Source organism: Lacimicrobium sp. SS2-24, from assembly GCF_002201535.1.
In the GTDB taxonomy this organism is placed as follows: Bacteria; Pseudomonadota; Gammaproteobacteria; order Enterobacterales; family Alteromonadaceae; genus Lacimicrobium.
Genome location: NZ_NIWW01000012.1, coordinates 1 through 54,873, shown reverse-complemented (window position 1 = coordinate 54,873; position 54,873 = coordinate 1). Strand labels below are relative to the sequence as shown.

The following is a 54,873-nucleotide window of genomic DNA, read 5'->3' as shown; positions in this document are numbered from 1 at the left end:
GCTGGATTCGGTGAGGGGGTTAGCAGAGCGGGGGATTCCGGTATGCGGGCACCTCGGTCTGACACCACAATCGGTGCACAAACTGGGCGGTTTTAAAGTACAGGGGCGTGAAGAACAGCAGGCTGACGATCTGCTCAAGCAGGCGCTTGCCCTTGAAGAAGCCGGGGCTCAGTTACTCGTGCTTGAGTGTGTACCCACTTCATTGGCGAACCGTGTGACGCAGGCGTTGAGTATTCCTGTGATTGGTATCGGCGCAGGCCCGGGGACCGATGGTCAGGTATTGGTCATGCACGATATGTTTGGGATCAGCGCCAATTATATGCCTAAATTCTCAAAGAACTACCTGGCTATTTGTGGTGATATTCGCAAAGCCGTTGCCCTTTTCATTGAAGAAGTTAAGCAGGGTAAATTTCCTACCGATGAAGAAAGTTTCAGCTGATTAAGGGACGTTGTATGGAAATCGTAAGTGATATCATTTCATTGCGCCAGGCCAGACGCCGCTGGCAGATTGAAGCAAAAAGTATCGGTTTTGTGCCCACTATGGGTAATCTCCATCATGGTCATCTGCGGCTTGTAAAAGAAGCGAGAGAGGAATGCGACATCGTGGTCGTTTCTATTTTTGTCAATCCGCTGCAGTTTGGCCCGGATGAAGATCTTGCCGCTTATCCCCGTACTATGGAGCACGATCTCGCAGCGCTTGAGGCCATGGGTGTGGACATCGTCTTTACGCCCAGCGTGGAAGCCATTTATCCCAGGGGACTGGAACAGCAAACCTTTGTGGAGGTACCTGGGATCTCCTACATGATCTGTGGTGCCAGCCGTCCCGGACATTTTCGTGGCGTGGCAACTATTGTCTGTAAGCTGTTTAATATGGTGCAGCCCAATCATGCTTATTTTGGCGAGAAGGATTACCAGCAGTTGCAGGTAATAAAGGCCATGGTGACAGATTTGTCCATGAACCTTCAGGTACATGGTGTCTCCACGGTGCGAGAAGCAGACGGGCTGGCCATGAGTTCCAGAAACAATTACCTGACCACACAAGAGCGAGAGTTGGCGCCAACGCTATATAAAGTATTGAGCAACATGGCGGATGCTATTCACCTGGGGCGACGGGATTACTCAAGATTGATTCAGGAGCACAAGCAACAATTGCTGGCTTCGGGTTTTAAGATTGATTATCTGGAAGTGCGTTCGGCTGACAGTCTGTTGCAGCCTGGCCATGAAGATCTGCGCCTGGTTGTACTGGTGGCAGCGTTTCTGGGTAAAGCCCGTCTGATTGACAATATTCAGGTTCAGCTGGAAGAATAATTCAGTAAGGATTACTCAGAACCGCAAGAGGCGTCCTCATCTCAATAGGTGTCGCCGGACACGGATTTGAACTGATAATACTGCGGGTGTTCGGCAGCGAACTGTTGAATGACCTGCTCAAATCTGCCTGTCTTAAACGCCTTTTCAACCCTTTCCCTCAACTGCTGTATTTTGTCAGCATGGGGGGAGTATTTAGATAAGCCAAAATAGATAATACGATCGAGCTCATGCACATAAGGCTGCGCCGTTATTTCGTTTTTGAGCTGTGGATCACTGGTAAAAATGGTCGAGAGGGTTTCCATACTACTGATGACCACATCGACTCGCCTCGCCAGTAACAACTTGTAGGCAAGGTGTACATCATTCAATTGAATCTTGGTAAGGCTGTCGTCTTCATCAAACTGCTTAAAATAATGCACGCCTTCACTGACACCAATAAGACGGTTTTTCAGATCCGCATAGCTCTCAATGGGCGGGGCGTCAGAACGGGTGGCAAAAATGTATGCCGTGTCTGTTCGCATGGGTAACAGGTGTAGAAAGTGTCGACGTTCCTCACGGTCCAAGATACCGGCAATCACATCTGCTGAGCCTTGTTCCAAGCGTTTCATACAGTGGCTGAAATTCGGCTCAGTGACAAATCTCAGCGACATATTTGTCTCATCTGCCAATTGATGCAAGGCCGCCACATGCTCGCCCTTCGGTGGTGTTCCGAGAATCTGGTAGGGAGGAAATTCATCGAGACAGGCGGTCATGGCCTCCTCTGCGTAGGTGGCGAAGCTCGCAAAATAAGCGATGAAGGGCAGCATCAGCAAATTGAAACGCAAAAGGAAGCTCCTGATTATTTCAGTTTCTAGATTATCACAAGAATATGCGAAATAGCGAAGTAGCTGAATCTGTGCTCACACCAGACTCGTATTGAATCCGTGGTACACGTTACCGACTCACCCACCTCTGTAAGGTGTTGTTCATGGCAATGTCGATGAGTCATAGCGCGTTGTCGTAAAGATCGAAAAGCTGGCTCTGAGCGCACCGTCGACATCAACACCTTGTGCCTTATATTTCCCGCGGACTAGAAGCTTTGGACTGAGTGCCACACGGGGTGTTGTCGGGCCCACTCAGTCTGCTCATCCAATATGGCTTGAAGATCCGCGTCTGTGGTCAGGGGATTGGCCAGTACAACTCTGAAGACGGTAATCGCATCCTTATATCGACCGGTGCTCAGGCGTGTTCGTGATACAAAGGAATGGCCGGCCTCCCGCTGCTGTTTCTGGACTGACTGATTTAGCTCATCCAGTTGGTTATTCGTCTTTGTATCAATTGGCGCCTTGGTGTTTTGCAGGTGCGTCGGACACAGACGATAGGTCAGCAAGCACAACACCGGCTCTGTCACTAGCTCGAAATCCGGATGCACGTCAATCATGCGTGCAAAGCGTCGTGCCTTTTCCAGGCTTTGATCGATCAATAGTTCATAACCCTGCCGACCGAGAATGTGCAAAGACGCGTATAACATCATCGCCATCCCGTTGCGCGAACCTTCAACACTGGTGGCGCCCAGATCTTTTGACCCCTCGCGCAGAATATACTGTGCATTGTGACGTACTGCATTCGCGGCATCCGGGTCTTTATACAGCACCATGCCAGCCCCCATAGGCACATACATTTGTTTATGTGCATCCAGAGTGACTGAATCGGCTCTTTGAATACCGCTCAGTAGTGCCGCGTGTCGTCTGGAGAATAAGGTGGCGCCGCCCCAGGCGGCATCAACATGAAAATGACAATCCAGCGCTTCAGCCACGTCGGCGAGTTCATCGAGGGGATCAATGTGTCCCGTTTCTGTGGTACCGGCGACACCAACGATGGTCATGACCTTGCCACCCTTATCGATAATCTGTCGCCCGGTGCGCATCACTGCTTCCGGATCGAGCGTTTGCTTGGGACAATCAAGCTTGTACAGAGAAGATTTACCCAGGCCGAGCAAGTCCATGGCCTTAGCCAGGGAGTAATGGCCACGAGCAGAACAGATGACCGCCAGCTGGTTAAAACCAAAATGTTGTACCGCCCGAAACAGTCCTTCCTCCGCAACCCCTCTGAATCCTTTTGAAGCCGGTAAAGCCCGGTTTCTGGCCACCCACAGAGCAGACAGGTTGGCCAGCGTTCCGCCGCTGCAGAAGGTGCCCAGGCTACTGGAGGCACTGTGTAAGTGGTGTTGGTAAAAGTCATCGCTTTGTGCATAGATGAGGTGGTGCATCATCCCTACGACCTGGCGCTCCAGCGGCGTAAAGGCTTTAGAGGTTTCGATTTTTACCAGATTTTGATTGAGTCCAACCATCAGCTTGGCCAGCGACAAGTGGAAATAAGGCAAAGCAGAGGTCATATGTCCGATAAAACGAGGAGAATAGGTGTTTACGGACTTTGAGACCAGCTTGTCCAGCAGCTGCTGAGCATGGTGCGAGACGAATTGAGGGCTTTCAGGCACATTAGCCTGCTGGAAGTCCTGTTCAATCTCTTCCAGCGGCGTCTCCTGAGTAACGATATGACCGGAGAGAAACTCGGCGAGGTTGTCGGATAACTGCTGTTCAATTTGTGCCAAACGGGAGTCTTGGCCTTCTGGTTTGGTAAAGACCCGATAAAGGTGTTCAAGGCTGGCTTTGGCGTGACTCACAGAATTCCCCAATATCAATTCGTGGCCGGACTTTAGCTTACTTTCCGTTTGTCGTCACCCTGGGTCACCCGTGCAATGTCAGGCGCGATTAACACATAGTTTGCCGAAGAAGTGGGCTCAGTGCATAAACCTGAACTGGGCTTTTTAGTTCACCTGGCGCAGTCAGTCAGTTGCGGAAACCTGTTTGGTGGTTACTATCCTGCGACTGGCTGCTATAGTGTCAGAGCGACTCTCAGAGAAAGTAATCATGCAAATCAAACCGGTAATGGGTTCTTTTGACATTGAGCGGATTGTGCCCTACTTCCAGCCTATTATGGATCTGGACCATCACGCCGTGAACAGCTACGAATGCCTGGCTCGCCTGGTAACGCAAAATGAACAGACATTTTTGCCCAGTGAGTTCTTATGTCTTGTGGAGCGAGAGCAATGTTTTGGCGCGTTAACTCAGCGTATTTTTCATGCCAGCTCGGAGTATTTTCGCAATAACAGCATGGGATGGAGTATTAATATCAGTCAGCAGGATATTATTGAGCCCCACCTCAGCAAGTTCTTATCTGAGTTTATCCAGGATTACCCCAATCCCCAGCGCATTACGCTGGAATTGATGGCCTCCACTGCGATGCAGTATCGTGAAGAATTCCAGTCCTTTCTGGATGTCTGTAAGGCACTGGGTATACGCCTGTTCGTGGATCACTTTGGGGCGCTCAATCACCATATTCTCAGTCTGTTGGATTTACCTATTGATGGAATCAAGGTGGATGGCCATCTGATCAAACAGATGACGCAGAGTCAGGAAGTGTTGGATTTTGTTGGCCACCTCAATCAGCTCTCTCAACAGCGCCGCATCATTGTCATTGCAGAGCATATTGAGGATAAAGACTGTTTAACCGCGGTGCAGGAGCTGGGAATACGCTTCGGACAAGGATTCTATTTCAGCAAGCCTCAGGCTTTTTTAAACTAGGATTCAGCACAATTAAGTTCCTATCACATTGGTATACTATTTTTGATGTGCAGAGTTTTTAGCTGAAACACCGGTAAAGAAGCTATTGAAAACTGTGGAAATAGTCGTTTCAGTTAAGGCTTCTTGGTCTTGATCCCGGCATACATCATCGTGCTCAAAAACGTCCTTTTTAGGTAATTATCTTGAATTATCGCCCACTTTTATTGTTTAATACCGGGATACGTGGGGGTATTAGTTCATCGACTTTACCGTAAACTCGATTTTAACTAGTAGCGTATGTGTCACATTTAGCGAGTTTTATTAAATAATCTCCTTCCAACAGTTCAATTCTGCATAGTCAAAATTAAGTGGTTTAGATATGGACTTCTTTGTACACAATCTATCATTGTGGAGTCTGGGTGATGCTGGTTATAAAAACAATGATGTGAATGATCCCATCTATCCTAACTTGGATTGGGTGCCTGCTATGCAGCGCCGACGACTCAGTGCCTTGACAAAAATGGCTTTGTTTACTGCCGCTGAAGCTATGCAAAATTGTGAGTCTGAGGTTGAGACAGTCTTCGCCACTCGCCATGGAGACTTGCATAAAACGTTAACACTCTTAAATTGCCTGACAGAAGAAGAGGCCCTCTCCCCTACGACTTTTAGCCTCTCGGTGCACAATGCTGTTTCTGGTCTGTTTTCGATCTTTACCGGGAATAAGGCTGCCTCAAATACCGTGTCTGCGGGTGCCCACAGTTTCCTGATGGGGTTGGTGGAGGCTGTTGTCCGAGCGCGGCTTACCAGAAAAAGAGTTCTGCTTGTCTATATGGATCAAGCATTACCGGAAATCTATAAACCCTTTGACGATGAGTCCCTCCGTGACCACAGCCTTGCAATGCTGATTTCTGCTGAGAGACACGCTAATCAGTATTGCCATCTGCATCTTCAGCCTGCAAACGGCGACGGGCGGAGAACCATGGGCTCTCCTGAATCCCTTGCGTTTGCGCGATGGTGGCAGGGTGATGTTCCCCAATTACAATACACTGGGCCCCGTTACGATTGGCAGGTGCGGCGTTATGCGTAAGGTGATTTCTCGGGCATGGCGGATTCCTGCAACCGGCTTTTGTTTTGCTACTTTTGGCATCGGCGGCTTGCTGTTATCTGTTATCATATTTGGGGCTCAGCGTCTGATTTATCGCGATGAGCGTTTGCGTAAGGCCAAGGCCCGCCGCACAGTGCACTATGCCTTTAAATTCTTTATCGGGTTGATGCGCTGTGTTGGCATTGCTCGCTTTCATGTTTATCCCAAGTCCGAACTGACAGACTTGCAGGGCCATTTAGTGTTAGCTAATCATCCTTCATTGATTGATATTGTGGTACTGATTTCCGCGATTCCCAATGCAGACTGTGTGGTAAAAGCGAGCTTACTACGAAATCCTTTTATGCGCGGTGTGATCAAGGGAACGGGGTATATCAGTAATTCGGATCCGGAATCACTGTTAGATGATTGTGAAACCTCGCTAAAACAGGGCAATAACCTGATTATCTTCCCTGAAGGGACACGCACCACACCCAGCGAAGCAATGCGTTTTCGCCGTGGAGCAGCCAATATTGCTATACGCTGCAATGCACCGGTTTTGCCATTGCTAATTCGCGTAAGACCGACGACGTTGACCAAGTCTGAAATGTGGTACCAGGTGCCAGAGAGACGCTTCCAGTTCGAGGTTTTTGCAACTCGTAAAAACCTGGAGTGCAAAGTGGCCGGACAGAGTCTGGCAAAGCAAAGCCGTATTTATACCCGAACGCTACAAGCGTTCTTTGAGCAGGAGTTACAAGCTCTATGAGCGAATTAAAGCAAGAGTTAAAAGAGCTCATCATTGAGACTCTGGATCTGGAAGACATTGAGCCTGATGAAATAGAAGATGATGCTCCTCTTTTTGTCGAGGGGCTTGGTCTCGACAGTATTGACGCGTTGGAGTTAGGGCTGGCAATAAAGAAGACCTACAACGTGAAGATCGACGCTAATTCTCAAGATACCAAGGCACATTTTGCCTCGGTCAGCAGCCTGGCGGCCTTCATTAACAATTATCGGTAGTAAACAGATTATGAAATCAAGACAAGATATATTCGCGACACTCAGTCAGATTCTGATCGAGGATTTTGAGGTGGAACAGGATGACCTGACGTTAGAATCTCATCTTTATGAGGATCTCGACCTGGATAGTATCGATGCCGTGGATCTCGTTGTGAAGCTGCGTGAACTGACTGGTAAGAAGATCGAGCCAGAGGCCTTTAAACAGGTTCGCACAGTAGAAGACGTGGTGCGTGAGCTGGAAGCTCTGGTCGCGGCGTGATGTATTAAATGCGAGCTTTGGGGTTCAGTGTAATTGGGCTGGTGCTGTTGCTCTATCCCTTGGTTGTGTATTTTGGGTTACAGCGACTCTCAGTACAAACCCTGGCCTTGGCCTTAGCGGGCATTTTTGTGCTGCGTTTCTTGCTGATGGGACACGTCAGCGCGCGTCTGCCCTGGCTTAAAGGCGCAACGTTTGCGGGGCTGGCGATAGCCCTTTATGCTGCACTGTCCGATAGTCCTCAGGGGTTGGCTCTGTACCCTGTGGCTATTAATATCGCCATGTTATGGGTATTTGCCTGCTCTTTGGTGAGAGGGCCAAGTGTCATTGAGTCTCTGGCGCGCTTGCGCCAGAGAAACTTGAGTCAGGCTGGGATCCACTATACACGTCGGGTGACCCAGATCTGGTGTGGCTTTTTTGTGATTAATGGCAGCATTGCGGCCTGGACGGCTTTAATTGGAACTCGCGAACAATGGCTATGGTATAACGGCCTGATCGCCTATTTGTTGATGGGAGCCTTGTTTTCTATCGAGTGGTTGGTGCGCCGAAGGTTACAGGCACAAGAGTGCAACAATGTCTGAGCATCGGATGGTTTTTGCACAGCCGCAATGGTCTTTACTGCAATTTTCCGAAGCAGTGACGGCTTACCGCGGACAAATCCAAAGGTATCAGCAGCAAACAGATAACTTTAAGTCGCTAAAGGTCCTGCTTTACGACGAGGATATTGCGGTTTTCAGTGTTAAGCTATTCGCCTTGTCAGCACAGCACTGTCATATATATCTGGCGGCCAATGACCAACCGGATACGCTGTCAGAACTCAAGGCCCAGTGCGATGCTTATGCTCTGCCAAATGAGGATTGCTTTTCTGGATGCGTCCCTCTGAAGGCGTCGCAGATAGTCAGACCACAAACGTTAATGGACTGTTGGCCCGAACAGGGCACAGTAAGTTTTTTTACATCAGGGTCAACCTCTAAAGCCAGGGCGGTGACCAAGCAATGGTTCCAACTCAATCGTGAACTTGAGCGATTGGAGGAGCTGTTTCCTTGTGACAGAGCCAGTGTCAGTCTGGCGACAGTGGGGCACCAGCATATCTATGGGCTGCTTTTTGCCTTGCTGCTGCCACTGAAGCAAGGTTTGTGCATTTATCCGAGGTTTGCCTATCCAGAGCACCTGTTACCTGTTCTGAAACAGCAGTCAGGTGTGCTGGTATCCAGCCCTGCCCATTTAAAGCGACTTGCTGTGGATAATACATTGGTTGAAGTTCGCCAAGGGCTTTGTAAGGTGTTTTCTTCCGGTGGCCCCCTGGCAGACAGCGTGGCTCTGAGGTTGGCGAGTCAATTGAAACAGCCGGTGACGCAGATTTATGGCAGCACAGAATCTGGCGGCATTGCCTGGAGGCAATTGGTTGATGAACCTTGTCCTTGGCAACCCTTTCCAGAAATTAGAGTTGAAAACCACTCTGATGGCTTAGTGCTGTATTCTCCATGGGCTGATGACAGACCGTTATTGTTGACGGACTGGGGAGAGGTACTAGCCGACGGTAGGTTTCAGTTATTGGGACGCACAGATAGGACCATAAAATTAGAAGAAAAACGCCTGGATCTGAACGTAATGGAATCCCGACTTAATCAGCATTGCTGGGTTGAGGAATGTCGGCTGTTGCCGCTGAATAGCCAATCCCGCACCGTACTGGGTGCCGTGGTATTGCTGACGTCCGAGGGTAAGGTGGCCCTGAGAAAAATGGGCAACTGGCAGGTCAAACAGCAGCTGAGGAACTATTTACATGGTTACTTTGAACTTATCTGTTTGCCTAAGAAGTGGCGTTATCCTTCACAATTGCCAGTAAATACTCAGGGTAAAACCCCACTCGCTGAACTGGAGGCGTTGTTTGACTGATTTGGTAAAAACCGAGCCCGAGATTATGGCGGTAACGGCTATCGAACATGGCGTCAGATTAATACTGAAAGTGCCCGAGGACCTTGATTACTTTCAGGGGCATTTCCCTGGAGCACCAATATTGGCAGGTGTTGTGCAGCTCGATTGGGCGATGCGCCTGGCCAGTGAGTACTTGCTCAAGGCGCCGTTTCATCATATTCAGCTGCAGGTGCTGAAGTTTCAGGTGGTGATCACACCCGGGATGACGCTCACTCTGGATTTTCAGCATGGTCAGGGTAATAAGTTCAGTTTTATTTATCGTTCCAATAAGGGCGTACACGCTTCCGGCAGGGTAGTGTATGAGCGCTGAAAAATACTGCTTTATAATCCCCAATTACAACCATGTGCAGGCTTTGCCATCGTTGCTGGAGCGGCTCAGTCACTATGAGTTGCCCGTGATCATGGTGAATGATGGCAGTCAGCCTGAGCTGGCCAGACAAATGCAGACGGTAACCGATGAATATGAACGCGTGACTCTGCTGCACCATTCGCAGAATCAGGGTAAGGGCGGAGCCGTACAAACCGGACTGCGTTATGCACTGGAGCAAGGGTTTAGCCACGGATTACAGGTGGATGCCGACGGTCAGCACTGTCTGGACGATATCGATACAATGCTGGCCTTATCAAAGCAATCACCTGAAACATTGATTAGCGGGCGTCCGGTTTATGATGCCTCTATCCCAAAACACCGTTTCATCAGCCGTTATATCACCCATTTTTGGGTTTGTGTGGAAACACTGTCTCATAGGCTGGAAGACACTATGTGCGGCTTTCGTGTGTATCCATTGGCCCCGGTGACTGAACTTATGAACAATGTCAGATTAGGTCGCGGTATGGACTTCGATATTGAAATCTTGGTTCGACTCGACTGGCGGGGAGTGCCTATGCAGTTCGTGCCCACGGCCGTGATCTACCCGCAAGGGGGAAGTTCTCACTTTCGCCTGGTAAAGGACAACGTGCTGATTTCCTGGATGCACACCCGTTTATTTTTTGGCATGTTATGGCGCTCGCCTAAGCTGATCTGGCGTCACATCAGCGAGGTGTTGTTGTGAGCCGCCATTGGTCAGCACTGTCCGAGCGTGGTTCCTTGATGGGCATGCTGAGCCTGCTTTGGATTTATCGGTTACTTGGCCGTCGTGTGTTGTGGCTGTTTTTGGCGCCGGTGGTGTTTTACTTTTTTACCACCAGTGCCGAGCGGCGTCGCAGTAGCCAGCAATTCTTACGACGCGTCTCTGATTATAACCACAAGCAAAAGGCCCCAAGCCGTTGGTGCAGTCTGAAGCATTATTGCGTCTTTGCCGACTCCGCTTTCGATAAAATTGATGCCTGGCTGGGGCGTATTCGTCAGTCGCAAATTTGTTATCAGAACAAAGACGATTTCGATCGATTGCAGCGCACAGGCAAAGGGGCCGTGTTTATCGGCTCCCATCTGGGAAATCTGGAAGTATGTCGGGCGCTTAGTCAAGGCAAATACGCCACTCGTATCAACGTACTTGTGTTTACTGCTAACGCCGTAAAATTCAACCAGTTGCTGCATAAGATCAACCCCAACGTCAGCATGGATATGATTCAGGTCAGCGAGGCCAGCCCGGCCTTGCTGATGATGCTGAAAGAGCGGGTGGAGCAAGGTGAATTTGTGGTGATCGTTGGTGATCGCACCAGTATTTCGGTGGCAGGGCGAGTCTGTTATGCCGATTTTATGGGCCAGCCAGCGCCCTTTTCGCAAGGACCTTTTATCCTGGCCTCATTGCTCGAGTGCCCTGTTTATCTGCTGTTTTGTCTTAAACAGCAGCAGTATTATCGGGTTATTTTTGAGCCTTTTGCCCCTGAAGGGCTGATGCTACCCAGAAAACAGCGTCAGGCCAGGTTAGAACAGTTCATCCAAAGCTATGCTCAGCGTCTTGCCTATTGGGCGGCGCAGTATCCATTGCAGTGGTTTAATTTTTACGATTTCTGGCAGCAGGATGAGTCCGTATCAAGACAGTTTCAGGAGTAAACAGTGACCAATAGTGCCATTATATTTGGCGAAGGCCGACTGAGTATTGAAGATATCGTTCGGCTCGCCGAGCCCCATCAGCAGGCCGAGCTTTCTAGTGACAATGGGTTTCACAGACGAATTGATAGCGCTGTGGCTTTCCTCGATCAATTGCTCAAAGAAGACGGTGTTATCTATGGTGTTACTACCGGCTATGGTGACTCTGTCACTGTTGGGGTGCCGGAGGAACTGGTTTATGAACTGCCGCTGCATCTTACTCGCTTTCATGGCTGTGGCCTGGGCGAGCATTTTGACCACAAGCAGGGGCGGGCTATCTTAGCCGCTCGACTCGCGTCTTTGACTCAGGGCTATTCTGGCGTCAGTTGGGAATTATTGAACCTGCTGACTGCTATGCTCAATCACAATATAGTACCTCTAATACCTCAGGAGGGCTCGGTAGGCGCCAGTGGCGACCTGACGCCTCTTTCTTATGTGGCAGGTGCCTTAGTGGGGGAACGGGATGTGCTTTTTAATGGCAAACAGTGCCGCTCCGATGAGGCCTTTAAGGCTTGCGGCTTAACCCCAATCAAACTGCGGCCAAAGGAGGGCCTGGCGGTGATGAACGGCACTGCGGTTATGACGGCTATCGCTTGTCTGGCCTATGACCGGGCGGCTTATGCCGCTCGTTTGAGTACCCGCATCACTGCACTGAGTAGTCTGGCGCTTAAGGGGAATAGTCATCATTTCGATGATATCTTGTTCTCGGTGAAACCCCATCCAGGGCAACAGCAGATCGCCGCCTGGATTCGTAATGACCTTAATCACCACGCTCATCCGCGTAATTCTCATCGTCTTCAGGATCGTTACTCCATTCGGTGTGCGCCCCATGTTATTGGCGTTTTGCAGGACAGTCTGCCCTGGCTGCGCCAGATGATCGAAAATGAGCTCAATTCGGCCAATGACAACCCCATTATCGATGGTGAAGGGGAGCATGTACTCCACGGTGGGCATTTCTATGGAGGCCATATCGCCATGGCCATGGACAGTCTGAAACCCGCCGTTGCAAATCTGGCCGATTTAGCGGACCGTCAACTCGCCTCCCTGGTAGATTCGCGCTATAACAATGGCTTGCCGGCGAACCTTTCCGCCAGCGATGAGCCACGGCGCTTTATCAATCACGGATTTAAAGCGGTACAAATCGGCGCCTCTGCCTATACGGCCGAGGCGTTAAAACACACCATGCCCGCCAGTGTTTTTTCGCGTTCCACCGAATGCCATAACCAGGATAAGGTGAGCATGGGAACCATTGCTGCTCGGGACAGTTTGCGAGTGTTGCAGCTTACGGAGCAGGTACTGGCTAGTACCCTGTTAGCGGCCATTCAGGGGCTTCGGATTCGCATGGTTAGTGGCGAACTTGATCATGACAGCCTGCCTGAGAGTGTGCGAGACATGTACGATGACATCGCCGGGTACTTTGACAATCTGACTGAAGACCGCCCGCTGGAAGCTGTGTTACGTTATACCGTGGATGCCATTCAACAACAAAGGTGGTCTTTGTATGAGTAAGGCACTGCTGACAGCCGAGACCGAGATAGAAATTCCCTTTCATGACTGTGACCCTATGCAGGTGGTCTGGCATGGTAACTATGCCCGCTATTTTGAGGTGGCACGTTGTGCATTGCTGCGGCGTTTTGATTACGACTATATGCAGATGCATGACTCCGGCTATCTCTGGCCCATTGTGGATCTCAGAGTTAAATATATTGCTTCGGCCCGTTTTGCCCAGCGCATCCGGGTGCAGGCAAGCCTCGTGGAGTACCTTAATCGTCTTAGGATCGACTATTTAATCACCGATGTCGAGACCGGACAGAAAATCACTAAGGGCTATTCAATTCAGGTGGCGGTGGAAATGCAAACCAAAGAAATGCAGTTCGACAGCCCGAATGCTCTTATCGATAGGGTAGAGGCATGTTTGTAAGGTTTTTATTCCTTCTCTTAGGTTCGCTGATCATGGTCAGCGGGGTCTATGCCGAGTCGTCGGCGATGAGTTCAGCATTGGGCTGGAAGTGGCCAGCGTTGCAACAGGGGCGCTTTGTACAGTCAAAGTCTTTTGCCAATCTCCCCAAACCCTTTACCACTCGCGGCTATTTTCTCCGCCAGCCCGGGGAATTTATCTGGCAGACGCAACAGCCAGTCTCGCAGCGCATGGAAATCCGTGACCAGCGGCTCTTTGTGGAACAAGGAGATGGCGAGTTGGTGGAACAACCGCTTGGCGCTTCTCAGGTTGGCTTGTTAGAAGCCATGATCACCGCAGACTTCCTCCAATTGGAAGCGTACTTTCAGTTGGAGATCATGCCTGGGGAAAAATGTGTGGAGCTGACGCCTATCGACAAGGAACTGAGCGACGTTGTGCAACAAGCAACGCTTTGCGGCGAGCATCATCTTGAACGTATCGTACTGGAGCACCAAGAACAGATGCGCACTACCATTGACCTTGAGTGGACAGCGCTAGAAGCCGGGGAATCATAATGTGGAGGCGTACATTATGGGTCTTGCTGCCGGCTTTGATGTTAGCGGCATTGGTCGGCTGGTGGCTCGCTGCCAAGCAAGGACTGAACTCGAATATTCTGGCAACCCTTCCTCAAAGTCAGCAGTCTATCTTGTTACGAAATGCCGATGAGCATTTTTCAGCACAATTTGCCGAACGGGTATTGGTATCTGTCACCGGCCTGCAAGCCACTGCCGCCCATGACGCTTTAAAGCGACGTTTTTCCGAACTGGGCTGGCTCAATAGTGATGCCCAAGGGGTCGACATCCAGATGTTGCTGCGTTTCTACAGTCGCTATCGCAGTGTGGTACTTAACGAGGAACTGGAAAATGCGCTGGGCGATGCTAATGCGGTCAGTCGCGCGGTGTTTGGCAAGTTATCTCAGCCGTCCAATCCCTTTGTCAGTGGCAGTTTCGAACAAGACCCCAGCCTTAATACCGCTGGTTTTGTGGAACAGCGGGTGCAAGCATGGTCGCCTTTTAAGACGGACGGCCAGCGTCTCTACCAGACCGACGACCAAGACCAGCGTCATTATTTTTTGGTGCTGTCTGTGTCGCATGAGCAGCAACAAATGGGCGGAGCAAAGGCTTTCTACGATAGTTTGCAGCAGCACCTGCAAGCGTTACAGAAAACCTATCCTGAGGTCCAATATCATTATTCCGGCATCGCCCTGCATACGGCAGAGAACGCCCTGCAAGCTGAATACGAAATGAACCTATTTGGCGGTCTCAGTCTGCTGGGAGTGATACTGGTGTTATGGTGGGCGTTTGGCTCATTGCGACCGCTGATGGTCACCGCCATCGTTATCCTTTATAGCGGCCTGGCAGGTATTGTTGCAACGCTCTTGGTGTTTCAGCAAGCTCATGTATTGAGTTTAGTTTTCGGCATTACGCTAATTGGCATTGCCATTGACTATAGCGTACACCGGTTGACCCACAGCAATGCTAAACCTAATGAGGTCAATGCGGTGGCGCGGTCGATCACCCTGGGCTTTGTGACCACGGCGCTGGGGTACAGTCTGTTTGCTTTCAGCCCCATCGGGGTGTTGTCGCAGGTGGCCGTGTTTGTGGTGGCGGGCCTGGCGGCCGCCTGGCTGTTGGCCTTAATAGTTGTGCCCTGGTGGCTGATGGATCGACCTGTGACTGTCTCGCCGACTTGGTTATCCGGTGCCCGTTGGTGGTGTCGGCACCTGGTCGCGTGGCAGCCGAAGATGTTGATGGTAACGCTGTTGTTGACCGGGTTATCTGCTGTCTGGCTCGGCTTCAGTCCTCTGAATTTTAATGATCACATACGGCTGCTTAATGGCAGTTCTCAACAGTTACTGGAAAACGAAGCCCTGCATCATCGGCTCTTGGGCGGCGATAAAACGCAGCGTTTTATGGTGCAAGGACAGACACTGGAGATGCTGCTTGAGACCGAAGAGCAGGTTGCTGACTGGGTTGCAGCGCAGGAGGATAACGCAGAAATACAGCGGATTAGCAACTGGTTGCCCTCTCTTGTCCGGCAGCGCCAACAGCAACAAAAGATCAACCGGGCTCAACAAGATGGTGACTTTGCTCAGGTGGAAGAACTGCTGGGAGTTAGGCTGGACTGGCCTGAACAAAATTGGTTGTCATCCGAGGCGGTTCAATCCAGCCCTTTAAAAGACGTGCTAGAGACTAAGGTGTACCAGAGCCCGGATGGGGTAGTTTCCTGGATCAGTATTTCCAACTTGCGCAGTGATCAGCAACAGATGTTACTGACTCAGTTCCCCGACTCCCTGGTGTTATATGACAAGGCTGCGCAATTGACCCAGCTTATGGAGCACTTTCGTCAGCAGTTATTGCTGACGTTAGCCGGGGTTTTACTGGCCGCCACGGCGGTGCTTGCCTTTAGTCTCGGGCTGAAGCCTGCGCTTAAAGGTGCACTGGTGATGGGGTTATCTATCATTATGGCTTGGGAGGGAACGGCGATGCTAGTTGGCAGCCTGAGTCTGTTTAACGTGCTTTCAGCCATGTTGATCATTGCCCTGGCGGTGGATTATCTGGTGTTTTATGTCCGGCAAGGGGCCAGCGAGAAAAACCTGGTGGCAATTACCTTGTCATTAGTCTCTTCACTGCTGGTATTTGGTGTGCTGGCGTTTTCTAATACACCGGCCATCAGTGCCTTTGGCTTGACCGCGGCATTGGGATTGGTGTTTTTATATGCTTTATCACCCATGGTAATGAAGGGAAGGGATGAAACATAGTTCGTACGATGTAATTGTAATTGGGGCTGGGCCTGCCGGTACGGTGGCGGCAAGTTTACTGATTAAAAGGGGTTGGCGGGTGTTAATTCTGGAAAAGGAGGAGTTCCCCCGTTTTAGTATCGGAGAGAGCTTACTACCTCAGTGCATGAGTTTTCTTAAAGAGGCTGGCTTGCTTGAGGCTCTGGAATCCCAGGCTGACGGTTTAAGTTTTCAGTTTAAAAACGGGGCGGCCTTTCATAAACAGGGCCAGGACAGTCAGTTCGATTTCACCCAGAAATTCAGTGACGGGCCGGGCACCACTTTTCAGGTGAAACGTGCTGATTTTGATCATTTGTTGGCGGAGGCTTCACAGCAGAAAGGGGTAGAGATCCAGTATCAAACCAGAGTCACGGCTCTGGACGTAGAAGCAACCCGTCCCAAGGTATGGACGTTAGATTCGAAAGGCATCCAATCTGAGTTGGAGTGTGGCTTTGTGCTTGATGCCAGTGGCTTCGGGCGTGTATTGCCTCGATTGTTAGCCTTGGATGCGCCGTCGTCTTTTCCGGTTCGACAGTCGCTGTTTACCCATGTAACCGATCGCATCGAAGACTCGGGATTTGATAGGAACAAGATCCTTATTACAGTACATCCGCAGCGCCAGGATGTCTGGTACTGGCTGATTCCCTTTGCCGATGGTACCGCCAGCGTAGGGGTGGTAGGGGAAGCGATTGCCGACGCGCATCAAGACCCTGAGCCGCAACTTCTGGGGTGGCTGAATCAGGCTCCTAACCTGCGCAAGCTGCTAGCCCGCGCGACGGTCTCGGCTCCCGTTAGAAATATCAGCGGTTATACGGCAGCGGTGACGCGCCTTTACGGCTCCAATTACGCCTTACTCGGTAACGCCGGGGAGTTTCTCGATCCAGTGTTTTCCTCTGGCGTGACTATCGCTATGCAGTCTGCCAGCCTGGTGGCCCCTCAGGTGGATGCTTATTTGCGTGGTCAGGAAGTGGACTTTGACTCTGGCTTTGCCAAGCCATTAGTAAAGGGCATCGACTGTTTTCGGGCCTTTGTGCGAGCCTGGTATGATGGACGTTTTCAGGATGTTATTTTCTATCAGCAGCAGGACGACAGGGTTCGGCGCATGATCAGCGCTATTCTGGCCGGCTACGCCTGGGATGAAAGCAATCCTTATGTGGCTCAGAGTGAACGCCGACTAGATACCTTGGTACGTCTATGCCAATCCGATTGATCCTTTGTGTTTTTATCGGTCTTAGTTTATTCGCCTGCACGGCAACGGGACCGCGCGAGTCGGAGGTCAGCGTCGCTGAGGGAGTCACGCTGAAGCTGACAGCACCCCCCGTATCCTTTGATGGTCAAAACTGGTTCTGGCGAATGACCATACGGCCGCCTGGGCAGAAGCAGCAGGTGATATTGGCCCAGATGGTGATCAACGAAGGTACGCTCAATGTGGTGATGATGACACCAGCGGGATTGCCGCTGCTGAGTATCGAAAAGCAGGGACAGCAGCCCCTCAGTGCCAATTATTTTGTGCCTCAGACTCAGGTCCATGCAGCGTCGATTCTTGCCGATATTCAGCTGGCACACTGGCCGCTAGCTCGGGTCAATGCAGCGTTGAGTGGTGGCAGACTCGTTATTGAACGAGGACTGCGGCAGTTGATTGATGGTCAAGGAAGGATTGTGATGCAAATACAGCAACAGGAAACAGAGCTGCACATTGAGCATAAACAGCGTGGGTATCGAATTCGATTGGCAGAGATTGAGTAGTTATGGTGTTTTTAAATCAATTGGGTATTACTTGCTCCCTGGGAATGTCGAAAAAGGAAGTTATTAAGCACTTACTTAATCCCGGGGAACGCCAGAGTTACTTAACACTTAACCGGGAACTCGGGTTAGAGGACCAGGAGTATTATGTGGGTCAGGCCAGGGGAGATTTACCAAATTTGGCCGATTATCCGCTGGCGTATCATAGCCGTAACAACCAGTTGGCGCTGTCGGCCTACAGGCAGATTGAAGCGGAGGTGCAGCAGCTTCGTCAATCGCTCCCCGATGAGCGAATTGGTGTGATCATCGGCACCAGTACTTCGGGAATCAGTGACGGTGAGATCGCACTGCGGAAACGACAACAACAGGGGCAATGGCCGCAGGATTACCACTACAGCAAGCAGGAGATGGGTGCGGTAAGTGAGTTTGTCGCTCATCTTAGTCAAGCTAAAGGACCTTGTTACAGCCTTTCAACCGCTTGTAGCTCCAGTGGAAAGGCGTTGTTGAGTGCTCGTAATTTGATCGAAAGTGGCTTTGTGGATGCCGTGATCTGTGGTGGAGTGGATTCGCTCAGTCGTTTACCCGTCAATGGTTTTGCCGCCCTTGAAGCCATGGCAGAGACATTCACCCAACCGTTTAAGGCAGGACGCGACGGCATCAATATCGGCGAAGCGGCAGCGCTGTTTGTGATGACACGTGAAGCGCAGGGAATAGCCTTGCTCGGAGGAGGAGAGTCCACCGATGCCCATCATATTTCGGCGCCTCAACCCGAAGGTGAAGGAGCCTTGTCAGCCATGCGTGCGGCGTTGTCCGATGCCCAAATCAGCGCTGAGCAACTCGATTATATTAATGCCCATGGCACTGGTACGCCGTTGAATGATGCCATGGAAAGTCAGGCAATCTATAAGTTGGTTGCAGATCAGGTCCCAGTGAGTTCGACCAAAGAACTGACCGGCCACACTCTGGGTGCTGCGGGTGCACTGGAAGCGGGACTATGCTGGTTGCTGTTGAGTCCGTATAATACGGCGGCTAAATTACCGGTTAGTGTGGCATCAGGTGAAGCAGATCCCAGTTTAGCCCCCATTCGCTATTGCGATGGCGCTGAGTCAGATGTGCGATTGTGTTTATCTAACTCCTTTGCCTTTGGTGGCAATAATGTCAGCTTGATCTTAGGTACTGTCAGTCATAACGACAGAGTAACGCGTTACAAGGAAGCTCAATGATATTTAATCATTACAGCATAGAGCAGGTTCTGGCTCATCGCGCACCGATGATTCTGCTGGATAAGCTAGTCAACTATGACACCGAATCAGCGTGCTGTCAGGTAACCATCAAATCCGTGTCACCCTTTTATCAGCCCCAATCCCGGCAGGTCCCAGCCTATGTGGGAATCGAGTATATGGCCCAGGCAATTGCCGCCTTTGCAGGTGCCAATGATCTGGATAGTGAGCGAGATATTAAAGTGGGATTCTTGCTGGGAACGCGAAAATATCAGACTGAAGTGCAAGGCTTTACCCGTGACCAGCAGTTAGACATTCACGTCACGCGTCTGTATCAGGAGGAATCTGGCTTGAGTGTTTTCGAGTGCTACATTATGGAACAAGAGCGAGTCCTGGCGAGTGCCAAGGTTAATGTCTTCCAACCTGCCAATCCCGAGCAATTTATTACGGAGCAAGCATGAGCAAACGAGTATTAGTCACCGGTTCCAGCCGGGGTATTGGTAAGGTCATTGCTCTGCGACTCGCGAAGCTAGGCTATGATGTGACGGTACACTGTCGTCAGGGACGTGATAACGCAGAAAAAGTGGCTATTGAGATTGCTGAAATGGGGCGTCAAAGCTCGGTTTTGCAATTTGATGTTTGTGATCGTCAGCAGGCCCGTGAACAAATCGAAGCTGATATTGCACAGAACGGTCCTTATTATGGGGTGGTGTGTAATGCAGGCGTTACCCGGGACATGGCTTTTCCGGCAATGGAAGGCGAAGATTGGGATGTGGTGATCCGCACCGGTCTGGAGGGCTTTTACAATGTTGTGCATCCCACAGTAATGCCGATGATTCAGGCCCGTAAAGGCGGCCGTATTATAACCTTATCGTCTGTATCTGGCATCGCAGGTAACCGGGGGCAGGTTAATTATTCAGCAGCCAAAGCAGGGATCATAGGTGCCACCAAGGCATTGGCCTTAGAAGTGGCAAAACGCAAGATCACGGTCAATTGTGTTGCGCCAGGACTGATCGAAACGGATATGACCGCCGAGCTGCCGTTGGAGGATATGCTCAAGATGGTACCCCTGAAACGTTTGGGACAACCTGAAGAAGTCGCGGGTGCTGTAGCATTCTTAATATCTGAAGATGCGGCTTATATTACCCGTCAAGTCATCTCTGTTAACGGTGGGATTGTGTAATGAAACGAGTGGTGGTGACTGGAATGTCGGCGATTACCGCATTAGGAGACCAGTGGACTGACTTCTCTCATGCATTGAAACAGCGACGTAATGCGGTAAAAACCATGCCTCAATGGGATTACGTTGAGGGGCTGAATGCCAAGTTGGCAGCGCCGGTAACTCATTTCGCAAAGCCTGCTCATTACAAACGTAAACAGGTGCGCTCCATGGGCAGAGTCTCTTTGATGGCTACACGCGCTTCTGAAATAGCTCTGCGACAAAGTGGCTTGCTCGAACATGAGACATTAACCAATGGCGATACAGGGATTGCTTATGGCTCATCTACAGGCTCAACGGGACCTATTAAGGCGTTTGGCCAGATGATGAATACCGGTCAGATGAGCGGAGTGACTGCAACCAGCTATATTCAGATGATGGCTCATACCGCCCCCGTTAATGTCGGCGTATTTTTTTCTATTAAAGGCAGAGTAATCACCACCAGTTCAGCCTGTACTTCTGGCTCTCAAGGATTGGGCTATGCCTATGAAGCAATTAAGTTTGGTCGTCAAAAAGCCATGGTGGCAGGTGGTGCAGAAGAATTGTGTGTCACTGAGGCGGCGGTGTTTGACACCCTTTACGCCACCAGTGTGAAAAATGACTCACCGGAACTGACTCCCCGGCCTTTCGATGTTGATCGCGATGGATTGGTCATCGGAGAGGGTGCCTGTACCTTTGTGCTGGAAGAACTGGAACACGCTAAGGCAAGAGGTGCGCCTATTCTGGCAGAGGTGGTTGGGTTTGGCTGTAACTCAGACGGCGTGCATGTCACGCAGCCGACATCGGAGATGATGCAAAAGGCCATTGCTATGTCAATTGAGGACGCTGGCATTACTCCTTATGACATCGGTTATGTCAATGCCCATGGTACTGCAACAGCTAAAGGCGATGTGGCCGAATCTCATGCTACCTTTAAGGTGCTGGGCAGAAAGCCGATCAGCTCATTAAAAAGCTACCTCGGCCATACATTGGGGGCCTGCGGTGCTATTGAAGCCTGGGCCGCCGTGAATATGATGCACGATGGTTGGTTTGCACCAACGATTAATCTCGACAACATCGACCCTGATTGCGCCGCATTGGATTACATCACGGGGGATGGGCGAGAGCTAAATACTGACTATGTAATGAGCAACAACTTCGCTTTCGGAGGTATCAACACCTCATTAATATTTAAGCGATGGAAAGATGCTTAGACTCTTTGTCGTACTGCTTGGTATTTCCAACTCGCTGACATGGGCTGACGAATTAAAACTCGGTATCGGTGCCTTTGGTATGAGTTTGCCTAGTTATCCGGGCAGTGACGAGCGCCATAATTACTTCGTTCCCCTTCCCTTTGTTTATTATCAGTCGGATCAATTGAGCATTGATCGGGAAGGGATAAACCGACATTTGTGGGAAAAAGGTCGCTGGCAATTTGATATCTCAGCTAACGCAGGATTGCCGGTGGAAAGTGAGAAGAACTCAGCTCGCCAGGGTATGGCTGATCTCGACTGGCGGTTTGAGCTAGGCCCTGCGCTTAAATACTATTTTCGTGGGCAACCGTCTGTCGACGAGCGGACTTTCGCTGAACTATATGTGCGTAAAGCAATCACCACGGATTTTTCCCACATAGACGACGCCGGTTGGTTTGCCGGGTTCAGCTTTACCCACCAGCAACCCCTGTTCGAATCGACAAACGAGAAATGGTTATGGACTATAGAGCTTGACGTTCGAATGGCATCGGATAAAGCGCATCAATATTATTACGGAGTGACTGAGCAAGAAGCCCTGCCTGAACGATCGGCTTTTGAAGCGTCAGGAGGCTATTGGGGCAGTCAACTGTCATCGGGGGTGGTTTACAAGCAGGGCAACTGGTGGATGGCTGGGTTCGCTCGCTATCAGGGGCTGACAGGCTCTCAGTCTGAATCGAGCCCCTTACTGAAACAATCACATCAATGGCTGATTGGGTTGGGTGTGGTCTGGATTTTTTATGATAAGGAGATATAGATGAATCGATGTAAACGACTTGCTGTAGCAGCGATGGTAATGGGAATAAGTTTTTCAGCGACGGCTCGTGATACGGTTCACCAGTACCCGGTTCAGGAACTTCTGAGTTCCACCAAAGCTAAGGAGGCCTTGCATGATGTGCCACTTTTTTTTGGTTCACAGAAACATCCCGAGGTACTGAAAACCTATGGCGAAGTGATGAGCAATCGTAAAACCAATGCCTTCTTGAAATCCGATCGGGAGGCGTGTGAATGGGTAATGCTGGGGGCATTAAAGTCATTACAGGAACGCGCAAAAAAAGAAGGTATGGATGCAGTGGTAGGAATTGAGTCTTACTATAAGAAGCGCGAGTTTGTCAGTGAAACTGAGTATGAGTGTGGAGCCGGTGCACTCATGGCCGGGGTTACCCTAAAAGGAACTCTGGTGAAGTTTTCTGAATAGAGAACTGCATGTTGGGGCGAGTTGATGAAAGATAAACAGGCCCCGGATTGTTTGCCGCTGCTTTTCAGTGAACCGAAAACGGGGACTGGATCCAGGCCTTCGGTATTCTTAGCTTTTACCCTGCAGCCAGCGCCCGAGGACTTTTTTAACAATGGCCTGACCCCACGGGAACAAGAGGATGTTGTGCGTCGGACCCAAAAAGGGCAGCGTCAGTTTTTGCAGAGTCGCTGGTTACTTAAACAGCTTGTTGGTTCTCAACTCGCCATAAGTGCTCAGCGATACTCCAGCTTATTTGAGCAGGACACTGGGAGGGTCGCATTAACCGGAGAGTTACAACTGCATAAATGGTGCGTGAGCCTGAGTCACAGTCATAACGCTTCGGCGGCAATCGTGTCGTCGGTGCCGTACACGCCTCTGGGTGTAGATGTTGAGTGGTTTAAGCCCTCTCGTCCTTGGGTGGAGATGGCTGATGTCTGCCTGGGGCCGGCAGAGTCAGAGCAATTAGCGCAGTTGCAGAAAGCGGAAGGTTTTTATCGCTATTGGACCCAGAAAGAAGCGTTAGCAAAGGCAACGGGAAAGGCTTTGTCAGAACTATTCCAGGTGGATAGCTCGGCGGTCGCCCGTGATCATGGACTCAGCCTGTATTCCTGTTATTGCGCGCAATACGCTGTTAGCTGCGTAATACCCCATGGTCACCATCTATATGCTTACCATGTTTAGTCGATTGAAGCGGTTAACTCCCAGGTTAGCTGACCGCTGTCACGATATTTTTTTTCAAAAGGCGTGATGGCCGCTTTAGCGTCATCACATTCATGCAACTCCGATGCGTATCCGGCAATTTGCAGCGCTTTGGAAAACTCTTCTAAATAAAGCTTCCAATTACTGCGTACGGTCATTTGTCCGCCTAGCTTGAGCAGATCGGCAAAAGCTGCGCTGCCATGCCAGCGTCTTTTGATGTGTGCGGATTTAGGCCAGGGGTTTGGATAGAGCAGATAGTGCTTGTGAAGACGCCAGCCATTTTGGTGTGCCAGTCGCCAGAAGTCGTTCAGATCCGCCCTCAGCACCAGATAATTCTGTGTTGTCGTAGCATAACCACGTTGATGTTTTTCTGTTCGTAGTGCGGATTTGTCGACCCCGATTATGCGTGCCTCGGGGTTGGCTCTGGCAATTTCTGCGGTGCTTTGTCCCACGCCGCAGCATGAGTCCAGAATCAATGGGCCCTGCCAGTTATCGAGCCACTGCTGAGCCTGTTCAAAGGCTGCTACCGTGTGCTCATTGAACGGCTTTTTTGATTCGCTGCGAAGGTGACGCTCTACCAGTTCAGTGAGCTTTTCATGGGGACCACTCTGGTTTGAGGTCACGGCCCTGGAATTGCCCGATGCCATTAACTACGAATTCCTACGCCACGGTTTATGAGGTTCCACGCCAGGGTGAAAAGTAACACATTAAAGCCGATTAATACGGCAACAGAGGTGCTGATGCCCACATCGGAGACACCTAAGAAACCGTAACGAAAGCCATTAACCATATACACGATAGGGTTGGCTTTACTCACCCATTGCCAGAATTCGGGGAGCAGGGTCAGGGAGTAAAAGACCCCGCCCAGATACGTCAGCGGGGTCAGCACGAAGGTGGGAATGACACTGATATCATCGAAGGTTTTAGCGAATATGGCGTTCACTAATCCTGCTGCGGCAAACAAGGTGGCAGTGAGCACCAGGGTCAGCAATAACATAATGGGGTTGTGGATTTGCAGCTCAACAAAAAACAGTGAGACCAGCGTGACCAGACCGCCAACCAGCAGCGCTCTGGTGACGCCACCACCAACATAACCAAGGATAATAATCCAGTTAGATACCGGCGCCACCAGTAACTCCTCGACGTTGCGCTGAAACTTTGCACTAAAAAATGAAGAGGACACATTGGAGTAGGAACTGGTGATCACTGCCATCATAATCAGACCGGGAACGATAAACTCCATGTAACTGAGGCCACCCATCTGACCGATACGACTGCCGATCAAATTACCAAAAATCACGAAATACAGGCTCATGGTTATAGCCGGGGGCACCAGTGTCTGCACCCAGATGCGTAAAAAACGGGTACACTCTTTAATCCAGATAGTGCGCAGGGCGGTAAACTGAAGGCTGTTCATTATGCATTCTCCTGCTTGGGGGCACTGGTCTGATCCCGCCCGTTTTCTACCAAACGGACAAACAGTTCTTCCAGCCGATTAGATTTGTTGCGCATGCTCAGCACCTGTACACCCTGATCAGAGAGCTGACTGAAGACGGCATTCAGGCCACTGGCTTTAGGCACATCTACTTCCAGGCTATGATCATCGACCTGTCTGAAATCAAAGTCCTTAAGGGTAGGCTTGATGCTATTGCCGGACAGATCCAAGACAAAGGTTTCCACATTGAGTTTTGACAGCAGACCCTTCATGCTGGTGTTTTCGATGATCTGACCTTTGTCGATAATGGCGATGTTGCGACACAGCATCTCGGCTTCTTCGAGGTAGTGGGTGGTAAGAATAATCGTGATGCCTTGTTGGTTAATCTTTTTAAGAAAGCGCCACATTGAACGGCGAATCTCGATATCCACACCCGCTGTAGGTTCGTCGAGAATAAGCATTTTGGGCTCGTGCATCAGCGCTCGGGCGATCATCAGACGGCGCTTCATTCCGCCCGACAGCTCCCTCGCCCGGGCGTTGCGCTTATCCCACAAATCCAGTTGTTTCAGGTACTTTTCTGCGCGCTGCTTGGCTAATGTCCGCGGTACGCCGTAATAGCCGGCCTGATTAACCACGATTTGCATAAGCGTTTCAAACTGATTGAAATTAAATTCCTGTGGTACCAGGCCGATGTGAGACTTGGCGTTGACTAAGTCGGTATCCAGGTCGTCACCAAAGATTTTTACTGAGCCGGAGGTTTTATTGATCAGGCTACTGATGATACCTATGGTGGTGGACTTACCGGCGCCATTAGGGCCCAGCAGTGCAAAAAAGTCGCCCTCCTGCACGCTCAGATCGACGCCTTTTAAGGCTTCTGTTCCACCGCGATAAACCTTACGTAAGGCATTGATTTGTAATGCTAGCATAGGGTGCCTCAGACACTGGATAGTATGGTTTTAGTTGCAGATCCCGCATCTGACAGCGGTCCTGGTGTTAACAGATGTTGTCAGCCTTTATTGGGCCGTTATTGACGATTTTCAAGCGATCACTGGCGAATCTCCTTGGCAGTGATAGTCTGACCAAAAACAGCCACAATAATGGAGAAGCTTCCAATGAGCCATATGTCCCCCCTACCAGCCCAGAGCCACCCCGAACTGGCAGACGATTTTGCCATATTTGAACGTATTCTTGGGTTTATTCCCAACAGCCTGCTGACCATGCAGCGCAAGCCAGAGATTGTCAAAGCCTTTGGCGCGTTGACCAAAGCCGTGATGGCAGAGGATGGCAAGGTGGACGCCGGCTTTAAGCGCATTCTTGCCCATTTTGCCAGCCGCGCAGCCGGATGCCGCTATTGTGAGGCGCATTCTCTGATAGCGGCAGGTTTGCATGATGTCAGCGATGAGAAAATTGCGGCCGTGTGGGAGTATCAGTCCAGTCCTCTGTATTCTGAAGCCGAGCGAGTGGCGCTGGATTTTGCTCTCGCTGCGGGCACGGTGCCCAATGGTGTGGATAATGCGTTGATGGAGAAGATGAGACTGTATTGGAACGAAGAGCAAATAGTAGAGATTCTGGCCGCCATCTCCTTGTATGGTTTTTTGAATCGCTGGAATGACTCCATGGCGACGGACCTAGAGCCGGCACCGCAGGCATTGGCGGAAAAAGTATTGAGCAAAGGAGGATGGCAAGCTGGTAAACACGGCAACGGGTAATCAGGATGGCCTGCTTTGAGTATCCGGTGCCGACAATGTCCTCGCCAGGGGATGTTGCCATTCTATAGGTTCTTTGCATAAGCTTAACTTAAACCTCTGTGAGGGCTGCGATGCGCTCGGTGATTAAAGTATTGGTGTTGGCCACAGTTTTTTTAAGTACTCAGATCCAGGCTAAAACCCTGGTGCTGGCGGCCGATCTGTGGTGTCCCTATAACTGTCAACCGGACAGTGACACCCCCGGTTTTATGGTGGAAATAGCCCGCAAGGTGTTTTCTCGCCATGATATGCAGGTGCAGTATCGTTTGGTGCCCTGGAGCCGTGCTGTGCAGAGTGCGCGTGATGGTGACGTGGATGCGGTTATCGGTGCCACCTTAAATGATGCGCCCGATTTTGTGTTTCCGCGCCTGGAGCAGGGGAAAATGCGCACCGCGTTGTGGGCCGCACCCGACCTGAGTTGGCGTTACCAGGGACTACCTTCTTTGTCAGAGGTGGTGCTGGGTGTGAGCGCAGGATACAGTTACGGACGGGCCATTGATGGCTACATCGCCGACCCTCTCAATCAGAACTTTATTCATGTGTTATTTGGAACGGCGCCGCTTGCTCAGGGCCTGAGAATGCTGGGTGCAGGACGTATCGATGTGATGGTGGAAGATGAGTCCGTTTTTCGCTTCTATGTCCGGCAACGACAAGAGTCTGCTGACTTTATCAATGTTGGATTTATTGAAAATCCCAACGCCGATACCGATGTGTATATTGCATTTTCACCGGCGAAATCCGACTCCCTGGAACTGGCTGAAATGTTAAGCGAGGGAATGGCTAGCTTACGGGCTTCAGGAGAATTGCATAAGATTCTCGAACGCTATGGACTCAGTGACTGGCGAGATTAGGACAGGTCCGTCTTTTGAGGTACAATTCCGCTTTTATTTTTGACTAAGAAGGGCGGGGGTCCTTCGAACCTGAGGAGCAAAAATGTCAAAAGTGGCAATTGTAATGGGATCTCAGTCTGACTGGCCAACAATGCAGCAGGCTGCATTAATGCTGAAGCAGTTGGGGGTTGAGTATCACGCCCAGGTGGTGTCGGCGCACCGCACACCGGATTTGCTGACAGAGTTTGCGGTAAATGCTGCCGATGAAGGTGTTGAAGTGATCATCGCCGGGGCCGGAGGCGCAGCGCATTTGCCGGGCATGATCGCCGCCCACACACACTTGCCTGTTTTTGGCGTACCGGTGAAGTCGCGCACCCTCAATGGTCTGGATTCGTTGCTATCCATCGTGCAGATGCCTAAAGGCGTGGCAGTGGGTACGCTGGCTATTGGCGATGCGGGCGCGGCCAATGCCGGTTTGCTGGCCGCTCAGATTGTTGCGCTGCACGATGAAAAGGTGAAACAGGCAGTGAAGGATTTCAGAACCACGCAAACGGATAAGGTGCTTGCCAGTCAGACCCTGGAGTTGCCCGAATGAGAGTACTGATATTTGGCTCGGGTCAGCTGGCAAGAATGATGTATCTGGCCGGTTGCCCATTAGGAATTGAGGTGTCAGCCGTTGACGTCAACTCCCAGAAGGTGGTGAATCCTGTGGATAAGCACCCCAGCCCGGTGAGCCTGGATCAGGCCATCGAAGATGCCGATGCCATTTCCGTAGAGTTTGAACATGTGCCGGAAGCGCTGTTAGAAAAAGCGCAGCGCAGCGGCAAACTGATGCCAGGTATGGAGGCTATTCTGACCGGTGCCGATAGGGTCAGAGAGAAGCGATTACTGGAAAGCTTAGGCATTGCAAATTGCGCGCATCGCATCGTCGATGATGTTGAGCAATTGGATAGCGTGGTGGATGAGCTGGGCAGTAAGCTGATCCTAAAAGCCAGTCGCGATGGCTATGACGGCTACGGCCAATGGAGGTTGCAGCACAGTGACGAATTACCCGGTTTAAAGCAACAGCTTGCAGAGCTGGATCTACAGAAAGTGCCTTTGGTGGTAGAAACGATGCTCGACTTTGATCGCGAAGTGTCACTGGTTGGCGTGCGCAGTCAAAACGGCGACGTCCGTTTTTATGATCTTGCGGAAAACCTGCATCATCAGGGGCAGCTTCATGTATCGTTGGCACCGGCTCCCCAGGTCAGCGATACACTTTGGACTCAGGCGAAAGAGACCTTTACTGCACTGGCCGATGCCCTCGACTATACCGGTGTGCTGGCAGTAGAGTTTTTTCAGGTAGGAGAGCAGTTGCTGGTCAACGAAATTGCACCCCGGGTTCACAATTCGGGGCACTGGACCATGCAGGGTGCCGATACCTGTCAATTTGAGAATCATCTTCGTGCAATCTGTGATCTGCCTTTGGGGGATACCAGTAGCCACGGTGTCAGCGCCATGATTAATATCATCGGATTTGCCTCTTTCAGTCACGACATGCTAGCCATCAGGGGATGTCATATGCACTGGTATGGCAAAGAGGTGCGTGAAAAGCGAAAAATGGGGCATTTTAACCTGGTGGGGAAGGGATACTCAGAACTGGCCGCTTCGATGCGAGCCCTGGCCGACTATCTGCCTCAGCGTCATTTTCCTCATCTGGTGACAAAGGCTCAGACGTTGTCTTAACAGACATTGATTAAAGACTGAAATACAACAAATAGAAGAGGGAAGATGGAGCAGCAAGCAAACAACATCGTCGATATTGACCTGGAGAACTTTCAATCCGTGATTCTGGAAGGTTCTCAGCACAAGCTGGTGATGGTGGACTTCTGGGCTGACTGGTGTGAGCCTTGTAAAAACCTTATGCCGGTATTGGAGAAGCTCGCCGCAGAACGGGCAAATGACGTCATTCTGGCAAAAGTAAACTGTGATGAGCAGCAGCAGATTGCCATGCAGTTTGGGGTACGCAGTCTGCCAACGGTGATCCTGGTGAAAGAGGGACAACCCGTTGATGGCTTCGCCGGTGTGCAGTCTGAAACAGAAATTCGGGCATTGTTAGAAAAGCATTTACCCAGTCCTGCAGATGCATTGCTGGAGCAATCCCGTCATGCTCTTTCTCAATCCGAGGTGGATCAGGCCTTCACGCTGGCGACGCAGGCATTGGAGCTGGAACCACAGCGCAGTGATATAAAATTTGTCTTAATTGAGTGCTACATTCAACTCAAACGGATTAACGAAGCCAGAGCCTTGCTTGAGAGTATTGGCCTGGTGGACCAGGATGCTACCTATCAGAGTCTTAAAGGGCGCATTGAACTGGCTGAAGAAGCCGCTGAGACGCCTGAGATTAAAGCGTTGCAGAAAGCCTTGTCGGAAAATCCCGATGATCTGGATGTTAAGGTGAAGCTGGCCGTACAGCTGCAGCAGGCAGGAAGAGCGGAAGAAGCTTTGCAGCTGTTACTGGAAGTATTGCGTCAGGACTTAAACTTTGGAGAAGCCCGTAAGCTCATGCTGGACAGCCTCAATGCCTTGCCGGAAGGAGACGCGCTGGCCAGTCAGTACCGAAGAAAACTTTACAGTTTGCTCTACTGACAGGTGGAGCCGTTTTTGCTGTAGCAATGATAGCCTGGTGAACGCAAAGGTAGTAAGGAAGAGGCAGATGAGGTTGAAAGCGAAAATTAACCTGTACAACATGCCAGGCCGCATAATCTGTACCTTTTTCTTATTACTAACGTTTTCTCAGTCAGTGGCCGCTCAGGGCAATCTGACAGACTTCTTCCAGGAAAGCTGGACCACCCGTGATGGCCTGCCTCACAACACTATCAACAGTATCCAACAAACCGAAGATGGCTACCTCTGGTTCGCCACGTGGGAAGGTGTGGTGCGTTTTAATGGTCGGCACATGGAGGTGTTTGTGCGTGGAGAGCGCACAGGGCTGCCTGACACGGGGACCTTTACTTTGGCTAAAAACTGCCAGGGTAACTTACTGGTCGCCAGTGCCAGAGGCGGTCTCAGTCAGGTTCGTGCAGACAAGTGGCTGGCCGAGGCGCCTTTGCCCTCTATGATTCGCTCATTGCATTGTGATGCGTCAGACAATCTCTGGATGGGCACAGACAATGCCGGTGTGATAAGACAGAGCGCTGAGGGTGAGCGTAAGACATTTGCTACCACAGAAGGGCTAACTAACGAGCGTGTGTATAGCCTGATGAGTGATGTCCAGGGGGCAATATGGGTTGGAACAGCCGGCGGTTTATTTCGTATTGTTGGCGATAACGCTGAGGCGATTCGCGCAGGTGGCAACTACGAGGGACTGCCCCGTGGCCCTGTCTTTGCCCTGAAACGGGATGTGAATGGCAGAGTGCTGATAGGCACAGAGAGTGGTGTTTATCGGCTTGAGAACAAGCGCTTTATTCCACTACACCCCGACTTGTCTGAGGTTGCTGCACTGGAGATGCTGGTAGAAGACGATGGTACCATTTGGATTGGCACGGTCGAAAACGGGCTGTACCGTTTCAGAGACAGGAAACTTGAGCATTTGTCTGCCGAGCAGGGCCTGCTCAATAACCGTATTACCGCATTATTTATAGACCGCGAAGGCAGTCTCTGGCTGGGCACCAACGGTGGACTATTTCGGCTCCGGGATGCTCCATTCTCCGCCCTGACCGAAGAAAAGGGGCTCAGTGACAACTTTGTCCGGACGCTTCTGCAGGCCCGGGATGGCAGCATTTATATTGGTACCAGTCGTGGGTTAAACCGCTATCACAATGGCAACTTACAGATCCTCAAGGGCGATATTGTCAGTAACAGTGTGCTGAGCCTGGCACAGGCGCCGGACGATGCGATTTGGGTCGGCGCGTACACTCAAGGACTTGCCCGCGTTGAGAATGGAAAAGTGGATAAGGTGTTCACGCGTAAGGAGGGGCTCTCCTCAAACGAAGTAAGGGCAATTTTACCCATAACAGACACGCAACTGTGGGTTGGAACCGTTAACGGACTGAATGTGATTGACGACTCCGTTGTGACCACTTTTGCATTACAGCATGAGCTGCCCAGCCAATTTATTTCTGCATTACTGCATGCACCGGATGGACGAATCTGGATTGCGACAGCAAAAGGACTCGCTTACGTAAAAAATGGCTCCCTGAATGTGTTGGATCTGCGCTCGCTCGATGAGGCTGAATTTATCTTTGGTCTGTATCAGCAGCCAGACAATCAGGCGCTTTGGGCGGCCAGTGACAGGGGGCTACTGCGTTATGACTATGCCAGTGAATCAGTCAGTCTGATCGGCATGCAAGCCGGGCTGCCTTTTGACAAGTATTTTCAGATAGTGGAAGACCTGCAAGGTTTTCTCTGGGTCAGCAGTAATCGCGGCATTATAAGGGTAAACAAAGAGCAGGCAACTGAAGTGGCGCTGGGCAAACGGCAAACTCTGGACTACAGCCTTTTTGGCGAGTCCGATGGTATGGTGAGCTCGCAGGCAAATGGTGGGTCGACACCTGCAGCCATGCGCACTGCCGATGGCAGTATCTGGTTCGCAACGGCGAAAGGAGTCGCCAGGGTACAGCCACAAAGGCTGTCGGAATTTTCTGCCATCGTGCCTCCTGCCGTGATTGAAAGTGTGGTGGCAGATGGTAAGTCTTATCAGCCAGCCAGCATGCCTGTGTTACCCGCCGGGACGAACAGAATTGAAATTCGTTATGCGGGACTCGGTTTTATCATGCCCACCAAGATTCAGTACCGAACCCTGTTAGAAGGCTTCGATGAGGATTGGGTTTACCGTAACACCCATACCAGCAGTGAATTTACCAATTTGCCGCCTGGTGAATACGAATTTAAGGTGATGGCAGCCTACCCGGAAGGCGCATGGAGCAAACAAAGGACGGTACAATTTGTTATCGAACCTTTTTTCTGGCAAAGAACGGAATTCTGGGGACTCATCATTGTGCTGGCGGTGGCCTTGCTGTCAGCATTGATAAAGTGGCGTCTGGTGAGTTTGCAGCGTGCGGCCCACACCCTCAAATTGAAGGTGGATGAGCAAACAGCAGAATTGCGTGAGAAAGCTGAGTCGTTGCAGCAGGCCGATGAGGAAAAATCGAGGCTGTTGGAAAAAATTCGTCAACAATCGGAAGACTATGAACGCCAGGCACGCCAGGATTCATTAACGGGCTTAGGCAACCGACGGGCTTTTGATGAAGACCTGCATCGGGAGTGGTCTCGTATGAAACGCCATCAGAGCCCGTTGTGTCTGATTTTATTGGATTTGGATTACTTCAAAAAAGTGAACGACAAGTTTTCACATGCGGTGGGTGACAAAATTCTGGTGAAGGTTGCGCAATGTATTCGCGACAACAGCCGCGAGGAGGACAGGTTGGCACGGTGGGGCGGAGAAGAATTTGCTCTGCTGTTGCCCAATACGGACATGCAGGATGCCCGGGCGCTGGCGGAGCGTTTGCGACATGCGATCAGCGTGCTGGATTGCAGCGCACTGATCGGCAATATCAGTCTCACAGGAAGTATTGGCCTGGCCCAGGCACATGAGAGTGAAGAAACAGAAGCTTTGCTGCATCGAGCGGACAATGCACTCTACCAGGCCAAAGATGAGGGGCGTAACAGGGTCTGTGAGGCCCCTTCTTTAGCATAAAGGCGAGCTAATGTTGCGACGCCTTTAAGCGATCGGCGAATTTCTTGCGAAACTTAGCCAGTTTTGGCGCCACCACCATATTACAGTAAGTGTTTTGCGGATTATTAGCAAAATAGTCCTGATGGTAGTCTTCTGCCTGATAGTAGTTATTCACTTCTGTTACTTCAGTAACAATTTTTTCCGGCCATATTTGCTGCTGCTCAAGTGATTCAATTAAAGCCAGGGCTTGCTGCTTCTGGTTGTCATTGTGGTAGAAAATCACACTGCGGTATTGAGGACCCACATCGTTACCCTGGCGGTTGAGTTGTGTTGGGTCATGCAGGGCGAAAAAGATCTCTAACAATTCTTCATAACTGATCTCGTCGGCATCAAAGTTAACCCGCACTACTTCGGCATGTCCGGTATCGCCCTGGCATGTTTGCTCGTAAGACGGATTTTCCACGTGACCGCCGGCGTAGCCGCAGTAGGCAGATTCAATGCCAGTTAACGCATTCAATGCCGATTCAAGGCACCAGAAGCAGCCCCCTCCCAATGTTGCCTGCTGTAGGTTCTTCGCCATGTTTGTCTCCAAAAAGATGCCTTAGGGTAGAGTCTTAGATATTGGACTGAACACGCTGGGAATCAAGTCATCCGAACAGAACTTTTGTGCGTATCAACACACGTTGTCTTTCATTAAGGATGTAAGGTGAGTAAAAACATACTGGTAATAGGAGCCGGTGGCGGAATAGGTCATGAAGTTATCAGGCAGCTTGTTGCAGAGGATCCGTCATCGTGTATTTTTGCCGTCAGTCGCCAGCAGACCTTGAGTGTTCCATCCGGGGTTGAACGGTTGCAGCTGGCTGAACATACGGATGCCGGTATTGCGGAGCTTTGTGCAGCACTGTCTGAAAAGGTCAGCCATTTCCATCGTATTATTTGTTGTACGGGGGTTTTGCACGAGGGAGATCTGCAACCGGAGAAAAAGTTAGAACAACTGGACGCCGCCAGTCTGCAGCGGTATTTCGCCGTCAACACCATTATTCCTTCACTGTGGCTTAAACACCTGCCGGGTTTGCTGGATAAAAAAGAGGCTTCGGTGATTACCTTCCTCAGTGCCCGTGTTGGCAGCATCAGTGACAACAAATTGGGAGGATGGTACGGATACAGGGCGTCAAAAGCTGCCCTGAATATGCTGATAAAAACCGCACAGGTGGAGTATCGGCGAAGACGTCCACAGGCGATTCTGATGAGCTACCATCCCGGTACGGTAGACACGGCGCTGTCACAACCTTTTCAGGCGAATGTGCCACAGCACAAGTTGTTTAGTCGCCAGCAGGCGGCTGGCTATTTGCTTAAACAGTTAGAGGGACTGTCGCCTGATAAGGCGCCGTACTACCTGGACTGGCAGGGAAATACCATTGAATGGTAAAGGCTTTGTTTAAATAAATCCTCTGCGCCTGAAAGACATTTTGTTACCCTGCTGTTAATATCCGCTTTGAAAATAACCGGATAAAACACTATCCACTGGCGGTTTATAATAATAAAAAGGATCAAGAATGAGTTCAGCTCCTCGTGAAGAGTTTGGTTCAAGGTTGGGGTTCATCCTTGCAGCTGCAGGCTCAGCCGTTGGCATTGGTAATATGGTGGGGTTTCCCGTTGCAGCTGCAAAAAATGGCGGCGGCGCTTTCCTGTTAATCTACACCTTGTTTGTTTTCTTTATCTGTCTGCCGGTCATGCTGGCGGAAATGTCCATCGGCCGGCATGCCAAAAAAGATCCTCTCGGTGCGTATCGGGATATCTCCGGTGCAGAATCGAAATGGAAGCTCGCTGGCTGGCTGGCCATACTGACTCCCTTTATGATTGCCGTCTTCTATACGGTTATCACCGTATGGCTCATCGGCTATCTATTTCAGGTTGTTATTGGCAATCTTGACGTGCTCGCGGACCCAGCCACCTTCGGTCAGTTTATTAATACGGGTGATATCTTTGCCTACATGTTGGCAGTTGCCGCAATTGTTTTTCTAATCCTGCAAGGGGGCGTGCGACAAGGTATTGAGAAAGCCGCCAAATTCTTAATGCCGGCATTGTTTTTCATGTTAGTGGCCTTAGTTATCTTTGTGCTGACCCTGGACAATGCAATAGAAGGGGTAAAGTACTACCTGATCCCGGACTTCAGCAAAATTAATGCCTCGGTGGTGAGTGCGGCCCTTTCTCAGGCGTTTTTCTCATTGTCCTTGGGGATGGGAATATTGATCACTTATGGCTCCTATCTGTCGCGCAAAAACTCGGTGCCTGGGTCAGCCAGACTGGTAGCATTGACCGACACCCTGGTGGCCTTTGTGGCCGGGTTGCTGCTGTTGCCCGCGGTGTTTTCCTTTAACCCCGATACCAATATGGCGGATTTGAGCGATTCTTCAGTGGGCATGATTTTTACCTTCTTGCCAAAAATCTTCCTGGCCCTGCAAAGCAGCATAGGATATGGCGGCGCCAGCTTTGTCGCTGCGGTGTTCTTCTTGCTGGTATTCTTCGCTGCGATTACCTCACTGGTGTCTATTATAGAGGTGCCCACCGCGGCGCTGATGGATGAAAAAGGGTTAACACGTCGCAAAGCACTGATGGTGTTGGGTGTTGGCATCGGACTGCTAACACTGGCTGCGACCACGTCCTTTGGCATGCTGAGCTTTTTTACTGAGCTAACGCATTATGCGGGTATGAATAAGTCTTTCTTCGACCTGCTGGTGGATGTGTTCTATGACACTATTCTGCCTCTGAATGGCCTGCTGGTGTGCTTGTTCGTTATCTACCGATGGAAAAAAGTGAATTTTAATAATGCATTGCGCGAGGGCGACGAAGGCTACAAGGGAAGCTTCTATGAAAAATACGTCGATTTTTCCCTGGGTACCTTTATCCCTGTCATCCTGCTGGTGATCTTCGTCAACACCGTGGCCATTAAGTTCTTTGATGCCGGTCTGTTTAACTGACCGGCATTGAAAACGGACTCGGATAGGTCAGCTCCAGCCCCAGCGCCTGGAGTGTGGCGCTGGCATCGATGATTTTTCCATCGCTATCCGTGTCAGGCAAAAACTGCGGAGCCGGTAGTCCGGCTTTTTCGGCAGCCCAGATATAGAAATCGGCTCTTGATGGATGCTCGGTGGCGGCCAGATGACATACCTTGCCCCAATACTCTTTCCTGATGATGCGTAGCACCGCATTGATCACATCCTGCTGATGAATCAGATTAACCGGATTTGCGCCACCGCTAAGCTGGTCTCTGCCAGCAAGATGTTTGACAGGGTGGCGCTGGGGACCGATCAGTCCTGCCAGACGCAAAACGGTGCCCCCCTGTTTCAGTATCTCTTGCTCAATCCTGATGTGGGCCTTAGCCGAAGGAGTGATGGGGTTGACCGGGCTCTGTTCTGTCACTCTGCCTCGGCGATCACCATACACAGAGGTGGTGCTGATAAATAAAAGGTTTTCACAGCCATTCTCAATGCCGAAATCTATGAGTCCAAGTATTTCGCGGGTAAAGAATTCAGAATGCTCACGATAACGTCCGGGCGGCAGGTTGAGGATAAGTGTTGTTTTATGCCAGATGTTTGCGGGGATTTGCTTTCCCAGTTCAAACTGATGGGCGTTTATGCCCAGGTTTCGAAGAGCATTTTGTTTTTGTTCGCTACGACAGGTACCCGCGACGTCAAAGCCCTGCGCGAGAAGGCTTACGGCTAGAGGTTGTCCCAGCCAGCCGCAGCCTAAGATACTGATATTAGTCATGATATGATGCAGTAAAATGAAGGTCAGTCATGTCACCACTATACCAGAGCCGGGAATCCGAGTGAGGTCAGTCCCGCTTTACTACATCAATTTGTGCTGTGCATCCACGCGGACCACATCCAACCCCGACAGTGAAGGGATCTCCCGACTGATCTGTTGTTCCAGATCGTCTAAGCGGGTCAGATCATAGCAGAGTCCATTCGCACGCTGCTCAATCACTTCGGCCTTGGCGGTGATGCGCTGTTCGATTTGTTCGCCGAAGTTTTCCATGCGCTTCTCAAAGCCGCTCATGTCTCCGCCGCTTTTAAGCATTTGTTTGCCCATGGCGATCATGACGCTGCCCATCGAGCGTGCCACCATCTCCTTCACCTTTGCTTCGACTTCCTCTTCAAACTGGGGACCCAGTAGTTTGTCATCTTTGAGGTTTTTGGAGCTGAAGCGGATGCTACCGTCATCGGCATAGAGTTGCGTGGAGACTCTGTTTCTCAGAGCATCCATCTCATCACTGAATTCCAGCACCAGGTTGTCGTCGTAGCCCAGCAGTTCACCAAAGGCATGGTTGATGCCTTCACTGGCCAGTGCAATAGCATCCATGGCGATGTCGGCGACCTGGGGGGCCAGTTCAGATACCTGTTGATGGTATTGATTGAGCAATTGTTGCTGCGAACTACTTAACGACATGCTGTCGCCATCATACGTGGCGCTGCTTCCGTCCAATACTAAAGGTCGTTGGTCCAGGGTTGAGACGGTTAAAATGCCCCGCTCAAGGCTGAGATCGCCTTTCAGATTGACGTTACAGTCTGACGCCAGAGCAGAGGTTCCGACCAGCAGCAATGAGGCAATGAGTACTTTCATGAGGTTTCCTTAATGATAACGAGCAGTTCTATTATGCCTGATCACAGTAGCAACCCGTGTGCCAGAAACCTAACTATATGAATAATATAATTTTATTAAATAGCATGCCGATTGAAAAGCGCGCGTCTTGGTCAAAATCGCAACTTTGTAGGCGTTTTACTCATTCCCTGCCATAAACATAAAAATTTGATCTGGTACACTGATCGGCAAAGCTTTTTGCGGCATAATACGCCCATCATCACACATTTGAGGCATTATTATGGGAAATTGGGTAGAAGCAATTTTATTTGGGTTCGCGCTACTGGCTTTTGTCTTGGGATTAAGCAGCATACTGATGGCAGTAATACACAAGCCCGTCGAAGCTGGCGATGCCATGAAATCAAAAGTTGAATACGGTTTTTTTGGTGTCACTGGCCTGGTACTGGGACTACTTTTTATCTACGCCTTGTCGTGAATGACCACAAAAAAGGCGCCGCGGGCGCCTTTTTTATTTAACGGGCATGGTGGTAGGTATCGATGCCCAGCAATTTGTAAAGCCAGCACACCCCCGTGGAGACGGTTGTCCACAGCATCAGGCCTACGACGACGAGTGCGATACTGACTGCAGTTGGGAAAATACCCTCTACCGCTAACGCCAGCAACACACATGACAGCACTGACCGCAGTGCAGTATCCCACACGCCTACATTGTCTTTATCTTGCATCATCTTCTCCTTGTCATTTGACTTGAGTATCTACCCTTTTAAACAACAAATTTTTGATGAGGATCAAACTACAACAGGCTCCCTGATTGAAAAGGGATATAAGTTGTTCCAGATCAAAGTTGCGTCCACTATATGACTCTTAATAGAGTAATAGCCTGTTAACTCAATACTTTCCACTTCAAGCATCGTAACGGGACGAATATGAATTTTGACCAGATTGTCGACCGCAAACCAACCTTCTCTTTCAAATGGCAGAAATACCAGGGCAAGGACATTTTGCCCATGTGGGTGGCCGATACGGAATTCAGGTGTGCACAACCCATATTGGATGCGCTGACGGCCCGGGTCGAGCATGGGGTGTTAGGTTATACCTTACCGGCGCAATATGAACCGGCGAAGCAGGCCGTAGCCAGTTGGTTGCAAAAGCGCTATGACTGGCGCGTCGAACTTGACTGGATTGTATGGATGCCGGGCGTTGTGCCTGGCTTCAATGTTGCGTGCAAAGCCTGTTGTGAACCCGGCGATAAGGTCATGATTCAGGTACCTAATTATCCCCCTCTGCTGGCAGCGCCTCAGCTTAATCAATTACATCGGGTGGATATTCCAACACTGGAGCAAGACGGACGCTGGATGCTGGATTTTGATGAACTGGAGAAACAGGCCGCAGATCCTAAAACCAAACTGTTTGTCCTGTGTAATCCGATGAACCCGGTTGGCACGGTACTCAGTGAGGCAGAACTGGCACGAATCGCTGATATTTGTCGACGTCATGATGTCACCCTGTGTAGTGATGAAATCCACTGCGACCTCATTCTTGATGAGCAGGCTTGCCACCTTCCAGCCGGAAAAATCGAAGCCCTCAAGGACAACAGCATTACATTGATGGCGGCGAGCAAAACCTTCAATATTGCCGGACTTGGCGCCGCTTTTGCGATTATTCCGGACAATACATTGCGACGCCGTTTCAATCAGGCGGCAATGGGCATTGTCCCCTGGGTCAATGTGTTAGGGCTGTATGCTACAGAGGCCGCCTTTACGCTATGCGATGAGTGGTATCAGCGTCAGCTGGAGTACTTGCGTGAAAACAGGGATTATCTGGTTGAGCAAATCAATCAGATTGATGGCCTTAGGGTCAACGCGCCCCAGGCAACCTTTTTGGCGTGGGTGGATGCCAGTGGTTTAGGAGTGGATAATCCACAAGCCTGGTTTGAAGAAAAGGGAGTAGGGCCGTCACCGGGGACGGATTTCGGCAACAAGCAGTTTGTACGACTCAATTTCGGTTGTCCTCGTGACTATCTGCACCAGGCCATAGCACGATTGACCCGATAGAACCTTGTCGGGAGCGTGGTGATTCCCTTTATAAATTGCGATATTTGCCGATACTAAAAGTGGTGTGAAATGGCAGACGTTAGAAATTGGGAATGAGAATATGATCAAAAAACTGTGTTGTGCAGGTTTATTGTCAGTAATGATTGGCCCGGTAGCGGGGCAACAAACAGATCTTAAAGCCGTACAAATCTATTCTCAGGATGAATTGATTGCCATGATCAATGAAAACACCCACCTCGACAGAGTCGTCATGGATGACTGTCAGTTAGTGCAGGACATCGAAGCCCGGGCGGCAACGCTGAAACTGCCTGCCTATCAATTTCTGTGGGGAGACATGCTGGCCTGGGGAGTGTGTCTTAAAGCCGACCCGGAACGGGGAATACACTATATGCATGAGGCCGCCGAGCAAGGCCTGCCCGCCGCAATGGAACAATTAGGCCGCTACTACGCCGTGGGCCGGTTGGTGCAGAAAGATATCGACAGGGCTATCGTTTTCTTAAGAGAAGCCGGTAGTCTGGGCAATCTAAAAGCACAGTTACGATTGGCTGAATTGTTTATCGAGGGCCATGGCAGCCCTTATGACTACGAAGATGCGTATCACTGGCTGTATAACGCCATCACCGCAGATAAAGGGCAACATGAACAGATTGCCCGTTGTCTGCAAGAACTGGAAAAACTTATGCACCCTAAAGCAGTACGCAAAGCTCGACGCCCGCTAAACAGCTAACCGGCTGCCAGTTAAATTCTACAATCATTCGGGCGTCGAATTCGTTATACTGGGCATTAAATGTCCACAACAACGGAAGCAAGCATTGCCAACGCAACACGACGACCCTTATTACCAGCGCGAAAAAGAAAAATACGACAACCCCGTTGCCAGCCGGGAATACCTGCTGCAGATCCTCACCGATGAAAATAAACCCCTGTCTATGCTCGAGATTTGTGAGCTGGTAGAAGCCAGGGATGAAGAGAGTCGTATTGGCATTCAGCGTCGCTTAAGGGCCATGGAGCGCGAAGGTCAGATACTGTTTAACCGTAATAAGAAATATGGTCTGGCAGATAAAATGGACCTGATCCGGGGACGAGTCATTGGTCATCGGGATGGTTTTGGCTTTCTAAAGCGTGAAGATGGTAAGCCCGATCTCTTTATTCACAATGCTCAGATGCGAACCCTGCTGCATGGTGATGTGGTACTCGCTCGCGAGAGTAATCAGAATGTTAAGGGTAAAACAGAAGCGCGTATCGTCAGGGTGGTAGAGCCCCGGGTTGAACCTGTGGTAGGTCGCTATTTTGTTGAGCATGGATTTGGTGTCGTGGTGCCCGACGACAGCCGTATTTGTCAGGATATTGTGATACCGCCAGAGCAAACTGAGGGGGCGCGCCAGGGCCATGTAGTTGTGGTGGAAATCGTACAGCGTCCGAATAAACGCGTTAACGCCACCGGCAAAATTATCGAAGTGCTGGGAGAGCATATGGCTCCGGGCATGGAAATTGAAATGGCGATGCGCACCTACGACATTCCCCATGACTGGCCGAAGGCGGTGACGCAGCAGATTAAAAGTCTGACGGAACAGGTGCCGGAAGAGGCCAAGCAGGGTCGTATCGACCTGCGCCAACTCCCCCTGGTCACGATTGACGGTGAAGATGCCCGGGATTTTGATGACGCAGTGTATTGTCAGCCACGGGATGACGGTGGCTGGACACTGTGGGTAGCAATTGCCGATGTCAGTTATTACGTCAGACCCGGCACCGCATTGGATAAAGAAGCGATTGAACGCGGCAATTCAGTGTACTTCCCTGAACAGGTTGTGCCCATGTTGCCCGAGGTGCTGTCCAATGGCTTGTGCTCACTTAATCCTGAGGTGGACCGACTGTGTATGGTCTGTGAGATGCACATTGATAAAACCGGTCACCTCAAGAGTTACCAGTTTTATGAAGCCGTAATGAATTCACATGCGCGACTGACCTACAACAAGGTCTGGGACATTTTGCAGGGTGACAAAGAGCTATATCAGCGCTATGAACCATTAGTGCCGAATCTTCGTGACCTGCATGACCTGTTCCGGGTGCTTAAAAAAGCACGGGCACAACGTGGTGCCATTGAGTTTGAAACGCAGGAAAATAAATTCATTTTTAATGCCCAGCGTAAGATTGATCATGTGGTGGCCGTTGAGCGCAATGATGCGCACAAGATGATCGAAGAGTGCATGATCCTTGCTAATGTGAGTGCGGCCATGATGCTGCAGAAGTATGAGGCAGAGGCGCTTTATCGGGTTCATGACAAGCCCGATCCTGATCGTTTGATGACGTTTTTAGGTTATCTGGCAGAAGTGGGGATTCCTCATGGTATTGGTAATGACCCGGTACCTGCGGATTTTTCTAATGTGGTGAATAAAGTTGCCAAGCGTCCGGATCAGGAACTGATTCAGACCATGCTGCTGCGTTCCATGAAGCAAGCTATCTATGATCGTGAGAATATTGGTCATTTTGGTCTGGCGCTGGAAGCCTATGCACACTTTACCTCCCCCATACGTCGTTATCCGGATTTGGTGGTGCATCGTGCGTTAAAAGGCATATTGGATAAGCAGGCTAAACGTAAGAGTAATTCCGGTGGGAAAGCCTATTCCACCGAAGAAGTGGTGCAACTGGGTGAGCAATGTTCGATGACCGAGCGTCGGGCTGACGATGCCACCAGAGATGTGGCCGACTGGCTCAAATGTGAGTTTATGCAGGATCATGTCGGAGAAAGCTTTGATGGGGTGATTGCCTCGGTGACCAGTTTTGGCTTTTTCGTACGCCTGAGTGAGTTTCACATTGATGGCCTGGTACACATCACTGCACTTGAAAATGACTACTATCATTTCGATGCCGTTAAACAACACCTCATTGGCGAAAACTTTGGCACGGTCTATCGCCTCGGCGATCTGGTGAGGGTGAAAGTCGCCGGTGTGAATCTTGATGACCGTAAAATTGATTTTGTTCTTGATCAGCCGCAGGGCAAAGGGAAAGGCGGGCGTAAAGTCGCCGTGAAAAAAGCCAAAGGAAAACGCACTACTACAGAAAAACCGGCCTCAGGCAAAACGGCGAAGCCTAAAGGTCGGCCCGGTAAACGAAAAACGACAAAAGGCAGGAAGTAGGCAATGGCGCAAACCCAATGGTTGTATGGTCTGCATGCATTGGAAGCTTTGGTAGAACGTGAGCCAGAGCGGTTGATTGAACTGTTCGTTCTCAAGGGGCGTGACGACCAACGTCTTACTGATATTGTCAATCAGGCCCGTCGCTTTGGTGTGTCCGTGCAATTCTGTCAGCGCCGTACCCTTGACGATAAAGTCGAGGGGGCTCAGCACCAGGGCGTTGTTGCTAAAGCCAAGCCGGCGCGGGTTCTCGACGAAAGTGATTTGGACGCCATTATCAATGCAACAGCACAACCCTTTTTGTTGATTCTCGATGGCGTCACGGACCCTCATAACCTCGGGGCCTGCATCCGCAGTGCGGATGCGGCAGGCGTGCATGCGGTTATCGTACCTAAAGATAAGTCCGCAGGCTTAACACCTACCGTCAGCAAAGTGGCATGTGGTGCCGCTGAAGTCATGCCCTTTATTCAGGTGACTAACCTGGCACGAACCCTCAAAGAGTTGCAGCAGGCGGGTGTCTGGGTGGTGGGCACTGCAGGTGAAGCGGAACAAAGCCTCTATGAAGCAAAATTGACGGGGCCTATGGCATTGGTCATGGGTGCAGAAGGAAAGGGCATGCGTCGCCTGACCCGTGAACATTGTGATGAGCTTATCAAGCTTCCGATGGCAGGCTCCGTGTCTAGTCTGAACGTCTCTGTGGCAACTGGCATCTGCTTGTATGAAGTGGTCAGGCAGCGCCTGTCAACAACTGCCTGAGTCTCTTTCTCGGTTAGATCCCCACCGTAAAGTAATGTAAAGCAGTGTAAATTAAGTGTAAGGACGAGAACCGGGCGCCCGCCCGGTGGTCTTTTTTGCTCTTGTAAGCAAAAGGACCGATTATGAACCTGCGAGTTATATCTGTATTTCTACTTCCCGTTACACTGCTGTTACTGACGGCCTGTGGTAGCTCCGATGACGGTGATAGCACTTACCCTCAAGCCTACGTGCAATTTTACAATGGCTCTGCCAATAGCGCTTCAACAGGCCTTTATCTGGACGATGTCGAGCTGGGTGATGCCGCATATGGCGATGCAACCAGCCTGTTTACAGTCGATGAGCAGGAAACCCTTCTCAGCCTTAAATATGAAGATACCAATGATGCTCTGATTGAGCTCATGAGTCTGGATGTGTCGCTCAGTGATGGTTACAAATCCCTGTATCTGATGCTGGGTGATTATGCCGATCCGGATTTGATTGAGCATCAGTTCAAGCGCTCGGAGCTGGAAGATCATTTTACTCTTCAGGTCACCTCAGCCATAAGCGAGCGGTATTTCGATCTCTATATCGGTGAAGCGGGCGCTTCAATCACCCAGGCCTACTTTATCGGTGCATTGAACTACGGTGAATTGCTGGACACGGAATACTGGGATGCAGATTCTGACGGTGCGCACTGGGATCTGGATGACTATGTGGTGTATCTGACTGAGCCCGGCACCACAGAGGTGGTGTTTGAGAGCGATACCATGAGTTTTGATTACGAAACTGAGTATGTCATGGTGATAAGGCACTCCTCAGGGGCATCTGAGGAAACATTGATTGCCGATTTGATTATCAATTCCAGTAGTGTCCCTGAATACAAAGACATCCGCTCCGGCGCACACTACCGTTTCTATAATAGCCTGAATGATGAGCAGACGCTGAACCTGACACTGAGTGGCAGTGACATGTCGCAAAGTCTTGAGGTGCCGGGCGGTGTGTTAAGCCCATTTACGTCGATTAAGTACGGCGATTACCAACTGTCTGCCAGTACCGCTGATGGAACTGTCATGATGAGTCATCGCTTACTGACCCTGAATCAGGGAGAATCTAAAACGGTGGTGTTATACACCGATGAAGACAACAACCTTGACTCACTGGCCTTTGAAGAGAGTGACTCACCCCAGGTGTACGAACACGATCTCAATGTTGTGAATCTGGTGCAGGATTTTAGCAATATTGACGTTTACTTTGTCAGACAGGATGAAACGGTAGAGACAGCGAAATACAGCATGCTCAATCTCAGTTACGCTGAATCGGACGGCATCACCCTGCCCAGTGATTACTATGACGTTATTGCACTATATGATGACAACAGCGGTAACCAGACCCTGATAGCACAAACCTCAACGCTGGCGATAGATGAAGCGGTAAGTTATCTTTTCTCCATCCAGCCGGATGTCGAAGTGGGTAGCGGATACCGTATTGTGGTGCTTAACTAAAAAAACGCATAGCAAGCCGCTATCGTGCTTTCTTATTACTGCGACAGGCTTAGGCAATCTGTCGCAGTTGTCAGCTTTTCTACCGGACGATTTCCTTTTTCCCGCACGAAGCGTTATCCTTGTGCGCCTGAAATAGGAAGCGTCACGCTTTCCTTGTCCTCTACCCTTCCGGGTCCTTTTTTGCCCATAAACAGGGCTGTCGTCGAGGCCTCCGACGTTAAAAAACAATCCCGTTGTTTTTTTCAACATTTCGGGTATCACAATGCGTTCAATTCTGTTATAGTTTCGCGCCCTTTTTGTGGGGGTATGACTATTAAAGCAGCTAATTGGCCTGTAAATGGCCTTAACAACAGCGGAGCACTAGCATGATCCAAATGCAAACTAACCTGGATGTGGCCGATAATTCCGGCGCTCGCAGGGTTCAGTGTATTAAGGTTCTTGGTGGCTCGCATCGCCGTTATGCACATATCGGTGACATCATCAAAGTTACCGTCAAGGAAGCAATTCCTCGCGGTAAAGTTAAAAAAGGTGACGTACTGAATGCAGTGGTGGTGCGTACTAGAAAAGGCGTTCGTCGTCCTGACGGTTCTCTGATCCGTTTTGATAACAACGCAGCCGTGTTGCTTAACACCAATAAGCAACCCATTGGTACGCGTATCTTTGGCCCGGTAACCCGTGAGCTTCGTGGAGATCAATTCATGAAGATCATCTCACTGGCCCCAGAGGTATTATAAGGAGTCACGATAATGGCAAGAAAAATTCGTCGTGATGATGAAGTTGTCGTTCTAGCCGGTAAAGACAAAGGGAAAACAGGCAAAGTCCTGCAAGTACTGACTGAGTCTGACCGTCTGGTTGTAGAAGGTGTGAATTTGATGAAGAAACACCAGAAGCCTAACCCTCAGTTAGGTGTCGCTGGTGGAATCGTTGAGAAAGAAGCATCAATTCATGTATCGAATGTCGCGATCGTTAACCCTAAAACGGGTAAAGCGGATCGTGTCGGTTTCCGTTTTGAAGATGAGAAGAAAGTACGTTTCTTCAAGTCTGACGGCGAACTGGTTTAATTATTGGAGATTACGATGGCGAAACTGCATGATTTCTATAGAGAAACAGTAGTGGCGGAACTTGCGAAGCAGTTCGGTTACAAAAGCGTCATGCAAGTCCCTCGGATTGAGAAAATCACCCTGAACATGGGTCTGGGTGAAGCGGTAGCAGACAAGAAGGTGTTGGAAAACGCCACTTCTGACATGCAAGCAATTGCTGGTCAGAAGCCAGTTGTCACTGTTGCACGCAAATCTGTAGCGGGTTTTAAAATCCGTGAAGGATATCCGATTGGCTGTAAAGTAACCCTACGTGGCGAGCGTATGTGGGAATTTCTTGAGCGTTTGATTTCAATCGCTATCCCGCGTATCCGTGATTTCCGTGGCCTGAATGCTAAGTCATTCGACGGTCATGGTAACTATAGCATGGGTGTTCGCGAGCAAATCATCTTCCCTGAAATCGACTTTGATAAAGTGGATAAGGTACGTGGTATGGATATTACCATCACTACGACTGCCGGGACTGATGAAGAAGGTCGCGCTCTGCTGGCTGCTTTCAACTTCCCATTCAAGAAATAAGGTGTAGGGTTATGGCAAAACAATCAATGAAAGCACGCGAAGTAAAGCGTGCCAAGCTGGTAGCCAAGTACGCCGAGAAGCGTGCTGAGCTTAAAGCCATTATCAGCAGTGTAAATTCTTCTGATGAAGAACGTTGGGACGCGGTTCTCAAGCTGCAACAACTGCCTCGTGACTCTTCCCGTGCACGTCAGCATAACCGCTGTCGTATCACTGGTCGTCCACATGGTTTCCTGCGTAAGTTCGGCCTTAGCCGGATTAAATTACGTGAAGCGGCCATGCGTGGTGAAGTCCCTGGTCTGAAAAAAGCCAGTTGGTAAGGAGTAGCTTAAGATGAGTATGCAAGATCCTATCGCGGATATGTTTACCCGCATTCGTAACGGTCAGCTGGCGAATAAAGTTTCCGTTGCTATGCCCTCTTCAAAGCTGCGCGTTGCTATTGCAAAAGTGCTGAAAGAAGAAGGTTATATCACTGACTACCAGGCCTCTGGTGATGTTAAGCCGGTCCTAGAAGTGACGCTTAAGTACTTCGAAGGCAAAAAGGTTATCGAAACTATCGAGCGAGTCAGTCGCCCTGGTCTGCGCATCTATAAGAAAAAAGATGAGCTGCCAAAAGTAATGGGTGGTCTGGGTGTCGCAATCGTTTCCACATCCAAGGGCGTGATGACCGACCGTGCGGCGCGTAAAGCGGGCATGGGTGGTGAAGTCATCGGCTATGTAGCGTAACGGAGGAGTAATCGATGTCACGTGTAGCAAAAGCCCCGGTTGATATCCTGTCTGGTGTTGAAGTCAACATCAATGGCCAGGAAGTCAGCCTGAAAGGTAAAAACGGAACGTTAAATTTTGTGTTTAATGACGGTGTAGAAGTCGTAAAAGAAGAGAGTCAATTGAAAACTCTTCCTCGCGATGGCGTAGCCGATGGCTGGGCGCAGGCTGGTACTGCTCGCTCCGTACTGAACAGCATGATGATTGGCGTTACTTCGGGTTTCGAGAAGAAACTGGAGCTCAACGGTGTTGGTTACCGTGCGCAAGCACAAGGTAACAAACTGAATTTGACCCTGGGTTTCTCTCACCCTGTTTCCTACGAAATGCCTCAGGGCATCAGCGTAGAAACTCCTAGTCAGACTGAAGTTGTCGTCAAAGGCGCCGACAAGCAGCTGGTGGGTCAGGTCGCAGCTAACATTCGTGGATATCGTCCACCAGAGCCTTACAAAGGTAAAGGTGTTCGTTATGCCGATGAAGTTGTACGTCGTAAAGAAGCTAAGAAAAAGTAGGTGGGTGATACGATGGATAAGAAAACATCTCGTTTGCGTCGCGCTACCCGCGCCCGCAAAAAGATCAGTGAACTGGCAGCGCATCGCCTGGTGATTCACCGCACACCTCGTCATATCTATGCACAACTGATTGCCCCTAACGGCTCAGAAGTGCTGGCGACGGCATCTACTGTTGAAGCGGATCTGCGTAAAGACCTGAAATCCACAGGTAATGCAGAAGCTGCAACCACAGTAGGCAAAGTGATCGCTGAGCGCGCGATTGAAAAAGGCATTAAAGAAGTGGCTTTTGATCGCAGCGGTTTCAAGTATCACGGTCGAGTGAAGGCATTGGCTGATGCTGCTCGCGAAGCAGGTCTTCAGTTCTAGGAGTTAATTATGGCTAAAGTAGAAGTTCAAAACGGTGAACTGTTAGAAAAGCTGATTGCCGTAAACCGTGTGTCTAAAGTGGTTAAAGGTGGTCGCATCTTTAGCTTCACTGCATTGACTGTAGTGGGCGACGGTAATGGTCGTGTCGGTTTTGGTTACGGTAAAGCGCGTGAAGTACCCGCTGCTATTCAAAAAGCAATGGAAAAAGCACGTCGTAACCTGGTTACCGTGGATCTGAACGGGACAACCCTTCAGCATCCGATCAAGGGGCGTCATTCCGGCTCCAAGGTATACATGCAGCCAGCATCAGAAGGTACTGGTATTATTGCCGGTGGTGCAATGCGTGCGGTCCTTGAAGTGGCTGGTGTACAAGACGTACTTTCAAAATGCTACGGATCTACCAATCCTATTAACGTAGTGCGTGCAACAATCAATGCCCTGGTTGAGATGAAGTCTCCAGAGCAGGTTGCCGCTAAGCGTGGATTGGCCGTAGAACAGATTTTGGGGTAATGGACAATGGCTAAGACTATCAAAATTAAGCAAACCAAGAGTGCGATTGGCCGACTGCCCAAGCACAAAGCTACGCTGACTGGTTTGGGTTTAGGTCGCATTGGTCGTGTCCGTGAGTTGGAAGACACTCCTGCTGTTCGCGGCATGATCAATAAAGTCAACTATATGGTTGAGATAGTGGAGGAGTAATCCATGCATTTGAATACACTTGCTCCTGCACCTGGAGCGAAACAATCTTCCAAGCGGGTAGGCCGAGGTATCGGTTCCGGTCTGGGTAAGACTGGTGGCCGTGGTCACAAAGGCCAGACTTCACGTTCAGGCGGAAAAATCCGTCCGGGCTTTGAAGGTGGTCAGATGCCTATCCAGCGCCGTTTGCCTAAGTTTGGTTTCACGTCACGTAAATCTATGGTCTCTGACCAGGTGACACTGACTGAAATCGCTAAGGTTGAAGGCGATGTGGTATCACTGGAAACCCTGAAAGCAGCGAATCTGGTTAAGAAAGATGTGCTGTTCGTCAAGGTAATGAAAAGTGGTGACCTCAATCGCGCGGTGACTGTAAATGGCTTGAAGGTAACTAAAGGCGCTCGTGAAGCTATTGAAGCTGCTGGCGGTAAAGTAGAGGAATAAGCTAAATGGCTAAACCAGGACTGGATTCAGGTGCCAAAGGCGGGCTGAGTGAACTGAAATCAAGGCTGTTATTTGTCCTTGGTGCGATTATCGTATTCAGGCTCGGTTCATTCGTGCCTATTCCTGGTATTGATGCAGCCGTACTCGCTCAGCTTTTTGAGCAGCAAAAAGGCACCATCGTGGAAATGTTTAATATGTTTTCCGGTGGTGCACTTGAGCGCGCATCAATATTGGCGCTTGGTATCATGCCTTATATTTCGGCATCCATTATCATGCAGTTGATGACAGTTGTGCATCCGCAGATGGCTGAACTGAAAAAGGAAGGTGAGGCAGGGCGCAAGAAAATCAGCCAATATACGCGGTATTTGACCCTTATATTGTCAATTTTCCAGGCTATTGCCATCGCTACTGGTTTGCCTAATCTGATGCAGGGATTGGTGCTCAATCCTGGTTTTGGATTTTACTTTACAGCTGTAGTCAGTTTGGTCACAGGAACCATGTTCCTGATGTGGCTGGGTGAGCAGGTTACTGAACGTGGCATAGGTAATGGTATTTCTATCATTATCTTTGCGGGTATCGTAGCTGGATTGCCTACCGCCATCGGTCAGACAGTAGAACAAGCCAGACAGGGCGACCTGAATATGCTGTTTCTGCTGTTGATTGGTGTCATCATCGTTGCTGTTACTTACTTCGTGGTATTTGTCGAGCGTGGTCAACGTCGTATCGTCGTTAACTATGCCAAGCGTCAGCAGGGCCGTAAGGTGTTTGCCGCGCAAAGCACGCATTTACCGCTGAAAGTGAACATGGCAGGGGTTATTCCACCAATCTTTGCGTCCAGCATCATCTTGTTCCCGGGTACCATTGCCAGTTGGTTTGGTTCCAATGAGAGCATGTCATGGTTGCAGGATGTATCGTTGATGTTGTCCCCAGGACAGCCTCTGTACGTATTGCTTTATGCTGCGGCGATCATTTTCTTCTGTTTCTTCTACACTGCGTTGGTGTTTAACCCACGTGAGACAGCAGACAACCTGAAGAAATCCGGGGCTTTTGTACCTGGTATTCGCCCTGGTGAGCAAACGTCCAGATATATTGATAAGGTCATGACCCGACTGACGCTGGCAGGTGCCTTATATATTACCTTTGTATGTTTAGTGCCCGAGTTTATGATGATTGCCTGGAACGTTCAGTTCTACTTTGGCGGGACATCATTGCTGATTATCGTGGTGGTAATCATGGACTTTATGGCACAGGTGCAGACCCATTTGATGTCTAATCAGTATGAGTCTGTTCTGAAAAAAGCTAATCTTAAAGGCTTCGGCCGTTAAGATTGGTCAATCACGGAGTAACGAAATGAAAGTTCGTGCATCTGTTAAGAAGATTTGCCGTAACTGCAAAATCGTCAAACGCAACGGTGTTGTGCGAGTGATTTGTGTAGAGCCGAAGCATAAGCAAAGGCAAGGTTAATCGATAAACAAGCTCATTTGAGCTAAATTTGCAATTTTGTCATCGGATAAGTATCCTAGCGGGCTTTTTAGGCTGATGACATATTAACTAGAGGAGTGCTGTTAGTGGCCCGTATCGCTGGCATTAACATCCCTGAACACAAGCACACTGTAATCGCTTTAACTAGCATTTACGGTGTTGGCGCCACACGTGCGAAAAGCATCTGTGCAGCCGCAGGTGTTGCAGAGAGTACTAAGATTAAAGATCTTGATGAAGCGCAAGTTGAAAAACTTCGTGAAGAAGTCGCCAGATTCACTGTTGAAGGTGATCTGCGTCGCGAAGTTTCAATGAGCATTAAACGTCTGATGGACCTAGGTTGTTTTCGTGGCATACGCCATCGTCGCAGCTTGCCTATACGAGGTCAGCGCACTAAAACTAATGCGCGTACCCGTAAAGGTCCTCGTAAGCCGATTAAGAAGTAAGCGGGGGGATTTATGGCAAAAGCACCAGTACGTACACGTAAGCGCGTAAAACACCAGGTAGCAGATGGTATGGCTCATATCCATGCCTCTTTTAACAACACGATAGTGACCATCACGGATCGCCAGGGAAATGCCTTAGCATGGGCAACCTCCGGTGGATCTGGTTTCCGTGGTTCGCGTAAGTCCACGCCTTTTGCTGCTCAGGTAGCTGCAGAACGCGCCGGAATCGCGGCACAGGAATACGGTCTGAAAAACCTTGAAGTGTTTGTAAAAGGTCCAGGTCCAGGCCGTGAGTCTGCGATCCGTGCCCTGAACGCGACGGGTTACCGTATCACTAACATTACCGATGTGACGCCTATTCCTCACAACGGTTGTCGTCCACCTAAGAAACGTCGCGTTTAAGCACGTTTTCAGGACAGTTGGAGAAAGATCATGGCAAGATATTTGGGTCCAAAACTCAAACTTAGCCGCCGCGAAGGAACGGATTTGTTCCTTAAAAGTGGCGTTCGGGCAATTGACTCGAAATGTAAGATAGACACTGCACCAGGTCAGCATGGAGCCCGTCGTGGCCGCTTGTCTGACTACGGTGTGCAGCTGCGTGAAAAGCAAAAAGTACGTCGTATGTTCGGCGTGTTGGAAAAGCAATTCCGTAACTACTATAAAGAAGCGGCACGTCTGAAAGGCAATACAGGTGAAAACCTGCTTCAGCTTTTGGAGCAACGCCTTGACAATGTTGTTTACCGTATGGGGTTTGCCAGCACTCGCTCTGAAGCGCGTCAGTTGGTTAGCCACAAAGCCATTCTGGTAAATGGTCAGGTTGTTAACGTTCCTTCTTTTAACGTTTCTGCTGAAGACGTTGTGTCTGTTCGTGAGAAGGCCAAAAAGCAAGCACGTATCGTTGCTGCTCTGGAACTCGCCGACCAGCGTGAAAAGCCTACCTGGATAGAAGTGGACAGCAAGAAGATGGAAGGCACTTTCAAGCGCATTCCAGAGCGTGGTGACTTGTCTGCCGAAATTAACGAACAGCTGATCGTCGAACTTTACAGTAAGTAAAGAAGGTCAAAGAGAGGAAACAATGTCGGGTTCTGTAACTGAATTCCTTAAACCAAGGTTAGTCGAGATAGATAACGTATCCCAAACTCGCGCCAAGGTGACCCTTGAGCCGCTGGAGCGTGGCTTCGGTCACACATTGGGTAACGCGTTGCGTCGTATTCTGTTGTCATCCATGCCTGGATGTGCGGTAACAGAAGTGGAAATTGATGGCGTACTGCATGAGTACAGCACCAAGGAAGGTGTCCAGGAAGACGTTATCGAAATATTGTTGAACCTGAAGGGTTTGGCAGTGCGTCTCGAGGGCAAAGATGAAGCCAATCTTACCCTGGTTAAATCTGGTGCAGGCCCAGTTGTAGCGGGTGATATACAGCATGATGGTGATGTCGAGATTGTAAATCCTGATCACCTGATCTGTACCTTGACCGGTGATGCGTCTATTAACATGCGCATTAAAGTGGAAAAGGGACGTGGCTATGTTCCGGCTGCCGCTCGCCGCACCTCTGAAGAAGACGAGAGACCAATTGGTCGTTTGTTAGTCGATGCTTCTTTCAGTCCGGTTGAACGTATAGCGTATGCAGTAGAGTCTGCGCGTGTCGAACAGCGTACTGACTTAGATAAACTGATTATCGATATGGAAACCAACGGCACTATCGATCCTGAAGAAGCCATCCGCCGCTCTGCCACTATTCTGGCAGAACAACTGGATGCCTTCGTTGAATTAAGGGATATCAAAGAGCCAGTTGCCAAAGAAGAAAAGCCGGAGTTCGATCCGATTCTACTTCGTCCTGTTGATGATCTTGAGCTTACTGTACGTTCAGCGAACTGTCTTAAGGCAGAAGCTATCCAGTACATCGGTGATCTGGTGCAGCGCACAGAAGTCGAGCTACTTAAGACCCCTAATCTGGGTAAGAAGTCTCTGACTGAAATAAAAGATGTGCTTGCTTCTCGCGGTCTCTCATTGGGTATGCGCCTGGAAAACTGGCCCCCAGAGAGTATTGCTGAGAAAGACTAATCAGGTCGCAAGTTAAACTGATTTGTTAAGAAGGAAAGAACCATGCGCCATCGTAAGAGTGGTCGTCAGTTAAATCGCAACAGCAGCCATCGTCAAGCGATGTTTCGCAATATGGCAGGTTCTTTGGTGAAACATGAAATCATCAAAACCACGTTGCCTAAAGCGAAAGAACTGCGTCGCGTAATTGAGCCTCTGATCACACTGGCTAAGCAGGACAGCGTTGCGAATCGTCGCCTCGCGTTTGCCCGCACAGGTGATAAAGAGGTTGTAGGTAAACTGTTCAATGACTTAGGTCCACGTTACACCGAACGTCCAGGTGGTTACATTCGTATTTTGAAATGTGGCTTCCGTACCGGTGACAACGCGCCTATGGCCTATGTTGAATTGGTTGACCGCCCTGTTGTAGACGTTGAAGAAGACGTTGCAGAAGAAGCGGTAGCTGAGTAAGTTGACCAAGAAATTAAAAAACCGGGATTATCCCGGTTTTTTATTGTCTGTAGTAAGGTACTTCGATGAGGTGATCCTTATTGATCGTCCAACTTTGCCATCAGGCTTGCAAAGTCCTCATCCGTGATGCCGCCATTATGGGCATAGACTTTGAGGACGTCATCCTTAATACCCGCTCCCCTGGCCGCCGCCAGGATCCGCAACAAACTATTATCTTCAACACTCGACTCTTTGAACGCCGTAGTAATCACTGTTTCTGTGCTTTGCGGGTAAGAAACCAACAGGGCTTCTACAATATATTCTCCAACCAATGGCACGGCGCTAATAGCTGTAGTGATGATTTCGGCTAGGCGATTCGGTTGGGCTTCGGCGACGGAACGAACAATAGTGTCGGCAGAGTTAGGTTCAGTAACCACTGCGATTCGGACAATATCCTGTAGCTCTTCCGGTGTGGCATGGGTCGCTGTATTGACGACAAAATCGATATAGCTTGGTTCTGCGTTAATTGCTGCCTCTACAATCTTCGCACAATGTTGTGGGTAGGTTTCTATAGCAATGCTAACAACATCTTCTGTTAAGGCTGGTTGGGCTGATATTGCAGCATGCACTATTTCCCGGTATTGATCCGGGTACAGTGCCAGCGCTGTTGAAATAACAATTTCCACATCTTGGGGGTAGTGACTGACGATCGCTTTGATCGCTCTGCCCACAGACATGTTTTGCTCCACCTGCTTTTCAATAAAGTCGATGGTTTTATCATCTGCTGGCAAAGGCTGTGGTGCTTCGGCAAAGACCTGGCCTGTCAAAGACAAGCAAAGCAATGCTGTTGTACAAAGTACTCTCTTCATTCACCGAATTCCAAAAAAAGAAGCTACATCAGGACTAGTTAGGACTGAAATTGTAAACAAGAGTTCAAAATTAACAAAAAACAAACAAAAAAGCACAGAAAACAGGCGTTTGGTGTAAAAACAGGCAAACAAACAGGAAAAATCATAAATTTATTACCTGTGGGGTTGACGACAGCAGAGAAGTCTCT

The 54,873-nt window shown here is 50.0% G+C and carries 66 protein-coding genes (1 of these 66 only partly in view); 56 read left to right on the top strand and 10 right to left on the bottom strand.

Features of this window, described 5'->3' with window-relative positions; translation table 11 throughout:
- Together panB and panC are read left to right on the top strand one after the other, a co-directional pair.
- Positions 1–439, top strand: partial view of a 3-methyl-2-oxobutanoate hydroxymethyltransferase gene (panB, locus tag CCY32_RS16440; RefSeq protein WP_088332753.1) — the 3' portion only. It extends 356 nt beyond the left edge of the window; 439 of the gene's 795 nt are visible here — the last part of the coding sequence; its start codon lies off the left edge, out of view; it ends in the stop codon at positions 437–439.
- Positions 440–453: 14 nt separating this feature from the next.
- On the top strand, positions 454–1,308 hold the full coding sequence (panC, locus tag CCY32_RS16435; protein WP_088332669.1) for a pantoate--beta-alanine ligase: 855 nt from the start codon (positions 454–456) through the stop codon (positions 1,306–1,308).
- 41 nt (positions 1,309–1,349) lie between these two features.
- Here panC and CCY32_RS16430 read toward each other — a convergent pair whose 3' ends face one another.
- The gene (locus CCY32_RS16430) at positions 1,350–2,132 is read right to left on the bottom strand and encodes a transporter substrate-binding domain-containing protein (protein WP_088332667.1); all 783 of its coding nucleotides are present in this window, start codon (positions 2,130–2,132) and stop codon (positions 1,350–1,352) included.
- 245 nt (positions 2,133–2,377) lie between these two features.
- Positions 2,378–3,970 carry a pyridoxal-dependent aspartate 1-decarboxylase PanP gene (gene panP / locus CCY32_RS16425; protein ID WP_088332665.1) on the bottom strand — a complete coding sequence of 531 codons (1,593 nt, stop codon included), beginning with the start codon at positions 3,968–3,970 and terminating at the stop codon, positions 2,378–2,380.
- A gap of 187 nt (positions 3,971–4,157) precedes the next feature.
- On the opposite strand from panP, the gene CCY32_RS16420 reads away from it, so the two are divergent.
- From CCY32_RS16420 to CCY32_RS16310, 23 genes are all read left to right on the top strand, one after another.
- Entirely contained in the window at positions 4,158–4,931 is a 774-nt protein-coding gene (locus CCY32_RS16420) for an EAL domain-containing protein (protein WP_246840657.1), read from the top strand.
- Between the two features lie 358 nt (positions 4,932–5,289).
- The gene (locus tag CCY32_RS16415; protein ID WP_088332661.1) at positions 5,290–5,997 is read left to right on the top strand and encodes a beta-ketoacyl synthase chain length factor; all 708 of its coding nucleotides are present in this window, start codon (positions 5,290–5,292) and stop codon (positions 5,995–5,997) included.
- Complete coding sequence (locus CCY32_RS16410) at positions 5,990–6,757, top strand: lysophospholipid acyltransferase family protein (protein ID WP_088332659.1); 768 nt, start codon at positions 5,990–5,992, stop codon at positions 6,755–6,757. Before CCY32_RS16415 ends, CCY32_RS16410 begins: the two co-directional genes overlap by 8 nt.
- Positions 6,754–7,008, top strand: coding sequence for a phosphopantetheine-binding protein (locus tag CCY32_RS16405; RefSeq protein ID WP_088332657.1), 255 nt, complete (start codon positions 6,754–6,756; stop codon positions 7,006–7,008). Before CCY32_RS16410 ends, CCY32_RS16405 begins: the two co-directional genes overlap by 4 nt.
- Before the next feature lie 10 nt (positions 7,009–7,018).
- Positions 7,019–7,267: an acyl carrier protein gene (locus tag CCY32_RS16400; protein WP_088332655.1), complete on the top strand. Its 249-nt coding sequence runs from the start codon at positions 7,019–7,021 to the stop codon at positions 7,265–7,267.
- An 8-nt stretch (positions 7,268–7,275) separates the two neighbouring features.
- On the top strand, positions 7,276–7,845 hold the full coding sequence (locus tag CCY32_RS16395) for a hypothetical protein (protein WP_088332653.1): 570 nt from the start codon (positions 7,276–7,278) through the stop codon (positions 7,843–7,845).
- Positions 7,838–9,160 (top strand): AMP-binding protein, encoded by a 1,323-nt coding sequence (locus CCY32_RS16390; protein ID WP_088332651.1) that lies wholly within the window; start codon positions 7,838–7,840, stop codon positions 9,158–9,160. The genes CCY32_RS16395 and CCY32_RS16390 overlap by 8 nt, the downstream gene beginning before the upstream one ends.
- Complete coding sequence (locus CCY32_RS16385; protein ID WP_088332649.1) at positions 9,153–9,509, top strand: thioester dehydrase; 357 nt, start codon at positions 9,153–9,155, stop codon at positions 9,507–9,509. The genes CCY32_RS16390 and CCY32_RS16385 overlap by 8 nt, the downstream gene beginning before the upstream one ends.
- Positions 9,499–10,251, top strand: a complete 753-nt coding sequence (locus tag CCY32_RS16380; protein ID WP_088332647.1) for a glycosyltransferase family 2 protein — start codon at positions 9,499–9,501, stop codon at positions 10,249–10,251. The genes CCY32_RS16385 and CCY32_RS16380 overlap by 11 nt, the downstream gene beginning before the upstream one ends.
- On the top strand, positions 10,248–11,195 hold the full coding sequence (locus tag CCY32_RS16375) for an acyltransferase (RefSeq protein WP_246840655.1): 948 nt from the start codon (positions 10,248–10,250) through the stop codon (positions 11,193–11,195). The genes CCY32_RS16380 and CCY32_RS16375 overlap by 4 nt, the downstream gene beginning before the upstream one ends.
- A 3-nt stretch (positions 11,196–11,198) precedes the next feature.
- Positions 11,199–12,740, top strand: a complete 1,542-nt coding sequence (locus CCY32_RS16370; protein WP_088332645.1) for an aromatic amino acid ammonia-lyase — start codon at positions 11,199–11,201, stop codon at positions 12,738–12,740.
- Entirely contained in the window at positions 12,733–13,152 is a 420-nt protein-coding gene (locus CCY32_RS16365) for a thioesterase family protein (protein ID WP_088332643.1), read from the top strand. Before CCY32_RS16370 ends, CCY32_RS16365 begins: the two co-directional genes overlap by 8 nt.
- Entirely contained in the window at positions 13,143–13,703 is a 561-nt protein-coding gene (locus CCY32_RS16360; RefSeq protein WP_088332641.1) for an outer membrane lipoprotein carrier protein LolA, read from the top strand. Before CCY32_RS16365 ends, CCY32_RS16360 begins: the two co-directional genes overlap by 10 nt.
- Positions 13,703–15,949 carry a hypothetical protein gene (locus CCY32_RS16355; RefSeq protein WP_088332639.1) on the top strand — a complete coding sequence of 749 codons (2,247 nt, stop codon included), beginning with the start codon at positions 13,703–13,705 and terminating at the stop codon, positions 15,947–15,949. Before CCY32_RS16360 ends, CCY32_RS16355 begins: the two co-directional genes overlap by 1 nt.
- Positions 15,939–17,177: an NAD(P)/FAD-dependent oxidoreductase gene (locus tag CCY32_RS16350; protein WP_088332637.1), complete on the top strand. Its 1,239-nt coding sequence runs from the start codon at positions 15,939–15,941 to the stop codon at positions 17,175–17,177. The genes CCY32_RS16355 and CCY32_RS16350 overlap by 11 nt, the downstream gene beginning before the upstream one ends.
- Positions 17,162–17,713 (top strand): DUF3261 domain-containing protein, encoded by a 552-nt coding sequence (locus CCY32_RS16345; RefSeq protein ID WP_088332635.1) that lies wholly within the window; start codon positions 17,162–17,164, stop codon positions 17,711–17,713. Before CCY32_RS16350 ends, CCY32_RS16345 begins: the two co-directional genes overlap by 16 nt.
- A 2-nt stretch (positions 17,714–17,715) precedes the next feature.
- On the top strand, positions 17,716–18,933 hold the full coding sequence (locus tag CCY32_RS16340; RefSeq protein ID WP_088332633.1) for a beta-ketoacyl-ACP synthase: 1,218 nt from the start codon (positions 17,716–17,718) through the stop codon (positions 18,931–18,933).
- The gene (locus CCY32_RS16335) at positions 18,930–19,391 is read left to right on the top strand and encodes a 3-hydroxylacyl-ACP dehydratase (protein WP_088332631.1); all 462 of its coding nucleotides are present in this window, start codon (positions 18,930–18,932) and stop codon (positions 19,389–19,391) included. The genes CCY32_RS16340 and CCY32_RS16335 overlap by 4 nt, the downstream gene beginning before the upstream one ends.
- Positions 19,388–20,113, top strand: a complete 726-nt coding sequence (gene fabG / locus CCY32_RS16330) for a 3-oxoacyl-ACP reductase FabG (protein WP_088332629.1) — start codon at positions 19,388–19,390, stop codon at positions 20,111–20,113. Before CCY32_RS16335 ends, fabG begins: the two co-directional genes overlap by 4 nt.
- The gene (locus tag CCY32_RS16325) at positions 20,113–21,342 is read left to right on the top strand and encodes a beta-ketoacyl-ACP synthase (RefSeq protein ID WP_088332627.1); all 1,230 of its coding nucleotides are present in this window, start codon (positions 20,113–20,115) and stop codon (positions 21,340–21,342) included. The genes fabG and CCY32_RS16325 overlap by 1 nt, the downstream gene beginning before the upstream one ends.
- Positions 21,335–22,135 (top strand): MipA/OmpV family protein, encoded by an 801-nt coding sequence (locus CCY32_RS16320; RefSeq protein ID WP_088332625.1) that lies wholly within the window; start codon positions 21,335–21,337, stop codon positions 22,133–22,135. The genes CCY32_RS16325 and CCY32_RS16320 overlap by 8 nt, the downstream gene beginning before the upstream one ends.
- A complete protein-coding gene (locus CCY32_RS16315; RefSeq protein ID WP_088332623.1) occupies positions 22,136–22,576 on the top strand; it encodes an excinuclease ABC subunit A in 441 nt (146 codons plus the stop codon).
- 24 nt (positions 22,577–22,600) lie between these two features.
- The gene (locus tag CCY32_RS16310; protein WP_088332621.1) at positions 22,601–23,296 is read left to right on the top strand and encodes a 4'-phosphopantetheinyl transferase superfamily protein; all 696 of its coding nucleotides are present in this window, start codon (positions 22,601–22,603) and stop codon (positions 23,294–23,296) included.
- Here the strand turns inward: CCY32_RS16310 and CCY32_RS16305 are convergent.
- Genes CCY32_RS16305 through CCY32_RS16295 form a run of 3 tightly spaced genes read right to left on the bottom strand, consistent with a single transcriptional unit; the run spans position 23,293 to position 25,675 of the window.
- Positions 23,293–23,961: an SAM-dependent methyltransferase gene (locus CCY32_RS16305; RefSeq protein ID WP_088332619.1), complete on the bottom strand. Its 669-nt coding sequence runs from the start codon at positions 23,959–23,961 to the stop codon at positions 23,293–23,295. The two genes, CCY32_RS16310 and CCY32_RS16305, sit on opposite strands and share 4 nt — an antisense overlap.
- Entirely contained in the window at positions 23,961–24,731 is a 771-nt protein-coding gene (locus tag CCY32_RS16300) for an ABC transporter permease (protein WP_088332617.1), read from the bottom strand. The genes CCY32_RS16305 and CCY32_RS16300 overlap by 1 nt, the downstream gene beginning before the upstream one ends.
- Positions 24,731–25,675 (bottom strand): ABC transporter ATP-binding protein, encoded by a 945-nt coding sequence (locus CCY32_RS16295; RefSeq protein WP_088332615.1) that lies wholly within the window; start codon positions 25,673–25,675, stop codon positions 24,731–24,733. Before CCY32_RS16295 ends, CCY32_RS16300 begins: the two co-directional genes overlap by 1 nt.
- A 186-nt stretch (positions 25,676–25,861) precedes the next feature.
- Between CCY32_RS16295 and CCY32_RS16290 the strand changes: the two genes are divergently transcribed.
- The 6 genes from CCY32_RS16290 to CCY32_RS16265 all read left to right on the top strand — a co-directional run bounded on the left by CCY32_RS16290 (position 25,862) and on the right by CCY32_RS16265 (position 33,001).
- A complete protein-coding gene (locus CCY32_RS16290) occupies positions 25,862–26,458 on the top strand; it encodes a carboxymuconolactone decarboxylase family protein (protein WP_088332613.1) in 597 nt (198 codons plus the stop codon).
- A 110-nt stretch (positions 26,459–26,568) separates the two neighbouring features.
- Positions 26,569–27,345, top strand: coding sequence for a transporter substrate-binding domain-containing protein (locus CCY32_RS16285; protein WP_088332611.1), 777 nt, complete (start codon positions 26,569–26,571; stop codon positions 27,343–27,345).
- 82 nt (positions 27,346–27,427) lie between these two features.
- Positions 27,428–27,919: a 5-(carboxyamino)imidazole ribonucleotide mutase gene (gene purE / locus CCY32_RS16280; protein WP_088332609.1), complete on the top strand. Its 492-nt coding sequence runs from the start codon at positions 27,428–27,430 to the stop codon at positions 27,917–27,919.
- Positions 27,916–29,049 carry a 5-(carboxyamino)imidazole ribonucleotide synthase gene (locus tag CCY32_RS16275; protein ID WP_088332607.1) on the top strand — a complete coding sequence of 378 codons (1,134 nt, stop codon included), beginning with the start codon at positions 27,916–27,918 and terminating at the stop codon, positions 29,047–29,049. The genes purE and CCY32_RS16275 overlap by 4 nt, the downstream gene beginning before the upstream one ends.
- Positions 29,050–29,094: 45 nt before the next feature.
- Positions 29,095–29,952, top strand: coding sequence for a thioredoxin (trxA, locus tag CCY32_RS16270; RefSeq protein ID WP_088332606.1), 858 nt, complete (start codon positions 29,095–29,097; stop codon positions 29,950–29,952).
- A gap of 67 nt (positions 29,953–30,019) precedes the next feature.
- Complete coding sequence (locus CCY32_RS16265; protein WP_168171558.1) at positions 30,020–33,001, top strand: diguanylate cyclase; 2,982 nt, start codon at positions 30,020–30,022, stop codon at positions 32,999–33,001.
- Positions 33,002–33,008: 7 nt separating this feature from the next.
- Here CCY32_RS16265 and msrA read toward each other — a convergent pair whose 3' ends face one another.
- Entirely contained in the window at positions 33,009–33,560 is a 552-nt protein-coding gene (gene msrA / locus CCY32_RS16260) for a peptide-methionine (S)-S-oxide reductase MsrA (RefSeq protein WP_088332602.1), read from the bottom strand.
- 126 nt (positions 33,561–33,686) lie between these two features.
- Here msrA and CCY32_RS16255 point away from each other — a divergent pair, with 126 nt between their 5' ends.
- Both CCY32_RS16255 and CCY32_RS16250 read left to right on the top strand, forming a co-directional pair.
- Positions 33,687–34,409, top strand: a complete 723-nt coding sequence (locus CCY32_RS16255; RefSeq protein ID WP_088332600.1) for an SDR family NAD(P)-dependent oxidoreductase — start codon at positions 33,687–33,689, stop codon at positions 34,407–34,409.
- Between the two features lie 127 nt (positions 34,410–34,536).
- Positions 34,537–35,961 carry a sodium-dependent transporter gene (locus CCY32_RS16250; protein ID WP_088332598.1) on the top strand — a complete coding sequence of 475 codons (1,425 nt, stop codon included), beginning with the start codon at positions 34,537–34,539 and terminating at the stop codon, positions 35,959–35,961.
- Here CCY32_RS16250 and CCY32_RS16245 read toward each other — a convergent pair.
- Together CCY32_RS16245 and CCY32_RS16240 are read right to left on the bottom strand one after the other, a co-directional pair.
- Positions 35,954–36,751: an NAD-dependent epimerase/dehydratase family protein gene (locus CCY32_RS16245; protein ID WP_088332596.1), complete on the bottom strand. Its 798-nt coding sequence runs from the start codon at positions 36,749–36,751 to the stop codon at positions 35,954–35,956. The two genes, CCY32_RS16250 and CCY32_RS16245, sit on opposite strands and share 8 nt — an antisense overlap.
- An 81-nt stretch (positions 36,752–36,832) precedes the next feature.
- On the bottom strand, positions 36,833–37,606 hold the full coding sequence (locus CCY32_RS16240; RefSeq protein WP_088332594.1) for a DUF2884 family protein: 774 nt from the start codon (positions 37,604–37,606) through the stop codon (positions 36,833–36,835).
- Between the two features lie 259 nt (positions 37,607–37,865).
- Here CCY32_RS16240 and CCY32_RS16235 point away from each other — a divergent pair, with 259 nt between their 5' ends.
- Positions 37,866–38,060: a hypothetical protein gene (locus CCY32_RS16235; protein ID WP_088332592.1), complete on the top strand. Its 195-nt coding sequence runs from the start codon at positions 37,866–37,868 to the stop codon at positions 38,058–38,060.
- Positions 38,061–38,097: 37 nt separating this feature from the next.
- Here CCY32_RS16235 and CCY32_RS16230 read toward each other — a convergent pair whose 3' ends face one another.
- Positions 38,098–38,313, bottom strand: a complete 216-nt coding sequence (locus CCY32_RS16230) for a DUF2892 domain-containing protein (RefSeq protein ID WP_246840654.1) — start codon at positions 38,311–38,313, stop codon at positions 38,098–38,100.
- A 198-nt stretch (positions 38,314–38,511) separates the two neighbouring features.
- Here CCY32_RS16230 and CCY32_RS16225 point away from each other — a divergent pair, with 198 nt between their 5' ends.
- The 22 genes from CCY32_RS16225 (at position 38,512) to rplQ (ending at position 53,837) form a co-directional block, all read left to right on the top strand.
- Entirely contained in the window at positions 38,512–39,639 is a 1,128-nt protein-coding gene (locus CCY32_RS16225; protein WP_088332588.1) for a PatB family C-S lyase, read from the top strand.
- A 139-nt stretch (positions 39,640–39,778) separates the two neighbouring features.
- Positions 39,779–40,366 (top strand): tetratricopeptide repeat protein, encoded by a 588-nt coding sequence (locus tag CCY32_RS16220; protein WP_088332749.1) that lies wholly within the window; start codon positions 39,779–39,781, stop codon positions 40,364–40,366.
- An 85-nt stretch (positions 40,367–40,451) separates the two neighbouring features.
- Entirely contained in the window at positions 40,452–42,776 is a 2,325-nt protein-coding gene (gene rnr / locus CCY32_RS16215; protein WP_088332586.1) for a ribonuclease R, read from the top strand.
- Positions 42,777–42,779: 3 nt separating this feature from the next.
- Positions 42,780–43,529, top strand: coding sequence for a 23S rRNA (guanosine(2251)-2'-O)-methyltransferase RlmB (gene rlmB, locus CCY32_RS16210; protein ID WP_088332584.1), 750 nt, complete (start codon positions 42,780–42,782; stop codon positions 43,527–43,529).
- Positions 43,530–43,651: 122 nt separating this feature from the next.
- Positions 43,652–45,010, top strand: coding sequence for a DUF4397 domain-containing protein (locus CCY32_RS16205; protein WP_088332582.1), 1,359 nt, complete (start codon positions 43,652–43,654; stop codon positions 45,008–45,010).
- A 365-nt stretch (positions 45,011–45,375) separates the two neighbouring features.
- Positions 45,376–45,744: a 50S ribosomal protein L14 gene (gene rplN / locus CCY32_RS16200; RefSeq protein WP_062475966.1), complete on the top strand. Its 369-nt coding sequence runs from the start codon at positions 45,376–45,378 to the stop codon at positions 45,742–45,744.
- Positions 45,745–45,756: 12 nt separating this feature from the next.
- Positions 45,757–46,071 (top strand): 50S ribosomal protein L24, encoded by a 315-nt coding sequence (gene rplX / locus CCY32_RS16195; RefSeq protein ID WP_088332580.1) that lies wholly within the window; start codon positions 45,757–45,759, stop codon positions 46,069–46,071.
- A 15-nt stretch (positions 46,072–46,086) separates the two neighbouring features.
- Positions 46,087–46,626: a 50S ribosomal protein L5 gene (gene rplE / locus CCY32_RS16190; RefSeq protein WP_062475973.1), complete on the top strand. Its 540-nt coding sequence runs from the start codon at positions 46,087–46,089 to the stop codon at positions 46,624–46,626.
- 11 nt (positions 46,627–46,637) lie between these two features.
- Positions 46,638–46,943 (top strand): 30S ribosomal protein S14, encoded by a 306-nt coding sequence (gene rpsN, locus CCY32_RS16185; RefSeq protein WP_062475975.1) that lies wholly within the window; start codon positions 46,638–46,640, stop codon positions 46,941–46,943.
- Positions 46,944–46,956: 13 nt separating this feature from the next.
- Positions 46,957–47,349, top strand: a complete 393-nt coding sequence (rpsH, locus tag CCY32_RS16180; RefSeq protein WP_062475978.1) for a 30S ribosomal protein S8 — start codon at positions 46,957–46,959, stop codon at positions 47,347–47,349.
- Positions 47,350–47,363: 14 nt separating this feature from the next.
- The gene (gene rplF, locus CCY32_RS16175; RefSeq protein WP_088332578.1) at positions 47,364–47,897 is read left to right on the top strand and encodes a 50S ribosomal protein L6; all 534 of its coding nucleotides are present in this window, start codon (positions 47,364–47,366) and stop codon (positions 47,895–47,897) included.
- A 12-nt stretch (positions 47,898–47,909) separates the two neighbouring features.
- Complete coding sequence (gene rplR / locus CCY32_RS16170; protein ID WP_088332747.1) at positions 47,910–48,263, top strand: 50S ribosomal protein L18; 354 nt, start codon at positions 47,910–47,912, stop codon at positions 48,261–48,263.
- A 9-nt stretch (positions 48,264–48,272) separates the two neighbouring features.
- Positions 48,273–48,773: a 30S ribosomal protein S5 gene (gene rpsE, locus CCY32_RS16165; protein WP_062475983.1), complete on the top strand. Its 501-nt coding sequence runs from the start codon at positions 48,273–48,275 to the stop codon at positions 48,771–48,773.
- Between the two features lie 6 nt (positions 48,774–48,779).
- Positions 48,780–48,962, top strand: a complete 183-nt coding sequence (gene rpmD / locus CCY32_RS16160; RefSeq protein ID WP_088332576.1) for a 50S ribosomal protein L30 — start codon at positions 48,780–48,782, stop codon at positions 48,960–48,962.
- A gap of 3 nt (positions 48,963–48,965) precedes the next feature.
- Positions 48,966–49,400 carry a 50S ribosomal protein L15 gene (gene rplO / locus CCY32_RS16155; protein WP_088332574.1) on the top strand — a complete coding sequence of 145 codons (435 nt, stop codon included), beginning with the start codon at positions 48,966–48,968 and terminating at the stop codon, positions 49,398–49,400.
- A 5-nt stretch (positions 49,401–49,405) separates the two neighbouring features.
- On the top strand, positions 49,406–50,725 hold the full coding sequence (gene secY / locus CCY32_RS16150) for a preprotein translocase subunit SecY (protein WP_088332572.1): 1,320 nt from the start codon (positions 49,406–49,408) through the stop codon (positions 50,723–50,725).
- A 25-nt stretch (positions 50,726–50,750) separates the two neighbouring features.
- A complete protein-coding gene (gene rpmJ, locus CCY32_RS16145) occupies positions 50,751–50,864 on the top strand; it encodes a 50S ribosomal protein L36 (RefSeq protein WP_088332570.1) in 114 nt (37 codons plus the stop codon).
- Positions 50,865–50,968: 104 nt separating this feature from the next.
- Positions 50,969–51,325 (top strand): 30S ribosomal protein S13, encoded by a 357-nt coding sequence (gene rpsM, locus CCY32_RS16140; protein WP_088332568.1) that lies wholly within the window; start codon positions 50,969–50,971, stop codon positions 51,323–51,325.
- Between the two features lie 12 nt (positions 51,326–51,337).
- Positions 51,338–51,727 carry a 30S ribosomal protein S11 gene (gene rpsK, locus CCY32_RS16135; protein WP_088332566.1) on the top strand — a complete coding sequence of 130 codons (390 nt, stop codon included), beginning with the start codon at positions 51,338–51,340 and terminating at the stop codon, positions 51,725–51,727.
- Between the two features lie 30 nt (positions 51,728–51,757).
- Positions 51,758–52,378: a 30S ribosomal protein S4 gene (gene rpsD / locus CCY32_RS16130; protein WP_062476000.1), complete on the top strand. Its 621-nt coding sequence runs from the start codon at positions 51,758–51,760 to the stop codon at positions 52,376–52,378.
- Between the two features lie 22 nt (positions 52,379–52,400).
- Positions 52,401–53,390 (top strand): DNA-directed RNA polymerase subunit alpha, encoded by a 990-nt coding sequence (rpoA, locus tag CCY32_RS16125; RefSeq protein ID WP_088332564.1) that lies wholly within the window; start codon positions 52,401–52,403, stop codon positions 53,388–53,390.
- Between the two features lie 42 nt (positions 53,391–53,432).
- Positions 53,433–53,837: a 50S ribosomal protein L17 gene (gene rplQ / locus CCY32_RS16120; protein WP_062476006.1), complete on the top strand. Its 405-nt coding sequence runs from the start codon at positions 53,433–53,435 to the stop codon at positions 53,835–53,837.
- 77 nt (positions 53,838–53,914) lie between these two features.
- Here the strand turns inward: rplQ and CCY32_RS16115 are convergent, their stop codons facing one another.
- On the bottom strand, positions 53,915–54,685 hold the full coding sequence (locus CCY32_RS16115; protein WP_141096258.1) for a hypothetical protein: 771 nt from the start codon (positions 54,683–54,685) through the stop codon (positions 53,915–53,917).
- Positions 54,686–54,873: the final 188 nt, after the last annotated feature.

Coding starts and splice junctions, on each gene's coding strand:
- CCY32_RS16340 (WP_088332633.1), top strand. CDS start 17,716: ATGGTGTTTTTAAATCAATTGGGTATTACTTGCTCCCTGGGAATGTCG.
- rplR (WP_088332747.1), top strand. CDS start 47,910: ATGGATAAGAAAACATCTCGTTTGCGTCGCGCTACCCGCGCCCGCAAA.
- CCY32_RS16300 (WP_088332617.1), bottom strand. CDS start 24,731: ATGAACAGCCTTCAGTTTACCGCCCTGCGCACTATCTGGATTAAAGAG.
- CCY32_RS16345 (WP_088332635.1), top strand. CDS start 17,162: ATGCCAATCCGATTGATCCTTTGTGTTTTTATCGGTCTTAGTTTATTC.
- rlmB (WP_088332584.1), top strand. CDS start 42,780: ATGGCGCAAACCCAATGGTTGTATGGTCTGCATGCATTGGAAGCTTTG.
- CCY32_RS16350 (WP_088332637.1), top strand. CDS start 15,939: ATGAAACATAGTTCGTACGATGTAATTGTAATTGGGGCTGGGCCTGCC.
- fabG (WP_088332629.1), top strand. CDS start 19,388: ATGAGCAAACGAGTATTAGTCACCGGTTCCAGCCGGGGTATTGGTAAG.
- CCY32_RS16230 (WP_246840654.1), bottom strand. CDS start 38,313: ATGATGCAAGATAAAGACAATGTAGGCGTGTGGGATACTGCACTGCGG.
- CCY32_RS16410 (WP_088332659.1), top strand. CDS start 5,990: ATGCGTAAGGTGATTTCTCGGGCATGGCGGATTCCTGCAACCGGCTTT.
- rplF (WP_088332578.1), top strand. CDS start 47,364: ATGTCACGTGTAGCAAAAGCCCCGGTTGATATCCTGTCTGGTGTTGAA.
- CCY32_RS16355 (WP_088332639.1), top strand. CDS start 13,703: ATGTGGAGGCGTACATTATGGGTCTTGCTGCCGGCTTTGATGTTAGCG.
- CCY32_RS16245 (WP_088332596.1), bottom strand. CDS start 36,751: ATGACTAATATCAGTATCTTAGGCTGCGGCTGGCTGGGACAACCTCTA.
- CCY32_RS16335 (WP_088332631.1), top strand. CDS start 18,930: ATGATATTTAATCATTACAGCATAGAGCAGGTTCTGGCTCATCGCGCA.
- secY (WP_088332572.1), top strand. CDS start 49,406: ATGGCTAAACCAGGACTGGATTCAGGTGCCAAAGGCGGGCTGAGTGAA.
- CCY32_RS16205 (WP_088332582.1), top strand. CDS start 43,652: ATGAACCTGCGAGTTATATCTGTATTTCTACTTCCCGTTACACTGCTG.
- purE (WP_088332609.1), top strand. CDS start 27,428: ATGTCAAAAGTGGCAATTGTAATGGGATCTCAGTCTGACTGGCCAACA.
- trxA (WP_088332606.1), top strand. CDS start 29,095: ATGGAGCAGCAAGCAAACAACATCGTCGATATTGACCTGGAGAACTTT.
- CCY32_RS16395 (WP_088332653.1), top strand. CDS start 7,276: ATGCGAGCTTTGGGGTTCAGTGTAATTGGGCTGGTGCTGTTGCTCTAT.
- CCY32_RS16235 (WP_088332592.1), top strand. CDS start 37,866: ATGGGAAATTGGGTAGAAGCAATTTTATTTGGGTTCGCGCTACTGGCT.
- rplQ (WP_062476006.1), top strand. CDS start 53,433: ATGCGCCATCGTAAGAGTGGTCGTCAGTTAAATCGCAACAGCAGCCAT.
- CCY32_RS16390 (WP_088332651.1), top strand. CDS start 7,838: ATGTCTGAGCATCGGATGGTTTTTGCACAGCCGCAATGGTCTTTACTG.
- panC (WP_088332669.1), top strand. CDS start 454: ATGGAAATCGTAAGTGATATCATTTCATTGCGCCAGGCCAGACGCCGC.
- CCY32_RS16315 (WP_088332623.1), top strand. CDS start 22,136: ATGAATCGATGTAAACGACTTGCTGTAGCAGCGATGGTAATGGGAATA.
- CCY32_RS16250 (WP_088332598.1), top strand. CDS start 34,537: ATGAGTTCAGCTCCTCGTGAAGAGTTTGGTTCAAGGTTGGGGTTCATC.
- CCY32_RS16360 (WP_088332641.1), top strand. CDS start 13,143: ATGTTTGTAAGGTTTTTATTCCTTCTCTTAGGTTCGCTGATCATGGTC.
- CCY32_RS16115 (WP_141096258.1), bottom strand. CDS start 54,685: ATGAAGAGAGTACTTTGTACAACAGCATTGCTTTGCTTGTCTTTGACA.
- msrA (WP_088332602.1), bottom strand. CDS start 33,560: ATGGCGAAGAACCTACAGCAGGCAACATTGGGAGGGGGCTGCTTCTGG.
- CCY32_RS16290 (WP_088332613.1), top strand. CDS start 25,862: ATGAGCCATATGTCCCCCCTACCAGCCCAGAGCCACCCCGAACTGGCA.
- CCY32_RS16295 (WP_088332615.1), bottom strand. CDS start 25,675: ATGCTAGCATTACAAATCAATGCCTTACGTAAGGTTTATCGCGGTGGA.
- CCY32_RS16305 (WP_088332619.1), bottom strand. CDS start 23,961: ATGGCATCGGGCAATTCCAGGGCCGTGACCTCAAACCAGAGTGGTCCC.
- rpsN (WP_062475975.1), top strand. CDS start 46,638: ATGGCAAAACAATCAATGAAAGCACGCGAAGTAAAGCGTGCCAAGCTG.
- CCY32_RS16275 (WP_088332607.1), top strand. CDS start 27,916: ATGAGAGTACTGATATTTGGCTCGGGTCAGCTGGCAAGAATGATGTAT.
- rpsE (WP_062475983.1), top strand. CDS start 48,273: ATGGCTAAAGTAGAAGTTCAAAACGGTGAACTGTTAGAAAAGCTGATT.
- rpsD (WP_062476000.1), top strand. CDS start 51,758: ATGGCAAGATATTTGGGTCCAAAACTCAAACTTAGCCGCCGCGAAGGA.
- CCY32_RS16320 (WP_088332625.1), top strand. CDS start 21,335: ATGCTTAGACTCTTTGTCGTACTGCTTGGTATTTCCAACTCGCTGACA.
- CCY32_RS16285 (WP_088332611.1), top strand. CDS start 26,569: ATGCGCTCGGTGATTAAAGTATTGGTGTTGGCCACAGTTTTTTTAAGT.
- rpmD (WP_088332576.1), top strand. CDS start 48,780: ATGGCTAAGACTATCAAAATTAAGCAAACCAAGAGTGCGATTGGCCGA.
- rplE (WP_062475973.1), top strand. CDS start 46,087: ATGGCGAAACTGCATGATTTCTATAGAGAAACAGTAGTGGCGGAACTT.
- rpoA (WP_088332564.1), top strand. CDS start 52,401: ATGTCGGGTTCTGTAACTGAATTCCTTAAACCAAGGTTAGTCGAGATA.
- rplX (WP_088332580.1), top strand. CDS start 45,757: ATGGCAAGAAAAATTCGTCGTGATGATGAAGTTGTCGTTCTAGCCGGT.
- CCY32_RS16310 (WP_088332621.1), top strand. CDS start 22,601: ATGAAAGATAAACAGGCCCCGGATTGTTTGCCGCTGCTTTTCAGTGAA.
- CCY32_RS16325 (WP_088332627.1), top strand. CDS start 20,113: ATGAAACGAGTGGTGGTGACTGGAATGTCGGCGATTACCGCATTAGGA.
- CCY32_RS16225 (WP_088332588.1), top strand. CDS start 38,512: ATGAATTTTGACCAGATTGTCGACCGCAAACCAACCTTCTCTTTCAAA.
- rpsK (WP_088332566.1), top strand. CDS start 51,338: ATGGCAAAAGCACCAGTACGTACACGTAAGCGCGTAAAACACCAGGTA.
- rpmJ (WP_088332570.1), top strand. CDS start 50,751: ATGAAAGTTCGTGCATCTGTTAAGAAGATTTGCCGTAACTGCAAAATC.
- rplN (WP_062475966.1), top strand. CDS start 45,376: ATGATCCAAATGCAAACTAACCTGGATGTGGCCGATAATTCCGGCGCT.
- CCY32_RS16220 (WP_088332749.1), top strand. CDS start 39,779: ATGATTGGCCCGGTAGCGGGGCAACAAACAGATCTTAAAGCCGTACAA.
- CCY32_RS16265 (WP_168171558.1), top strand. CDS start 30,020: ATGAGGTTGAAAGCGAAAATTAACCTGTACAACATGCCAGGCCGCATA.
- CCY32_RS16415 (WP_088332661.1), top strand. CDS start 5,290: ATGGACTTCTTTGTACACAATCTATCATTGTGGAGTCTGGGTGATGCT.
- CCY32_RS16240 (WP_088332594.1), bottom strand. CDS start 37,606: ATGAAAGTACTCATTGCCTCATTGCTGCTGGTCGGAACCTCTGCTCTG.
- rplO (WP_088332574.1), top strand. CDS start 48,966: ATGCATTTGAATACACTTGCTCCTGCACCTGGAGCGAAACAATCTTCC.
- CCY32_RS16365 (WP_088332643.1), top strand. CDS start 12,733: ATGAGTAAGGCACTGCTGACAGCCGAGACCGAGATAGAAATTCCCTTT.
- CCY32_RS16380 (WP_088332647.1), top strand. CDS start 9,499: ATGAGCGCTGAAAAATACTGCTTTATAATCCCCAATTACAACCATGTG.
- CCY32_RS16405 (WP_088332657.1), top strand. CDS start 6,754: ATGAGCGAATTAAAGCAAGAGTTAAAAGAGCTCATCATTGAGACTCTG.
- CCY32_RS16400 (WP_088332655.1), top strand. CDS start 7,019: ATGAAATCAAGACAAGATATATTCGCGACACTCAGTCAGATTCTGATC.
- rpsH (WP_062475978.1), top strand. CDS start 46,957: ATGAGTATGCAAGATCCTATCGCGGATATGTTTACCCGCATTCGTAAC.